The sequence below is a fragment of the Methylophilus sp. genome, assembly GCF_008015755.1.
In the GTDB taxonomy this organism is placed as follows: domain Bacteria; phylum Pseudomonadota; class Gammaproteobacteria; order Burkholderiales; family Methylophilaceae; genus Methylophilus.
In genome coordinates, this window is sequence record NZ_SSGF01000011.1 from 1 (window position 1) to 57671 (window position 57671).

The window sequence follows — 57671 nt, forward strand, 5'->3', positions numbered from 1 at the left end:
AAATTTCTGGTAGTGGACGACTTTTCCACCATGCGTAGAATCGTACGTAACCTGCTCAAGGAGTTGGGTTATAACAATGTGGAAGAGGCCGAAGATGGCGCTGATGCATTGAATAAACTGCGTAATGGTGATTTTGAGTTTGTGGTATCTGACTGGAATATGCCGAACATGGATGGTTTAACCATGTTGCAGAATATCCGCGCAGACAACAAATTATCCAAGCTGCCAGTATTGATGGTCACGGCTGAGGCTAAGAAAGAAAACATCATCGCGGCAGCGCAAGCCAAAGCAAATGGTTATGTGGTGAAACCATTTACGGCAGCAACCCTAGAAGAGAAATTATCAAAAATCTTTGAAAAATTGGAAAAAGGCGAGGTGTAACCATGACCGAAGCTGTCAATCCGAATCAGGACAATATTGTGGTGGACATTGCTGCTACCATCATGCAGGACCTGAATGGAAATCAACAAGAAGAAATGATCAGCCGGATTGGTCACATGACACGCTCGCTGCATGACAGCTTGAGTGGGTTGGGCTATGACAAGGTGCTGGAGCAAGTCGCACAGGAAATTCCTGATGCGCGTGATCGCTTGAGCTATGTCGCTAAAATGACGGAACAGGCCGCTGAGCGGGTATTGAATGCGACAGACCAAGCCACACCGCTGCAGTCTGAATTGGCAGACCGCGCAGCAGCATTAAAGCAGCGTTGGGAAGAAGTGATGCAGCGTGCCTCGTTAAAGTCGGAATACGATGCTGTGGTGCAGGAAACCTTCGCTTACTTAGCCATGGCCAATGAACATACCACGACGACAAAGTCGCTATTGATGGACATCATGATGGCGCAGGACTTTCAGGACTTAACCGGGCAAGTGATTAAAAAGGTCACCACTCTGGCACAGGATCTTGAAAGACAACTGGTGCAAGTGCTGGTCGACTTTGCGCCACAGGTGAAAAAAGATGAGGACTCCTTGTTGAATGGGCCACAAATTGATCCGCACAACACGGTAGATGTGGTCGCCAACCAAGAACAAGTAGATGACCTGCTGGAAAGTCTGGGATTCTAATGTTGTGTGGTCGTCTCAAAAAAGGCATCCTTGGATGCCTTTTTTATTTATTGCAAGCCTATGCGTTGCTCTGGCTGCAACTGCGTCAATTCCTCATCAGAATATAGACGGCCACGCGTAATAAAGGCCATGCCACTCCCACCGTCTAAAGAAAAAGACCCGCTGGAGCCAGGCATGGCATCCAGGATGGTATGTGTGCTGTGCATAAAGCTAAAATGGCTGTCACTCATATAAAAAACGGCGCCGCCAGGCAATTCGCCCAGTTTGACATCCGCCGGGCTAGGTCGAAACTCAGCAGCGGGTAAACACATGGGGCCGCTCCCTTCGCAACAGCCACCAGACTGGAAGAAAACGATAGGGCCATGTTGTGCGGTTAATTGTTCAATCAATGCAACGGCCGCTGGTGTTGCTGATACCCGTTCAGTCATTTGTCTCACCCCTGTTAATGGTTGCCATACTGTCATTATAGATAAAAAAAGGAGCGAAAAATTCGCCCCTTTTTTCAAACTTGCATGCTTGTTTTGCTTGACCCTTTAAATTAGAAGAATCCTAATTTTTTCGGGCTGTAGCTGACCAGCATGTTTTTGGTTTGCTGGTAGTGATCCAGCATCATTTTGTGCGTTTCGCGGCCAATCCCTGACTCTTTGTAACCGCCAAAGGCAGCATGTGCCGGGTATGCGTGGTAACAGTTGGTCCAGACACGGCCTGCCTTGATGCCACGGCCCATACGGTAAGCGCGGCTGCCGTCACGGGTCCACACGCCAGAGCCCAAACCAAAGATCGTGTCGTTTGCAATGCTCAAGGCTTCTGCTTCATCTTTAAATGTGGTCACCGCCAACACTGGCCCAAAAATTTCTTCCTGGAAGATGCGCATTTTATTATGGCCTTTGAACAGCGTTGGCTTGATGTAATAGCCTTCTGCCAAATCTCCACCCAAAATGTTACGCTCACCGCCACAGAGTTGCTGAGCGCCTTCCTGGCGACCAATATCCATGTAAGACAGAATCTTGTTGACCTGGTCTTGAGAGGCCTGTGCACCAATCATGGTGTTAGGGTCCAGGGGGTTGCCTTGCTTGATCGCTGCGACGCGTGGCAACACACGCTCCATAAATTTGTCGTAAATGGATTCTTGAATCAAGGCGCGGGAAGGGCAGGTACAGACTTCACCCTGGTTAAAGGCAAACAATACCAGACCTTCAACGGCTTTGTCCAAAAAGTCATCATCAGCATCCATGATGTCTTCAAAGAAAACGTTAGGCGATTTACCGCCCAATTCTAGCGTGGCTGGAATCAGATTGCTGGCAGCGGCTTGCGCGATATAGCGTCCAGTGGCGGTAGATCCGGTAAAGGCGATTTTGGCGATACGCTTGCTGGTAGACAGTGGCGCGCCGACTTCACGGCCATATCCGTTGACGATGTTGATCACGCCTGGTGGCACCAGGTCTGCAATCACTTCCATTAAAATTAGTAAGCTGATAGGCGTAAACTCAGCCGGTTTCATCACTACCACGTTCCCTGCTGCAACTGCTGGTGCCAGTTTCCAGGCCGCCATTAAAATAGGGAAATTCCAAGGAATAATCTGGCCAACAACGCCCAGTGGTTCATGGAAGTGGTAAGCCACTGTATGTTCGTCCAACTCACTGATGCTGCCTTCTTGCGCACGCAAAGCACCCGCAAAATAACGGAAATGATCAGCGGCCAAAGGAATATCGGCATTCATCGTTTCGCGGATTGGTTTGCCGTTATCAACGGTTTCGGCAGTGGCTATCAGCTCAAGGTTTTGCTCGATGCGGTCTGCAATTTTCAACAACAAGTTTGAACGTTCAACGACCGAGGTTTTACCCCATTTGTCTGCCGCGGCATGCGCAGCATCCAAAGCCAGCTCGACGTCTTCAGCACTAGAACGCGACGCCTGTGTATATGGCTTCCCGGTAATGGGTGAAATCACATCAAAATACTCACCTTTAACCGGCGCTACCCATTTGCCACCGATAAAGTTGTCATACTTGGCTTTGTATGGGACTTTGACGCCCATGGCCTTAAGAAGATCCAAACTCATAGTTACTCCTGTATTTTTTCTATTAATGTTGTAGCAGAACTGCGCTCCAAACCGCTTACATCAAACCGCAATTAACTATCGCGATAAACATGGCTTAACACCTTATTTTACAAGGCTTTGGCCGCTGTTTGTGTGCTAAACATTAAACCTTCAGGCTGACAAAAGCAAGCCTTTTTAGATAACTTTTTGATGATTTATAAGAGTGCTAAGTGGTGTTATACAGTGCATTTTTAACACCAAATTTGACCAAAGCAGGCATCAAGAAATCGATTAAATTGTTTGGCGGCAACGAGTTTTATGGGCTATAATCGCGCCTTCTTTCGGAGAGATGGATGAGCGGTTTAAGTCACCACCCTGGAAAGGTGGCATAGGGGCAACTCTATCGAGGGTTCGAATCCCTCTCTCTCCGCCAAATATAAAAAGCACCCATTGGGTGCTTTTTTGTTTTTAAGGTTTAGGGCGATATTGCTATTTCTTTTTATCTGCTTTGATCGTTTCTGCAGGTGATAGCTTTTTACCGCTAATGCTGACATCTTTTTTCAGGTTGGCTAATGTAGCCTGACCAATGCCCGGTACCTGATCCAATTCATCCACAGATTTAAAGCCACCGCTTTTTTTGCGATATTCAATAATAGCCTGAGCTTTCGCCGGGCCAATGCCATTCAGGCTTTCTAATTCTGTTTGGCTGGCGGTATTGATATCGACAACGGCATACGCGGCTGGTAACAGCATGAAAAACAGTAAATAAGCGAGTAGTGTTTGCTTCATAGTTCCTCCGTATGATCAAAAAATAAAAACAGGCTTGAATGGCCTGTTTTTATTTTACTGACTCACCGTGAGTACAAAGACTCGCGCAGCTTAATAATGTTAATTTGTATTAAATATTTTTAATTATTGTGTTTAGTGCAACAAGTGGATCGGCGGCTTGTGTAATCGGACGGCCGATCACCAAGTAGTGTGCGCCCAGATTTAATGCCTCCTCTGGCGTGACGATTCTGGTTTGGTCGTCTTGGTTCGCGTCACGTGGACGGATACCGGGCGTTACCAAGCAAAAGCCTGCACCTAACGCCAGTTTAAGCATGCGTGCTTCTTGTGCTGAGCAGACAACGCCATTTAAACCGGCTTGCTGCGTCATGGTGGCCAGTGCTAACACGTGCTCATTGAGAGAGCGTTGAATGCCTAAGCTGTGCAAGGTGGCTTCATCCATGCTGGTTAATACGGTAACGGCAATAAGTAAAGGGGCCTGGTTGCCAAAGGCTTTGTCCAGCCCTTCGCGTGCTGCTTGCATCATGGGCAAACCGCCGCTGGCATGCACGTTGAGCATCCAGACACCGAGATTTGCTGCGGCCTTACAGGCTTTGGCAACGGTGTTAGGAATGTCGTGAAATTTCAAATCCAAAAAGACATCATAGTCGCGTTTGACCAGCGACTCGACAAAAGCTGGGCCTGCGGCTGTGAAGAGCTCTTTGCCGACTTTGAGTTTACACAGGGTTGGATCCAGGCGGTCAACGAGGGCAGTGGCCGACGTGGCATCTGCGTAGTCGAGGGCGACAATAATTTTGCTATCAGTCATAAGGAGTTAAATGCTCTGGGTTAATAAGGCTACTTACGTTTGAGTAGCTTGATATCTCTAATCGTGGCTTCAGTTGGTTCAGGCGGCAGTGATTCCCAGGCGTTACAGGCCGGGCATTGCCAGTGGTATTGCTTGGCGCGGAAACCACATTGATCACAATAGTAGGCGGCACGGTCACCAATGGCGTTGCGCACGGTCTGTTGCATCAGTTGCAGGTCATGTTGTTCGTCATCCAGCATGGCGCGCGCTTGCAAGAGCTGGTCCAGCGATTTCAGGCTGGGTTTACGTATCAACTCATTGCGTGCCAGTTTGGCGGCTTTGTCTGCACCTTCTGCTTGTAGCGTCGCTTCATAAAGCACGGACATCATGCTGCTGATTTGATAGGTTTCCAGGTATTGGTGTAATTGGCTCAAGCCTTCGCTTAAGCCTTTGCTGACTTTGTTGGATTCAGTATCGCTTTCACCATAAAGTAATGAGTAGCTCTTGAGCATTTTTTGCGCCACCAGCCCCAAGTGTTCCGGCGCCTGCATTTCAATGCGCTTCCAAAATGCGATGGCCTCTGTATGATGACCTTGTTGCGCGGCGATATCACCTAACAACACGTTAGCGCGCACACAGTTTTTATTGGCGTCCAGCGCTTGTTCCAGTTGTGTTTTGGCATGCGCCCAATCCTGGCGAATCATGGCATTGGCAGCCAGTTCGCAATAATATTGCGCGACCTCTTTGCGGTAAGAAATCCCAGAAGAGCGTTCTAACTCAATGGCAATCTCAATCGCGTCTGACCATTCGCGTTCTTTAACGTAGATTTCAAGCAAATGCCGTAACGCGGCTTGTTCATAGCGTGTATGACGCAAGGTTTTAAAAATCTCTTCAGCGCGGTCATACAAACCGGCTTTAAAGTAATCCTGTGCTAGCTCGACCTTGATTGAGGTGGATTGTTGCTCGGTCAGCTCGTAGTTTTCGAGCAAATTCATATGTAGGTGAATGGCGCGGTCGGTTTCACCGGTACGGCGGAACAGGCTGCCGAGCACAAAATGCAGTTCTAGCGAATCTTTGTTCAGGTAGAGCGCTTCGCTAAAGGCATCCACTGCTTTGTGGTACTGGTCTGCAATTAGCAGATTGAGGCCTTTAAAATAGGTGGCTGGCAGTGAGGTGGATTCAGCAATCAATTGCTTGATATCGACACGGGCTGCAATCCAGCCCAGTGTAAAAAACAGCGGCAGAATCAATAGCCACCAATATTCAAATTCAACCAGCATAGGGGGTCTCTTTTCAGGTCAGGCTTTATTTTACCCAAGCAGTTGGCGATGCGCTATGAATAGCGTTCATCGTAGGTAAAAAAAACGGTATCCGAAGATACCGTTTTTGCTTACTACTTAATCAAAAAATTAAGATTCGATAGCGTCCACGCGGTCACGCAGCTCTTTACCCGCTTTAAAGTGTGGCACGTATTTGGCCGGTACTTGTACTTTTGTACCAGTTTTCGGATTACGTCCCAAACGAGGCGGGCGGTAGTTGAGGCTAAAGCTGCCAAAACCGCGTATCTCGATACGCTCGCCCGTCGCCAGGTTTTCCGTCATCGCATCCAGGATGGTTTTGACGGATAACTCGGCATCTTTCAGCACTAATTGCGGAAAGCGCTGGGCAAGCAGGTCTATCAGTTCAGATCTTGTCATGATCTAAAGCCTTCTTATTTTTTGCTGTCCAGCTTGGCTTTCAACAAAGCACCCAAGTTGGTTGTGCCAGCAGAAGCTTCGTCGATCATCACGTCGTCAGCTTTTGCTTTCTTGGCTTTTGGTTTGCCAGATTTGTCGTCACCAATCGGAGCGCTGTTGCCGCTAGGATCTTCAGTCAACTGCTTAACGCCCAGAGAGATACGCTCTTTCTCAACGTCAATGCCCAAGATAACAGCTTGCAGCTCGTCACCTTTTTTGAAGTTGCGGATCGCTTCTTCGCCAGACTGAGTCCATGACAGGTCAGACAAGTGTACCAAACCATCGATGCCACCTGGCAAGCCAATGAATACGCCAAAGTCAGTGATAGACTTGATTTGACCAGCGACTTTGTCACCTTTAGCGTGCGTTGCAGCGAAATCATCCCATGGGTTTGGTTTGCACTGTTTCATGCCCAAGGACAGACGACGACGGTCTTCGTCGATTTCCAGAATCATCACTTCAACTTCGTCGCCCAATTGAGCGATTTTGCCTGGGTGAATGTTCTTGTTAGTCCAGTCCATTTCAGACACGTGTACCAAACCTTCAATGCCTGGTTCTACTTCAACAAACGCGCCGTAGTCAGTCAGGTTAGATACTTTACCGAACAGGCGTGTGCCTACTGGGTAACGGCGGCTCAATGCCACCCATGGGTCGTCGCCCAACTGTTTGATGCCCAGAGAAACACGGTTTTTCTCTTGGTCGAACTTCAGGATCTTGGCTTCAACTTCTTCACCAACGGTCAGCACTTCTGATGGGTGCTTCACACGGCGCCATGCCAAATCAGTGATGTGCAACAGACCATCGATACCGCCCAGATCCACGAACGCGCCGTAGTCAGTGATGTTTTTAACGATACCTTTGATCACAGCACCTTCGGTCAGGCTGCCCAACAGTGCTTCACGGTCGGCACCCAGGGTGTCTTCCATCACTGCGCGGCGTGAAACCACGATGTTGTTACGCTTACGATCCAGTTTGATGACTTTGAAGTCCCACTCTTTGTTTTCGTAAGGTGTGGTGTCTTTAACAGGACGAATATCTACCAGTGAACCTGGCAGGAATGCCATGATGCCGCTGACAGAAACGCGCAGACCGCCTTTAACACGGCTGCTTACAAAACCTTTGACCACGCGGCCTTCGTTCATGGCTTCTTCCAGATCCAGCCATGCTTGCATTTTCTTCGCTTTTTCGCGAGAAAGTTGTGTAGAACCAAAACCGTCTTCCAGTTTTTCAATCGCTACTTTAACGAAGTCGCCAACGGCAACTTCCAGCTCGCCTTGCGCATTTTTAAATTCGCTAGCGTTGATCACGCTTTCGGATTTCAGGCCAGCGTTCACGATGACGAAATCATTGTCTACAGACACTACTTCGGCGGTGATTACTTCACCTGCGCGCATTTCCTGGCGGGCCAGGCTTTCTTCGAAGAGGGCTGCAAAAGATTCCATGGAGGAGGATGTATTAGAAATAGAAGCCATTAAAAAATTGTCCAATTTTTACTCGCATGAATGACAGACATCGTTCAGCGAGCCATTGCTGCACGGATGCGCAACACAATGGAAAAGGTTAAAAAATATTGCTCAAGCATGACTTGAGCAATCCGAATCCAAAACTATACACAAAAAAATTAGTGAGTTCAATGACTTATGCAGTTTTTTACGCTGATTGGCCCGCTTTTTTAAAGGCTTCGATAATGATGTTCACGGCTTGTTCGATATTCTTGTCGGTGGTATCCAGCAAAATGGCATCAGGGAGTTGTTTTAATGGTGCCGCAGCACGCTGGCTGTCACGCAGGTCACGTTGTTTCAAATCTGCCAGTATCAAGGCGTAATCGGTCGTTTCACCACGGTTAATTAATTGGTCATAGCGGCGTTTGGCGCGGGTTTCTACTGCGGCGGTCAAAAAGATTTTCAAACCAGCATCCGGGAAAATCACCGAGCCAATGTCGCGCCCGTCGCCCACCAGTCCAGGCGCTTGCCTGAAGTTGCGTTGTGTTTGTAGCAAGGCGGTGCGCACTTCGGGGTGCACGGCTACTTCAGAGGCGCCTTTACCCATTTGCTCGGTGCGAATATGGGCACTGACTTGTTCGCCATTCAGATAAGCCTCACCGTGCTCAAATGTGATGGCCATTTTGGCCGCAATGTCTGCCAGTTTGCTGGCGTCTGACCAGGCAACCTGCTGTTGATAGGCAGCATAAGCCAGCAGCCGGTAAAGCGCACCAGAGTCCAGATAGTGGAAGCCAAACTTTTTGGCGACGCGTTCTGCGACGCTGCCTTTGCCGGAAGCAGAAGGGCCGTCAATGGCGATGACGGGTGGGAGAGAGGTGTTTGTCATAAGATTTATTTATCAAATACTTTAAAACAATGAATTGGATTTTGGTTTTGAGCTTTTGTAACATGGAGCCATCTTATGCAAGGAGCTCACCATGATTAAAACCGCCTCATTCGCCATGCTGCATTTTAGCGTCGCTTTTACCGTTGCCTACCTGTTAACGGGCAGCATGCTGGTCGGTGGCCTGATGGCGCTGGTCGAGCCTGCCTGCAACACGGTTGTGTTTTACTTTCACGAGCGCGCCTGGCAGCGCCACCAGCATGCGCATGCCGCAATACCTGCCGAGCCGGACGAACATGAGTGGGCATACGCGGCCTGATTAGATAGCATTAAACAGCCAAAACGCTAACGCGCAATATTGGCAAAGACCTTAAAGTAGTCCGGAAAGGTTTTACCCACACATTTGGGGTCATTAATGGTAATTGGCACACCAGCTAGGCTCAGCAGCGAAAAACACATGGCCATGCGATGATCATCATAGGTGTCTATGACCGCATTGGGCGTGAGTCGGGCTGGCGGTGTGATTTGAATGTAATCTGCCCCCTCAACCACAGTGGCACCCACTTTACGTAGCTCGGTTGCCATGGCGGCAATACGGTCGGTTTCTTTGACGCGCCAACTGGCAATATTGCGTAAAGTGGTGGTGCGCGCTTGGTCCGTGTCACCTTGGGCAAACATCGCCATCACGCCTAAGGTCATGGCAGCATCCGGAATATGGTTGCAGTCGAGATCAATTGCTTTTAATGACAGGATTTTTTCGGCGCGCACATGGTTGTCACCATAGCTGATGCGGCCGCCCATCAAGTTTGCGGCTTCTGCAAAGCGGATATCGCCCTGGATGCTGTGTTCACCCACGCCATTGACGGTGACATCTCCGGCCAAAATACCTGCGGCAATAAAATAAGAGGCACTGGAAGCATCGCCTTCAACATATATTTCACCCGGCGATTGATAGCGCGCCGTTGGAACATGAAAACGCGCCCAGCCATCACGTTGCACGGTGATGCCAAAGCGTTGCATCAGGTTGAGCGTGATCTCGATATAGGGTTTTGAAATCAGCTCGCCGACGACTTCAATCGTCGCGGCCTGACCGGTTAACGGCAGTGCCATCAGTAATGCTGTTAAAAACTGGCTAGAGACATCACCACGGATCTGAATGGCGTGGTTGACATCGAGTTTGGCCGGTGAGATTTGCAGAGGAGGGTAGCCCTCGTTGGCAAGGTAGGCCACCTGGGCACCTGCTTGCTTTAATGCATCGACTAAGTCGCCGATTGGGCGCTCATGCATACGCGCAATGCCGTGTAAGTGATAGTCACCACCAGAAAAAGCCAATGCCGCCGTGAGTGGCCTGAACGCCGTACCGGCGTTGCCTAAAAACAAATCTACCTGCTTGTTTGGAAAGTTGCCGCCACAGCCTGTGACTTGCCAGGCGTTTTCGCCGATGTTTTCTAGTTTGACGCCTAGGGCCGTTAAGGCCTCTAGCATTCTTGCGGTGTCATCTGAGGCGAGCAAGTCTCGAATGACTGTGACGCCATCAGACAATGCTGCCAACAACAGCGTGCGATTAGAGATACTTTTTGAGCCTGGCAGGGTGATCGCGCCTAGCGCCTCGTGTGCAGCGGGTAAATGCAGTTGTTCCATAGCAGTGTGTAATTATTGAATTTTAGACTTGGCCCACTCGTTACGGGCGCGGCTGGCGTGCTTAAACAGCGCGTGTAGTGCCTGACCATCCTCTTGTTCAAGCAAGCTGGTCATCTCGCTCAGGGCTTGTTGGTAACTGTTGAGCTCACTTAACAGTGCATTTTTGTTTGCTAAGGCGATGTCCCGCCACATTTCAGGGTGGCTGCCGGCGATGCGCGTAAAGTCACGAAAACCGCTGGCAGCAAATTTGAACAAGAGTTCTGCGTTATTGCGCTTGGCCAAGTCCTCTACCAGGGCAAACGCCAATAAATGCGGCAGATGACTCACGGCGGCAAACACACTGTCGTGTTCCTGCGCGTGCATGGTGGAAACGATGGCGCCACAATGCTGCCAAAGCGCTTTCACTTTCTCGACTGCTCGTGGTTGCGTTGCGGTGTCAGGAGTCAAAATCACATTTTTACCGAGATACAAATTGGCCATGGCAGCGGCTGGCCCACTTTTTTCAGCGCCTGCAATAGGGTGGCCACCAATAAATTGGCTGACTTTGTCACCGAGCTCAGCCTTTGCATAAGCCATGACGTCTGATTTTGTACTGCCCGCATCTGTAATAATGGTGCTCTCATTTAAGTGGGGGTAAATCGCACGCAAAATCACAGGCGTTTGTGCCACTGGCGTCGCAATCAAGACCAGGTCTGCGCATTGTAACGCTTTAGCTACGTCTGTTTCTGCTGCATCAATCAAACCCAGCTGCAAGGCTTCTTGTAAACTCTGGTCAGAGCGGCCTACGCCGGTGATTTGTGGTGCGTTGGGCTGTTTTTTCAGCGCCAGTGCCACTGAGCCCCCAATTAAACCTACCCCGAAAATCACAATTTTTTTAAACATAGCTGAATTGTACCATGTCATACAAATGCGCTTGAAATTTGGCTCGCCAGCTTTTCATGCGTATATTGCATTGGGGTTGACCCGGATTCGACGTGGGTTGCTAAGCAGTGCAGGGCATACCGAGGATTCAGGTTCCCTCGTAAATCCATCTGAACAAATATAGTTGCAAACGACGAAACTTTCGCTTTAGCCACTTAATCCCGGCTGAACGCCGCATCGAAGCGCTTCTCGGTCGGGCTGGGTAACCGGCAGCAGCGTCACCTAGAGAAGATCTTTGCTTGTGATCTTACGTGCTTTACGTAGACTTGGGCGAGTAAGGCCATTTTCTTGGCGAATCTTTTCCAAGTAAGGCCCTGCCGACTCTGGCACCTCAACAGTAAACTTTAGACCAAGCTCACTAATAAGCTTAATGACTCGACCTATCTGCGCTGTTTCTTTGCCGTACTCAACATCACCAACGAAAACAGGACCAACTCCAGCCATGCCGGCTAAGTCATCTAGCCGGATCTTGTGAGCCTTTCGTGTTGCGCGAATTACCTCGCCCAATTCTGCCATTGTGTTGATTTGGATTTTCATTACATCTCACAAAATATACTCGAACCAATATATTTTATTATGAATCCAACATAAAACACATGAATATATTTGATCGGATATATTTTAAAGTCGTGACATTCTAGGTTGTACTGATAAACCGGTATGAAAGAAAAAAGCCAGCTCCGCTCCGAGCTGGCTTGCAAGTGCTATAGGGTTTACTTAATGCGACGAAGTGACATCAGACCCCATCCAAGCAACTGGATTTTATATTGCAAATAGCAAAGTGATAGGTTAAATGTACTGAGCTATCCAATAATCGTTAGTCGCATCACTTTGGCATTATCAAGTGCATGATCTCGTCGTAACTTCTGTTCATCAAAGATATCCTCTGCTCTCCTGTAGTATATCAATAACTGCATAGGGCTAGCCATGGGTATGCAGTGTGTTATTCCAGGGAGTACATTTTCTGGCCAAAGATGTTCATTAAATATTCGATTCAAAAAATGCAACTTAAAGTCTGGACGCTCTGAACGCAACGCAATAGGTCCATCAAACTGCTTGAACCATGTACTAAGATGCTCTCTGATTTGTTCAAACGTCATCCGGGCATAGATGGCACTGTAATCTAATTCTACTGATAGCTCAGATGCATCTAGCAATGGAAGAACTTCTTCAATGACGTATTGGCAACAATCGGATTGTGTGTAACCTTCAGTCAGTTCCGCGTAAAAAGTTTTGGTGCCCGTTTCGTCAACTAATCCAATGCTAATTAGCTGAATGTCATTGAGATTAGATTTAAAAGCAGTGTATTCAGTATCTAGATAAATAATAATCGTACGCATATAAAAGCCTTATTAGAGAGACATTCGGATATGCCATTAAAGGACCGTGCAAGGTTGTGATGACTTATGGCCTAGCGAAGCCATACCTAAATCTTTTGGGTCGCTTAGTAGCATCTTTCATCTTCGAGTCTGATAATAAAGTTTGGATTGAAATCCTCATTTTCATTTCTTCCCAAAACATATCCCCTGGGATTACAGATCACTCTTGTTTGATTGAGTACATAATCAAAACTGTCATGAGTGTGTCCATGTATCCAAAGCGTACTAGCGCCAAAAAAATCCTCCAGTCTCGATGCGAAGCAAGGTGCCAGTGGGACATTTTGGAATCTTGGAGCAACAGAGTGCCAGCTGGGGCAGTGGTGCGTGACAACAACAGTCTGCCCATTGTATGGCTGCTCAAAGATCTTATCCTTGAGCCAGGCCTTGGACTCATGATGTAACGCTTCCGAGTCTTCAGCAGTGAACCTTGAATTGTTCTGCATGATTAATCGAAAGTCATTGAGTCTGTTATTGGCCTCTCGTAAAGAATCTTGGTATTTCGACTCCCCAAACAGCTGAAAGTCTGTCCAAAGGGTGCAGCCAAGAAAGCGAACACCATCAATGATGACTTCATCGTTTTCCAGGAAATCCACACCATACTGTTCAGCAGATGACCTCAAATCACCGAGAACCTTTAACCGATCGCGCTTATAGAACTCATGATTGCCAGCGATATAAACAATTCGACTATCTGGCCAAGTATTTCTTGCCCATGGAATAGCTTGAGCCCCTGTCCAGATGTCTCCGGCCAGCACAACCACGTCCACCTTATCTAATGAAGGATAAAAGGGAGCAAACTCCAAGTGTAAGTCACTTAAAACTAATATTTTCAAGATTAGCTCCCTAATGTAGCAATACGCATTACCTTTGCATCATCTAATGCATGATGACGCCGGTATTCTCGACTTAAATAAGCTTTATCAGCGATGATGTTATATTTGAGACGTTCATCCCATTGGATTGGAACGCAATTTTGCGGTTGTCTCAAAAGATATCCCGGCCAATATTGCTCATCAAACAAATTTTGTACAAACGGCCAATCGAAATTAGGCGCATCCGAAAAACATAAAACAGGCTCAGCGATGTGCTCAATCCATTTTCTTAGATGCTCGCTGCATTCTGCAAATGTCATTTTTGCGTAGACCGCGTTGTAGTTCACTTGAGCCGGCAGATTGGGCGCGTTAAGTAATGGCAACACAGCCTCTCGCACAAAGTCACTGCACTCTTCAATGCTGTAGTGGTCAGTGACCTCGGCATAAAAAGTCTTGTCGCCCTCGTTATTGATTAAACCAATACTGATTAATTTTGGCTCATGATTGGGCCTAAATGGTTGCGTGAATTCAGTATCTAAAAAGATTGTTTTGAAATTGGAGTTATTCATGGAAAACAAAACTGGGAACGCCGTAGTTGCTTCCTAGCCCCTCTAGATGTAAGCGATTACAAAAATTCATTAAAAGAAAAGTGTCTGGTGCGACGAATTCATTAATTAAATAGTGAGATCCTGATTGAGTCAGTATCACTTGGTTATCCCTGTCATATCCAATCACCGGTGAGGTATGTACTGCACTTGATAAGGAGCTTCCCACCCGGCGGCCAATCAGAAAGTACGTACATTTATTGAAAACTGGATAATTTCTTTTATAGATGAAGCCACCTGCAATTTTGCCTTTGAGATTGCAAATAATTAATGGCATCTGAAGCGTTAGCATGTCCTCAGGTGAGGCCAACTCAAGGCGTAAAAAGTCTCTATTAAATCTAATGATGTCATCAAGATTCTTGGGGATGTGCTCACCAAAATCCTCATGCAACTTCCTTAACAAACTGTCATAGCTAGGCTGACTCATCTAGATCAATCTCAAACACAAGCACTCAATAGAAAATTGAAGTAACTCCCAAATAGTTACCAATTCCATCTCGGTGAAATATGTAGCAAATATGGAGTAGTAAATTAAAGTCTGGTGCGCCAGTCTCGAAGCTCTCAACCACGTAATGTGATCCGGAAGCGGTCAAAGCCACATTGTTAACGTTATCGTATGCAACAACTTCTGAGGTGTGGAAGGCCACCAGATCGCTGTTGAATCCAACAAGACAAAAATATTCAGCATTCTTGCTTGGAACAATGCGTTTATAGACAAATGCCTGAGTAAGAACACCCCTCAAATTTGTAATAGGAATGTCCGCATGCATTTTGGCTAAATCCTCTGCGCTCGCGTATTCCAATTGCATGAAGTGTCGATTCTGAGTGATGATGTCATCGAGCTCTTTGGGCAATAAAGCTTCGAGGGTGTCGTTTAAATTATCTTTTTCCATAAATTTCTCCTTTTATATTCATCTATCTAAATAGATGATTTGCGGATTCATATACAACCCTCAAAGAAACTAAGACTCCTTTGAGGTTGGTAATTACAAGGGATCTTTCCAATGCTTTGAATTAGCTCATTAAAACTATTTGTAATCATGCCCATTTCCTAATAACGATCCAGCCACGTGCCTGTAATTTTCAACTTGGCTGAATTTGCATTGCACTCTTTGCAGAATTTGTTTGAGGTATCAAATTTCATAGCTCCGCAATGAGCACAGGTTCTCATCGACTCATGTTTGGCGATAAGAATTTCTTTGTAGATATAACGAGCTCTTGTTGTCTTGCCCATATCAACTTCGATGTCCATGAATTCATGGTCTTCGGACACGAGACAAACCAACACTGGGTATCGACCGACTTTGGAAATAAATCTCTCGAAAATAGGTGCCCATCCCTGCCTGAAACTACAGTTAGAGGCTGCCACAAGAACCTTCATGTGCTCAGTGAGATCCTTAGCATAGTTACTCGCATTAAACTTCTTTTCTGATTTAGTCGAATCCGACACGTTGTTCTCCTTTCGTGGCTTTTGGGAGATCGGATGCAATCAAATCTGCACGATTATTGAATACAGCACTTGTGATGGCTTCATCCAGAGCTAAGCGAACCTCTCTTGGTGAGAGTGCGTCCAGAAACGGCTTGAGCTCCATATTTAACTCAGGAGAAATCAACTCTTTAAAATCGGAGCTTTCATAGAGCATTTTGTAGACACTGTCGATCACTCCAATCATTTCCAAGGGGGTAGGCTGTTTGATATCAAACCTTTTAAACCTCGAGAGAATGGGGGCGTGAATCCTGATTTCTTCATTGGCAGTTGCAATCCAATTCACATTGCTAACATCAAGATCTAGAGGTACAGCTTCATCTCTAAATTTTTGAGCAGAGTGTGGTTCGAGCAGAGAGTAAAAGGGAGTGATGGGGTTATATCGATTGCCTCCACTGGCTTTATCCAATTCATCAATCAGGATAAATGGATTGGCAACTTCAGACTCAGCAATAGAATTGATGATGAATCCTGGTCGACCCTCTCCCCATTGGGTATCTGAACCGGAAATAGCAAAATTTGCAGTAGCAGTGGCTAATGAAATTTCAAAATATGGGAGGTCGAGCAACTTTGCTAACACACTGGCAAAATATGTTTTACCTTGTCCAGGGTCGCCAATGAGCAATACTGGCTGCACATGAAATGGACGATTGAGCTTTTTTGCGACGAACACCTGTCGCTCGAAATAGCTAATAACTTCCTTGAACTGAGGAAAAGCGACCTTTAGAAGCTCAAAATCAATTTCAGTAGCGATAGATTTAAGTGGACGCTCTGGATTCCAGAGATTAGTTAGAAGCTTATGAAACCTTGATTGAAATTCGGAACTCTTCCGTTCCAATGAATTAACAAACGCTACAAGCCTATCCTTGTCCACAAGGTTGATTGTTCTTTCTGACATGACAACTCCAAGCGGTTGCTATGAAAAGCAACCGATTAATTAATTTTGGGTTTTTGGAGTTTGTGAGATTATTTTGACCAGCTCACGTTTTAATGTGATCTTTCCTGAACAGGGTGTAACAGATATGGTTCAAAAACTAATACCTCGCTCGGTAACTCGGTTTCTGAAAGATCATATGTAATCAGCTTTCCATTTTTTAATTTAAGCCTGTAGATGGCCGTAACATCACCATCAGATTCAATTTCTGATTTTTCAATTCCGCTTAGTTCATGAACCTCTAGTTCGCCGCTGTCGGAAAGGGTTCCAGGAATAACGCACCACAAGGACTTGAATGAGCACTCATCCTGAAGACTCTTTAATGCATCCGCATTGGAAACCAATACTATGGAGTTATCTCGATGATTTTTAGACTCAATGATTTCGGATACGAACCATGGCCTGGTGTTAGTAAAAATACTGAAAGCAGAGTAAACCTCAGCGTTTGTTGGCCCAACCTCACAGTCCAACAAATTTGATAAGAACATATTATTTTCAATGAAATCCATTTAGTTTCCCCCGTTGATCAATGCAGCGATTGTGACCCATGGGACACTCATTTTCCAGAAAAAACATTTCACCAAAATTTGGAATATTTTTTGGTTAGCAAGATTGTTTGGGAAGTTTAATAAGGAAATTGAAGTATTGCGAGACGGCTGCAAGCGGGAGTAAGTTATATGTAAATTAGATGATTAGGCAATATAACAAACCCCCTTAGCTCTTCAGAATTGACGAACGTATCGGTGAAAATCATTCAATATTGATGTTGCCAATTCAATGATTTCTTCTTCTTGCGGCTATAGTAAATAGAGCTCTACGAGAGGGCGCATTGATAAAGAGTTTATCTTGGTCCAACTCTGCTAATGACAAGATCAAGTTAATCATATCCATGTCGCGTTGATTCATACTTTCTAACCTGTTGAAGAAATTATGAGCCAACCGAAATTTAGATTCGGACATTTTTAGTGACAAGATGATTTTATGATTTGAATATTTGATCGCTTCATTCAAAGTATCAGTCTCTGCATCATTCAGCTTATAGCCTGAGATAATTTGGACTTTAAATTTATCCCATTGCACATTTCTTGCGCCATTTTCAATACCACTTAAATATCCCTGAAGAACATCAAGTAAGTAAGCTGCTTTTTTTTGTTGGAAACGCCTTAACTTTCTAAAGGTGAGAATTAGTGTTGCTGCTGGAGTCATGTGTGGATAGAAAAATAAATTTTATTTAGTCTACTACAGCACCTTTAGAAATGGAATAACCTATTGATTACATTGAATAATTTAACTATATCATATTAGATTTTAGGGACATAATTCAATATTTAAGAGTTGAGTAATGATGAAATAGGTGCATCGCTTGAATTTATTAAACGCTATTCAACTATTGCGGATACAAAGAAAAAAGACTTAAGTTTTTACCTTAAGTCTGAGGGTCTTGCGGCTTTTACTGTTGCGGGTATTGCCAGTCGCATTCTTCACTGACTCATGCTTGTCATGACCAAGATGTTCAGCCATCTCTGCTTCAAGCGCTCGCTCAACCAAGGCTTAGTCTAATTGCTTGAGCAGGCCATTCTCGCCAATTAAATCTTCTGGCTTTTTATAATTCGCCAACAATCCATCTATCAGATCGTTGGGGAGGGCTTTTGATACGGTCATTTCTACTCCAAAAGTACTTTCGCAGTTTCCTGCAAAATGACCGTTTACACAAAATTATTTATACCCTCATCTATATTGCAGTCTATGTCCATTCAAAAAATGGTGTTTGTTAATTTAATAGAATTAATAGCTTATATATCTCATCAGACTACGATTTATCGTACTTCTCTTAAAAGGAATCAAAATTATTATAAATTGTTAATGAATTATTGGTTATCGTTACCTTTTGAATGCAAATTTACCAAAATCGAAAATCTTGACAATGATATGCTCAAGGCCGTTTCAATCAATCTTCAGTTGGAAAACAGCAATTTAAAAAATCAGGTTTCTCTACTCAATAAATCACTTTCTACTAAATTATCATCTAATTTCGAGGTTGCTAAATCCGAAGATAGGTTAATTCAAAATGAGAATTGGTATATAGCCTACACGGACACTGCTAGAGTATTAAAAAGTGTAATCGACAGAATTAATCAGCTTGGAGAAATTTTGATAATTGACCCTAATTTGGGGCAAATTATAGACTTGTCCGCTTCTCCAAATAACAATGTAGTTGCGAAGGGCAATATTCTGAAACCATTCATCACCTATTTGCATAAATTAGATAAACAGGAACAATAGGATCAAAAATGTTATAATTGAATCATAAGTAATATAGTTGCAATTGCAAATACGTAACTTATGCCTCTGGGGGTGACTTGGATTCGACAGAGGTTGCGAAGCAGTGCAGGGCATACCGAGGATTCAGGTTACCTCGTAAATCCATCTGAACAAGTATAGTCGCAAACGACGAAACTTACGCTTTAGCCGCTTAATACCGGCTGAACGCTGCACCGAAGAGCTTCTCGGTCGGGCCAGGTAACTGGCAGCAGCGTCATTAAGAGAAGATCGTGGTGTGTTGGGTTACTTAATACATCATTAAATCTAAGGTGACTCGCTTTACTCTTGCTTGCTCGTTGGTGAGTGTACGGTTAAATTAAACAACTCAGCTAAGTATGTAGAACTGTCTGTAGAGTGCTTTTGGACGCGGGTTCGAAACCCGCCACCTCCACCAAATCAAACCCAACTGAATATTCAGTTGGGTTTTTTATTTTCTACCGTGAGAACCCTCTGAAACAATCAAAATAACCGAATTTTAAATGTGGACTACCCACGCTTTGATAGACACCGTTATAGTTTAATTAAACTGAACGGAGTAGATAATGGCAAGGGAACGATTTGCAGAAGAGTTTAAGGCTGAGGCAGTACGCCAAGTGGTTGAACGTGGTTTTTCAGTTACTGATGTAGCGAACAGACTTGGAGTATCCGCACAAAGCCTTTATAAATGGGTCAGAGCCTCGGAGCCATCGGACGAAGAGAAGCACAAGGCCGAGCTGATTGAAGTCAAGCGTGAGAATCTTCGCTTGCGCGCAGAGTTGGCCAGAGCCCAGGAAGAGCGAGATATTTTAAAAAAGGCCGCCGCGTACTTTGCAAGACAGCCAGAGTAAAGTACGCCTTTATTGAGGCTGCTAGCGATGAATACAAGATCCGCCCAATGTGTCACCTGCTAGGTGTTCATCCTAGTGGGTTTTATGCATGGCGCCATAAACCGGAATCCAATCGAAGTATAGAGGACAGGCGTCTACTTGGTTTAATCAAAGAGTCTTTTGAAGCTAGCCAGGGGATTTACGGTAGCAGGCGAGTATTTTGCGATCTGAGAGAGGTCGGGGAGTCTTGTGGTGTGCATCGTGTCGCAAGGATCATGCGAGCGAATGGCATCGCAGCACTACGTGGATACAGAAAGCACCGCTTTAAATATCACAAGCCAGCGAAAGCAGCACCAAACCGATTATCGCAGCAGTTCTATATGCACTCACCTGATGAGGCTTGGGTGACAGACATTACCTATATCCGGACTCTACAGGGCTGGCTCTATTTGGCTGTGGTGTTAGACCTGTTCTCTCGCAAGGTGATTGGTTGGTCAATGAAATCAACATTGGTTAAGGAAATCGTGTTGGATGCGATTTTAATGGCGGTATGGCGCCGTAAACCAACTAAGCCCGTCATTGTTCATTCTGACCAAGGGTCACAATATAGCAGTGACGAATGGAAGCGATTTTGCGAGCAACATCAACTTCAGGCAAGCATGAGTCGTAGAGGTAACTGCTACGACAATGCAGTGGCTGAGTCTTTTTTAGCAGCTTAAAAAAGGAAAGAATCCGCAATCATGTGTATCATTCGAGAGATAAAGCACGCGCTGATATTTTTGATTATATTGAGGTGTTTTATAACAGGGCCAGACGACACTCACACCTAAATGGCATGAGCCCTGAAGCGTTTGAAGAGGTCTGGCGCAAACAAGGCTAGGTGTCTACGAAACCGTGGATAGTCCAAATCGGCTGAACAGTGTCTACAAAGTTAGTGGCGATTCATCAGGAGCTCTAAGTTCCAAATATACAATCTGAATATTATTTGAGTTTAAAATAATTAATTCGATAATTAAGATTGCATACCAGCTCTTTTTTCTTCAATTTCTGGTGGCTTCTATGAATTAGTATTGAGGTAGAAAAATAATTTAGAGGTGCTAATCAATGCGACATTTTCTTGTAACAGGGCTGATTTTAATGTGCGTTGGATGTGCGAATGTACAACAATCACCTGAAGCCTCTCTGTATCAACGTATTGGCGGCAAGCCTATGCTCACACGTCTATCGAATCAGACTCTGGATATTGTGAGTAAAGATCCCAGAACAAGCCATTCATTCGAGGGTGTCAAAATGTCAACGCTCAAGCAAAGCCTTGCAGATTTTCTGTGTGTTAAAACAGGCGGGGATTGCATTTACGAGGGTGAGACCATGAAAAATGCACACAAAGAGTCTCAGATTAGCATGGCTGAATACGAAATTATGGTGGATGTACTACGTCAACGAATGGATCAAAATGGTGTGGGTACAAGCGAAAAGAACCAGTTATTAAAAATTTTGGCGCCCATGAAGCGTGACGTCGTCACAAGGTAAATAGGGAGTTCAATTGAAAAAAATATCAGCAATTTTTGCAATCATCCTGTTTGGTATTCAAGCCTTTTTAAGGGCCGAGGCTGCTGAGTTGGTGTTTGAAGTCAAAGATGCTTCTGGTAAACCCTTGCCTGAAACTGTAATTGCCATTTTTGATGGTAAAGCGCCTGCTGAAACCACATCAGGGACTGCAAAAATCATTCAAAAGAACAAACAATTCAACCCCGGTGTTGCGGTCGTTCAAACAGGTGCCGCAATCAATTTTCCGAATGAAGACTCAGTACGTCACCACGTCTATTCTTTTTCACCCGCTAAAAAATTTGAAATAAAACTCTACAGCGGTGTTGCCACTAATCCTATCGTGTTTGATAAAGCTGGGGTCGTCAGTTTAGGCTGTAATATTCATGACTCGATGGTTGGATTTATCTATGTGGTAGATACACCTTATTTCGCCAAAACTGATGCCAATGGCAAAGCTGTCATCAATGTGCCTGCAGGAAACCTTGTTTACCAAGTTTGGCCAGCAGGAAGATTGAAGTTTGCGATTGAACAAAACCTAAAGGTCGATTCAAGCGAGGTCGTTAAGGTCAATTTGCCATGAAAAACATAAGTAAATGGTTGGATTTTAGACACATTCGCACGCGCTTGACGGTGGTGATTTTGAGCTTGGTGGCGGTGCAACAGATTGCCAGTTTGGTGCCACTGAAAATCAGTATTAATCAACACTCATATAAAATTGCTGAGAATCAGCTCGCCGTTGGCGAGCGTGTCTATGAGAACCTACTTCAACAGAACTCTTCCGCGTATCAACAATCTGCAAAAGTGCTGGCTTCTGATTACGCCTTTAGAGAGGCTGTTGCAACCAACGATATCGGCACCATTCAATCCGCACTCTTAAGTTATCAAGAAAGAATTCATGCCGAGGTGGCCTACTATGTTAGTGATGATGGCGGTACGCTAGCCCACACAGCTACCACTAAAGAAGCCTCGCAAAAAATAAACTTGGATCTAGTGCGCGAGCAATATACTTCTGGAAAGTTACGTTTCGATATCATTGACGGAAAACCCTTTCAGCTGATTGCTGTGCCAGTCAAAGCCCCCATTGTCATCGGGTGGATTGTGTTGGGGTTCCAGCTTGATCAGTCAGTTGCTAATCAAATAAAACAGCTAACTAATTTGGACGTTACTTTTGTTCAGAAAACTTCTTCAAATGACTGGAAAATTGTTGGTGGGACACTTTCAGCTGACGGTGCGCACGAGCTGGTCGACTCCATGAATCCGATGGTCTCTGAACAAGACGCTATTCATCAGAAGACCATAGAGAACGACTCCTTTCACATCAAACTCAGAAAGCTTTATGAGGATAAAAAGGGTGAGCAGTTATTTGTGGTTTTGCAAGAGTCAGTGACTAAATATGTTCAAGAGCTGAATACTTTATTTTTAACACTCCTTGTTTTAACGCTGGCGGGTATATCTTTGCTCGCTTCTGTAATTTGGGTGACCACCAAAAAAATGGTGAAACCGATTAGCGAGCTCACTGAAAACGTGACTGAAATGACCAAGGGTAATTACAGTCAAGAATTGACGATTGATCGACGAGATGAGCTTGGTCAGTTAGGCAGGCTTTTTAATGAGATGCGGGAAGCTATTCAAGAGCGCACTAATCGAATTCATAGGCTGGCATTTCATGATGAGTTAACCGGGCTCTATAACAGCCTTTCGTTTATGCAGGGTGTCAATGCTGCAATCCATTCTCATGCGCCATTAAATCATGCGTTCTCCATCGTTGTGTTAAACGTTAATCGATTCAAGCCAGTCAATAACTTATTGGGTAGAGATTTTGGTGACGATTTACTCAGACACGTGGGTCAAGTATTGAAGGAAAATATTTTCTCACCTTCGGATATTGTCGCGAGGTTAGATGCGGATGAGTTCGCAGTGCTTCTCCAGCATTCCGGCGAGGAGAAAGCGAGTGCATTTGTTGCGAATGTGTTGAAAATATTTCACGAGCCTGTGTTTGTCCAAGACCAGCCGATCGATGTCAGAACTGGTATCGGTGTGGCTGTTTATCCTAGCCATGGACTGGATGAAGAGTCACTATTAAATCATGCAGAGACTGCTCAGCTAGAGTCAAAATCTAAGAAGCTTGATTTTGTCGTTTACGATCAATCTTTAGAGGTCGATGAGTCAGAAAATCTGACCATGATTACAGACTTAAAAGAAGCAATTGCAAAAAATCAATTGTTGTTGTTTATACAGCCGAAAATTGATATCGTCACCGGTGAAGCGATTGGTGGAGAGGCGCTGATTCGTTGGAAACACCCGGTGAAAGGCATGGTTTTTCCGGATCAATTTATTCCTTTTGCTGAGCAAACTGGCGTCATTAGTGACATCACTAATTGGATGCTGGTCAGGGCATGCCAGGTGCTCCATGAGTACAAGCAGAGGGGGATTAAAATCTCCATTGCCGTTAACCTGTCGACCAGAGATTTGAACAACTTTCAACTACCGCATCAGTTGTCTTTGTTGCTGTCCAAATATCATCTCGATGCCAAAAGCTTAAAACTGGAAATTACCGAGGGAAGTTTGATGCAAGATCCTGAACGTGCACAAGCGGTTGTCAGGAAACTTGCTGATATGGGTTTCCATTTGGCTATTGATGATTTTGGTACGGGTTATTCATCCTTGGCTTACTTGCGACAATTGCCTGTGCAAGAGCTAAAAATTGACCGATCATTTGTGATGTTTATGGATAAGAACAGTGGCGATGCCAGCATCGTAAAGTCTACCATTGACCTGGCTCACAACCTCGGCTTGCGGGTGGTAGCTGAGGGCATCGAAAATCAAGATGTGCTTACACATCTTGGACTGCTGGGGTGTGACGAGGGCCAAGGTTATTTTATCGGTAAGCCGCTGTCTGAGGACGATTTTTCATTATGGCTTAGTGATTGGCATACTAAGCATAGTGCCACCGCTGCAACCTATGACCTACCGCCAACTCATCTTAGTCACCTTGGTAAACAATTCGCTAATTTTTCACACTCGAAACCTAATTAACCTAAATAATCATCACACAGTTTGATAAATCAGCCACTATCAGCGAGCCCCGCATTATCTGTTTGATTAAAAGCCAAATGAAACCCACGTTTTACCAAAACAGAGTACTTTACGTTCTGATCACTGTTCTGATTTCAGTACAAATTGGCGCTTTTATTATTCAAGTGGTCAATCATAGACGTATTTCAGAGCAGACGCTGAGCCATGAACTGAGAGTTGGCCATAGCGTAGTCCAACAAATTCTGTCTTATCGGAATTTACAACTACTCCAAGTCGCTGAATTGTTATCTAAAGATTATGGTTTTTTAGAAGCATTTGCGACTGCACACCAGGATCAAGAAACGATAGAGTCTGTGCTTGAAAATCACCGTTTCAGGGCTGGTGCAGGCTTGATACTGCTCTCTAGTCTGGATCATAAATTGATTGCAAAAAGTCCTGGAAATTTGCTGTTACCGGGCGGTAAAGATCTCACTGATTTACTATGCGTCCCAAAAGATGTTCAAGCATTACAATTTTCATCACTAGAATTGCAAAATACGTCAAAAAAGAATTGGCGACTTTTTCACATCGCACACTCTAAACTGAGCGCCCCGACACATATTGCTAACTTAACGGTTGGTTATGAAGTCGATAATCTATTTTTGCAACATTTGCGAGAGATGACTAATCTTGAATTAATAGTCATCTCAAAAATCGATAACAAATGGGTGCTAAATGCCAGCACAGTGCCTGAGGTGAGCCTTGAAGAGCTGATATCCGTCACTCAAACAACTGATAAGCAGGATTTTAAAAAAATTCATCAAGGCGATGCAGAGCTATTGATACTTCCAAGTCAGATATTTAGCGCTAAAAACCAGTCTGCCTATTTAGTGATCGCAAAACCCACAGCACGTAGTTTGGCGCCATTTAAAAATATTGAGCGCGTACTTTATTATTTACTGTCAGTGAGTATTTTTGTTTCGGTTGCTACGATTTATTTTGTCACAAAACGATTTGTTGAGCCCCTTAGCAGAGAAGTCCATACTGACAATCTTACGGATATAGGTAACAGAAGGCTATTTAATTTAGTGATGGATCGTGCAATAAGAAATTTTAAAACCTACAAAACGCCATTTCTTTTAATTCTGCTCGACTTGAATAAATTTAAGGAGATTAATGATCAGCATGGTCATGATGCTGGCGATCTGGTTCTTCAGCAAGTTGCTAGCAGAATTAAACGCTCTGTTAGAGCAAGCGATACCGTTGCTAGATTAGGTGGTGACGAATACGCAGTCGTTCTAGAAAATTGTCATCTAGAGGGTGCAATAAAAATTGTTGATGCAATCAGGGACGCAATTAAGCAACCGATTACCCATCAATCCCTTCAGGTATCTGTGAACGCCAGTATTGGGGTAACTAATGCTCATAAAGATGATAGCGTTGATACAATGATAAAACGTGCCGATGAGGCCATGTATGCTGCAAAAACGACCTCTGTCAAATATTCAATAAAATGAGTTCAATAGGGATGTTTCAAAACTGAACTTCATTTGCCCGGTTTTTTTTAATTTCCCAAAATTATTGGCTGATAATACGGTAATCGCGACTGAGATCGATGGTAGTTATATTGGCTTGGCTTAGCGTGGAAGTTGGTAGGGCGATTAGTCCCTAATAGATTCGTATTGGTAATGCTTTATTCATAACTTATTAGCTCAGCAATAACGCCTTTGCAACATCTTTGCTGAGTAGAATTGATATTTATCAAATCTTCAAACATAGTTGCTCCAAAAAAGTGATTTGAGAGACAACATTAAAAAGCCGTGGAACTACGTAGTTCAATGATATGATTAATTTCGCATAATGTATATTATGTTAACTTTTTGAGAAAATTAAAGGCCAGTTGCGGATCAATTTCAGACAGTATCGAACGTAACGTTTTGGCGTTTCTGAAGTTCGACAAATAGCGGCAAACAGCCGCTATTTTTATTTGTGACACACCTAACTCAGCAAGTCTCAATTTTTCCTTTTGTACCTTCCTGTAATACATCATGCGTTTCGCTGGACTTTGTCCCTGAACCCTAATCACCCAATAGAGACTTCTAAGGTCTGATGACCACTCAGGTAAATCCACATATTTACAATCATCCCAACCCATAAAATAAAAAACTTAAAGCTATTTTAAGCTCTCAATGCAGCAGCCAATTTTTTAGGTAGTTTGTAACTAACTTCCCAAAGTCTTAGTGATTGCTCAAGCTCCTGAATCTGTGCGGCAATAGACCGCATTTCTTTAGGGGTGTATTGGTGATTTAAAAGTAATTTGGTATGTTTTTTAGATATAGATAAACCTGTTGCAATATCCGAAGGCTTAGATTTAACTAAAGAAGGCAAGCCTGATTTAGGCCTTGAATCTTGCCAGTAAGCATGAACAATATTATTTCTTTCACCGGAAAGACGCTGTGAAGCGGCAATTATCTTATTGAGTTCAAGGTCAGTCTTAATAAGATAAGACTTAATCATATCAAGCCAAGCTAAAACACCTAGACCTTTTGCCAGTATTAAAGCTTTACGCAGATCGACTTCAAGAACTGAAGCTAAAACTAACATTGTTTGTATTTCAAATGAAGTCCATTACGCAGCTACCTGCCCGATTGCCTGCAAATGGCCTGGCTTTAAAATTAGTTGTACAGATGTTTTTCTTTGTCTAGCCATATCACCTCCAATAAATTTTGCAGCTTAAAGTGTATTTCATAAGAACGGTTGTAAAACGTCCGTAATATAAATCTAGTGAAAGCTAGAGCCGCAGTCGGAAATAGGCAATAAAAAAGGGCTCATTAAGAGCCCTTTTTAAACAGCAAATAATCGAATTATTTTGCTTTGCGACGGCTTACAAAGCCCATCAAACCCAAGCCTGCTAACATCAATGCATATGAATCAGCTTCTGGTACGGCTGTAACTGGATTGATGTTGAAGCTAACATTGAAGTCACCACCCAAAGAACCAGCTAATTTACCAGTGGCAGACAGGAAGTAAGTACCGGCAGCGACGTTAGTCAATGAAGTAACTTCATTACCAATAGAATCGAAGAAACCGAATTTCAGGAATGTTACATCATACTGCGCGTTGTTACCGGAAGTGATTTCAGTGATGCTATATGAAAAATCAGAAATCTGAGTCAGGTTGATTTCATAAGAGTCTTCAAAATATGAACCTTTAACGTTTGCAGGGCCACTGGTTTTAACATAGTCTGCATCAGCAATCGCACGAATGAAATCAATGCTTTGGCTGGTAGTGAATGGACCAAAATCTTGTGCTTGTACTGCAGAAACAGATGCGATACCAAATACGCCGGCTACCGCAACTTTTTTCAGGGTTTGAAACATGGTTACTTCTCCAAAGATAAATATTAACTACTAAACTTTAATCATTATTTGTGACAATCGTTAGATAAACAATAGTACTAACGGGCTAGTCGACAAGTTATTTTTTATTCTTAAAAAACTGCAAATTCAAAATCGATCATATTTTAACTGTTTTAGCGAGTGCGTGTAAACCTAACAATTTGTTTTTTCAACAAAAAATGATCATTCCCAGGCTGATGCATGTATCGCTATCAATCTTATTGATTGGTATTTTTAGCTAATTTAAATGTCAAAATACGATCCCCTTGTTTGAAACCAAACAGTGAATTGCCACCACTCACCACGGCGATGAATTGCTCGCCATTGATTTGATAGGTGATGGGAGGCGCATTGACGCCGTATTCAGATTGAAACTGCCATACGGGTTTGCCTGTTTTGCTGTCGTAGGCAACAAACTTGCCATCCCCTTCCCCGCAAAAAAGCAGCCCTCCCGCGGTGGCGAGCACGCCACCAACGAGCGGCTGGCTGGTTTTGTGCTGCCAGGCAATTTTTCCAGAAGCCAGGTCAATCGCACTTAACAAGCCCCAGCGTGCATCATTGGTAGGTTCACTGGCTGCGTAACGAATGGGTTTTTCACCCGGGCTGACTTCTGTTTCATGCACGGTGTATTTAATGGGGCTATGAATGGCCGCCACATAGGCCGTTTGCTGTGCCTGATTGAGGCTGACGGGGGACCAGTTAGCGCCTCCCAATATGCCAGGATAAACAACCGTGCCCTCTGCGCTTGGTTTTTTAAATAAATTATGTTGTGGCACAAATGGTTCGGACTTGGTAATAAATTGTCCGGTTTGGCGGTCATGAATGTAGAACCAGCCGGTTTTGCTAGCCTGCCCCACGGCGGCTATTTTTTTGCCTTGGTATTGATAGTCAAACAATACGGGCGGGCTTGCCAGATCATAGCCCCACAAATCATGCGGAACTTGCTGGTAGTGCCATTTGTACTTGCCAGTCTCGGTATCTAGCGCCACCAGGGAAACGGTATACAGATTGTCACCAGGTCTGGAGACATCATTCATTTGCGGCGATGGATTGCCAGTGCCAAAGTACAGCGTATGGGTGCTGGTATCAATTGCAGGCGTGCTCCAGGCAGAGCCACCGCCAAAACGGGCAGCGTCTGGGTAGACTTTGACCGCCGCTTGTTCTGCGGCAATGTCACGATCGAACTGATTGCCATCGGCTGTTTTGGTGGTGAACTGCCCTTCCCAGCCGTGTTCTGGAATCGTATCAAACTGCCAGACTTGATGCCCATCATTGACGTCAAATGCTGCCAGAAACCCTGGGCGGCCATAGCGCCCCGTCACACCTATCACAGCACCCAGTGGTGCATCGCTGCGCGGATTATCAATATGCAGACCATAACCAACGCCAGTAATGCCGATGATCACCTTGTGATTGTAAACAACTGGCGCCATGGCAATGCCGACGCCGGTGCCACCAGTCACTTTGCGCGTTTTGTTTGGATCACTGCCGCTGAGGGTATCCTGATGCTCGGTATTCACCTGATTACCCGCGACATCAATATCCCACAGTTTTTGGCCGCTTTGTGCATCCAGTGCAATTAAGCGGGCATCGACTGTGCCCATAAACACTTTGCCCTCGGCGACAGCAACCCCGCGGTTAGCCGGGCCGCAACACATCGGCCAATCCGCTTTGCGAACATGCGTATATTTCCAAAGTTGTTTGCCAGTCGCGGCATCCAGGGCTAACACATGATTAAACGGTAGGCTGACATACATGACGCCGTTGACGACAATCGGCGTCGCTTGAAAGGTGGCTTTGACACCCGTTTCAGCGGTCCAAGCGGATTGCAGTTGGGCTATATTTTTGAGGTTGATCTGAGATAAATCTGAAAAGCGCTGCGCAGCCATGTTCAAGCCATAGCTTGGCCAGTCAGCCTTGGCGCTTTGTGGATGATCAGGATGGCTGATCTGTGTGCAGCCTGCGATCAAGGTGCTGGTTAACACGCACCCAAAAAACTGTTTAAAGAATGTGAGCATGCGATGATCTCAAAGTTTTTTAAAAGGGACTATACAGGTTAGTATACACCCAAATTTAAACTTGTACTTGAGGCATGCCTCCTGTGATTGACAAAGTGTTGGCATAAAAATAAATATTGATATGAAACTAAAGCGGCCGACAAATAGACATATACTGAAATAATTAATTGCCGCATAAAACATCATCATGACAACTTTAACGACCTTTGCCCTTGAACTTGCAGAAAAAGGATGGCTACCAGACGCGCTGATCCGACACGGGATACGCAAATTATGTGCAGATCGCTTACGTGAAATTGCAGCAGAGGATGCTGAGACTGCACAATTTTCGCTGATGCAGTTTGTGCAGTCGATGGCGCAGTCCGATATTGCGCCTTTGCCTGAGAAAGCTAATGCTCAACACTATGAAGTGCCTGCCGCTTTTTACCAGTATTGTTTGGGGATACATCGTAAATACAGTAGCTGCTACTGGACAGCTGATACTCATACACTAGACGATGCCGAGCAACTAGCGCTGGCCCAAACCAGTGCGCACGCGCGATTGCAAGATGGTCAGCATGTGCTTGAATTGGGCTGTGGCTGGGGGTCTTTGACTTTGTGGATGGCGAGCCATTATCCGCGTTCGCGCATCACGGCCGTGTCAAATTCCGCCTCACAACGGACCTACATTATGGAACAGCTCCGCTCGCGAGGCCTGACCAATGTCAATGTTATTACAGCAGATATGAATGTGTTTGATACCACGCAACAATTTGACCGCATTGTCTCGGTAGAAATGTTCGAACACATGCGTAACTATCAAGTGTTGTATGCGAAAGTCGCAAGCTGGCTCAAGCCTGATGGGTTATTTTTCAAGCATATTTTTGTACATCGTAATGCAGCGTATCCGTTTGATGTGAAAGCAGAAGATGACTGGATGAGCCAGTATTTTTTTAGTGGCGGCATGATGCCAAGTGATGATTTACCGCTTTATTTTCAGGACGATTTAAAACTGATTGATAAATGGCGTTGGGATGGTCGTCACTACGAAAAAACAGCCAATGCCTGGCTCGCCAATATGGACAAAAATCATGCAGCGCTGACGCCTGTATTGCAATCGATCTATGGCCAGGCCGATGCAGAAATGTGGCGACAGCGTTGGCGTCTGTTTTTTATGGCGTGCGCCGAGTTGTTTGGTGAAAATCAAGGTCAAACCTGGTGGGTCAGCCATTATTTGTTTGCCAAAAGAAATACTTAACATGAGCACTAGCCGTTTAATGCTACTAAACGTGATCGCATTCCAGCTGTTGTGGTGGCTCTGTGTACTATCGCCAGCGCATGGATGGGAAGTATTGGTGTTATTCGTTACCCTGCTGTATACCTGGGCCCATTTGCGTTGGGTCGAATCGAGTCAACAGCTCTGGCCATTGTTACTAACTGCTGTCGTTGGTTGCCTGTTGGATCAATATTTGTTCAGGATGGATTGGGTCAAGTTTCCTCACCAACAGGACATGCTGGCATATATCCCGCTATGGATGATGGCCTTGTGGCTGGGATTTGCGACCACTTTAAACTTGAGTATGCATTGGCTGCAACACAGGCTTTTGCTGGCAACCTTGTTAGGCGCCATTTTTGGCCCAATTGCTTATTTGGGGGCGGAAAAAATGGGGGCTGTGGTGTTGACGCAATTGCCCACGAGCTTGGTATTGGTCGCTGTTGAATGGGCAATCGCCCTGCCGCTGTTGCTCTATATTCGTCGCAGGTTTAATCAACAGATGGGGAGTCGTCGGTGATGATCTACAGTTATGCGCTGATCGCCATTCTTGTATTTGCAGTAAGCGGATGGATATTAAGCTTTGCGACACGGCATTACAGCCATGTCGACAGTATGTGGAGCCTGTTTATGGCGATCACCGGTTGTGTGACTGCGATGTTTGTCACAGACTTGTCATTGCGCGCCCTGCTGGTGCTGGCCGCTGTGACTTTATGGGCATTGCGGCTGAGTCTATTTCTCACCTGGCGCAACTGGGGCAAAGAAGATCACCGCTATGAAACCATACGCCAAAATAACGAGCCGCATTTCTGGTTCAAAAGCCTTTACATTATTTTCGCTTTTCAGGCGATCTTGGCCTGGCTCATTTCGTATCCCATTTATAGCGCTGTGAGTAGTCAGGCAACGCTGCAATGGCTGGACTATGCCGGTCTGGCCATTTTTCTGGTCGGGCTTTACTGGGAAGTGGTGGCAGACTGGCAATTGATGCGGTTTCGTGCACAGCCCGATCATCAAAATGCGGTGTTAAATACCGGCTTGTGGCGATATAGCCGACATCCTAACTACTTTGGCGAAGCGCTGATCTGGTGGGGATTTGCCTTAATGGCTGCGGCGGATGGCGATGTGTTTATCTGGTTTTCGCCGGTTGTCATGACCTTTTTGCTGCTCAAATTTAGTGGTGTGTCTTTAATGGAACAGACCATTCATCATCGCAGGCCAGGTTACAGCGAGTATGTCGCGACCACCAACGCTTTTATTCCAGGCCTGCCAAAAGGAAAGCAGCCTGATCATGGTTAAGACTATCAAAATAAGCACTGCCCTGCTCTGTTGTCTATTGAATAGCCACAATCTGCAGGCCAAAGACTGGTCGTTCGAGGTCTGGCTAGATAAGCAGAATATCGGCACACACGGCTTCAGCCTGGAGCAGAACAAGCTGCTCAGTCGTGCTGATTTTAAAGTGAAAGTGTTGTTTATTAATGCCTATCGCTACCAGCATCAAGCCGATGAAACCTGGCAGGGGCAATGTTTGAGTCAGCTCAGCGCACGTACGACAGAAAACAAAGTGCTTACAGAAGTCAAAGGTCAGCTGCAAGGTGGGCAGTTCGTGGTTGAAAGCAACGGGCGCAAGCAAACCTTACCTGCGTGTGTGATGACATTTGCTTATTGGAACCCGGAAATCCTCAAGCAAACGCGATTGCTCAATCCACAAAATGCGGAATATCTGGATGTGACCGTGACCGATCAAGGCCTCAAGGATATTGTGGTCAAGGGGCAAACCGTGAGCGCACATCAATATTATTTGCTAGGCAAATTTGAGAACAAAGAAAAGTTAAAAATTACGTTGTGGTACGACCAGCAACAACAATGGGTTGCACTCGAATCGATCACGCCTGAAGGCTACAAAATAGTATATAAACTTATTTAATCAATATGATGAAAAATTTTATTAAAGTGATTTGTATGACAATACTTTCCGTGCTAACTGGCTGCCAAAGCCTGCCCCCGATTCAAACGGTGCCACAAGTCGACCTGCCGCGTTTTATGGGGCAATGGTATGTGATTGCTGCGATTCCGACGTTCATCGAAAAAGCCCCTTATAATCCGATTGAGGAATACAAAGCAAATACCGATGGCAGCATTGCCACGACTTTCAGCTTTCATCAGGGCGGTTTTAATGGACCATTCAAGATTTATCAGCCGACTGGCTTTGTCGTGCCAGACTCTGGCAATGCGGAATGGAAAATGCAGTTTGTCTGGCCATTTAAATCAGAGTACCTGATTGTTTACCTCAGTGACGATTACCAGCATACGATTATTGCTAGAAACAAGCGTGATTACGTCTGGCTAATGTCACGCTCGCCGAACATGGATACGCAGACCTATAACGACTTGGTCGCAAAGATTAAGGCGATGGGCTATGACATCAGTAAACTGCGTGTTTTTCCGCATGATCACGCGAATAAAAAATAAAGTGATTACCACTGTCACAACACGCATTAATAGCAAGACACTTTGGAGAGAGGGTGTAGTATGCAGCAAAAAACACAGCGCCTGCTTTGGCGGCTTATTGGCTGGCTAGATAACCAGCGCTATCAGCCGCCACAACATGCCAGTGCCGAGAGCATAGACTGGTGGCGGGTGTTACCTTTCGTTGCGCTACACATAGCGCTTATCGCCTTGTTTTGGGTGGGCTGGAGCCCAGTTGCGGTCATCTGTGCAATAGTGATGTACGTATTACGCATGTTTGCCATCACTGGTTTTTATCATCGTTATTTTGCCCACAAAACGTTTCAAACCTCACGCCCTGCACAGTTTGTATTTGCCTTAATAGGCGCCGCGGCGGTACAACGCGGCCCATTGTGGTGGGCTGCACATCATCGCACCCACCATGTGCATGCAGATCAGCCTCAGGACATTCACTCACCGCATCAGCACGGTTTTTTATGGAGTCATCTTGGCTGGTTTTTGAGTCACGCCAATTTTAAAACGCAGCTCGATCGCGTGCGAGAGCTGACGCGCTACAAAGAACTTTGCTGGCTGGACCGTTTTGATAGTCTAGTCCCATTCGCCTTCGCTTGTGGTTTGTTTGGCTTGGGTGAGATATTGCGCGTTTACATGCCTGAATGGCATACCAATGGCTGGCAACTGCTGGTTTGGGGCTTCGTGGTGTCAACCATTGCTTTGTATCACGCCACCTTCTGCGTCAACTCGCTGGCGCATGTCTGGGGAAGCCGCCGCTATGCCACACGTGACCACAGCCGCAATAACTTATTGATTGCGATCCTGACTCTAGGTGAAGGCTGGCACAATAATCATCATCATTTTCCCGGCTCGGCTAAACAAGGGTTTTATTGGTGGGAGCTGGACTTTACCTACTACGGCTTGAAACTGCTGGAGGCGACTGGCTTGATCTGGAACTTAAAACAAGTGCCATTGGCCGTGCGCAATCAGCACGTGCAAGAAAGGCTGTAAGGCATCATGGGGTTAAATATCGCCATTATCGGCGGCGGGATCGCTGGCAATACGCTTGCGTACTCACTACACCGCCAACACCAGATCACCCTGTTTGAAGCTAACGATTATATCGGTGGTCATACGCATACCCATCAGGTGACAATCGGCAGCCAAACCCATGCCGTAGACACCGGTTTTATTGTGTTTAACGATAAAACCTATCCTGAGTTTGAACGCATATTGCGCGAAACAGGCGTGGCCTGGCGCGATAGCGAAATGAGCTTTAGTGTGCGCAACGAAGACACCGGCCTCGAATACAATGGCACTTCGCTCAACAGTTTATTCGCGCAGCGGCGCAATTTGCTGTCGCCTGCGTTTTACCGCATGGTGCGTGATATTTTGCGTTTTAATAAAGAATGTCTGTCACTGCTGGCACCAGGCGCTGAGATTCCTCTCGGTGATTACCTGCAGCAACAGAGCTATTCAAAACAGTTTATTCGCGATTACATTATCCCCATGGGCGCGGCGATCTGGTCTACCGATGCCGATCAAATGCTGCAGTTTCCTGCACGCTTTTTTGTGCGGTTTTTTCACCATCATGGCATGCTCACCATCGATCAGCGCCCCCAATGGCGGACTATCGTTGGCGGGTCTGCCGCTTACCTGCAAAAAGTGACCGCAGGCTACCGTGACAATATTCGATTAAACGCCTCGGTCATCGCAGTCAAGCGCCATGCTCAAGGTGTGACCTTAACCACGCAAGACGGCGCAAGCAGCACCTTTGATTATGTGTTTTTTGCTTGCCATAGCGACGAAGCGCTTAAGATTCTGGGCGCCGAGGCGACTGCGGCGGAAACTGAAATATTAGGTGCAATCCCCTATCAGGATAATACGGTGTATTTGCACACCGATCGCACGCTGATGCCCAAACGTCAATTGGCCTGGGCGGCCTGGAACTACCATGTCACCGCACAGCCCAGCGATAAAGTACAGGTCACCTACAATATGAATATCCTGCAAGGCATCCGCTCTGCAGAGCCGCTGTTGGTGACCTTGAATTATACCGATGCGATTGACCCAGCCAAGATCATCAAAAAACTGTCTTACCGGCATCCGCTCTACACGTCTGCGGGCGCTAACGCGCAGACTAGGCACGCGGACATCAGCGGCCATCACCGCACCGGTTATGCCGGTGCTTACTGGCGAAACGGCTTTCATGAGGATGGCGTTGTCAGTGCGCTGGCTGCCATCTCACATTTCAATGCGGCGATGCTATGACCATATCGCAACCTCGATTGCAAAGTGCCATTTATACCGGCTGGGTCAGTCATCAGCGCTTGCAGCCTAAACTGCATGGCTTTAAATACCGCTTGTTCATGCTTTATCTCGATCTCGAAGAGTTGCCAAGTTTATTTAAAAACAATCGCTTATGGTCTTATCTTAAACCAAATCTTGCCTATTTCCGACGCGAGGACTATCTGGGGCCTGCCGATCAGCCGCTAGAAGTCTGTGTGCGCGATTTGGTCGAGCAACAGACCGGTTCACGCCCGTTGGGCCGGATAGGCCTGCTGACGCATTGCCGCTACTGGGGCATGTGTTTCAATCCGGTGAGTTTTTACTACTGCCATGACCAATCCGGCAAGTTACAGGCGATTGTTAGCCACATTACTAATACGCCATGGAAAGAAAAGTTTGCCTATGTGCATGCCGTGAAAGATGACACTGCGCTGCTGTTCAAATTACAAAAAGACTTTCATGTGTCGCCCTTTATGCCCATGGATATCGAATACCAATGGCAATTTTCGTTGCCAGCGGACACATTAAGCGTGCACATGCAAAACTGGCAACAGTCGCAAGCCATGTTTTACGCCACGCTCAAGCTAGAACGCCAACCCTGGCAAGCCAATACACTCAACCACCTGTTACTAAGTTATCCATGGATGACCACCAAGGTCGTGGTGGCCATTTATTGGCAAGCCCTGCGTTTGTGGCTCAAAAAAATTCCTTTTTATTCTCATCCTGACCAGCATTCGCGTTTCGGAGATTGAACATGTCGTCCAGCCCTTCATCGTCACCTCTGGTGGTCGATACACTCACAAAACCACTCAAAGCCAAGAGCCGCGCAAAATGGGTCGCGACACTCGCTAAATCGCAGGTGTTAAAACGGCTATCTAAGCTAGCGGTAGGGCAATTAACCATAGTCGATGGACCTGACAAATATGTGTTTGGGAAGTTAGTGTCGCAAGCACCAACTGCAACCATAACAGTGACTGATCCACGTTTTTATGGCGAAATTGCCTTTGGTGGCAGCATCGGCGCGGGTGAGGCATATATGCTGGGATACTGGCAGGCAGACACGCTCACCGATGTGGTTCGTTTAATGGTGCTGAATCAGTCTGTGATGGACACGCTGGAGGGGGGCTATGCCTGGTTGAGCAAGCCGTTACTCAAAATGCTGCATTGGCTAAACAGTAACAGTGAAGCTGGCAGCCAGAAAAATATTGCTGCGCATTATGATCTGGGCAATGATTTGTTCCAGTTGTTTTTGGATCCGACCATGATGTACTCCTCTGCCATATTTGATGAGGATACCACCAGCCTGCAAGCCGCCTCTGAGCGCAAATTACAGGTCATCTGCGACAAGTTGCAACTGACACCAGCGGACCATGTGATTGAAATTGGCACCGGCTGGGGCGGCTTTGCGATGTATGCTGCCAAGCACTACGGCTGTCGCGTGACCACCACCACGATCTCAGAGCAACAATACCGTTTAGCCAAAGAGCGGATCGCAGCCGCAGGGCTGCAAGAACAAATTACGCTGCTCAAACAGGATTACCGTCATTTGGATGGCCAATACGATAAGCTGGTCTCGATTGAGATGATTGAGGCGGTGGGTTACCAGTATTACGACGTTTACTTTAATAAAGTGAGCCAACTGCTCAAACCTGATGGCGTTGCCTTGATTCAGGCCATTACGATTGCAGACCAGCGCTACGACAGCGCTATTCGCTCGGTTGATTTTATTCAGCGCTATATTTTTCCAGGTTCTAATATTCCTTCAAATACCGCGATGCTCACCAGCATGACCCGCGCCTCTGATCTGCGCCTGGTGGATTTACAGGATATTGGTTTGCACTATGCCACCACCTTGCGTGACTGGCGGACGAACTTTTTTGACCAGATCGAGGCAGTCAAAAAACTAGGCTACAGCGAAGCCTTTATCCGCATGTGGGACTTTTACTTGAGCTATTGTGAAGGTGGTTTTGCCGAGTGTGCGTTAGGCGATGTGCATCTGCTGCTGGCTAAACCCGGATACCGTGCCTTGCGTCGCCTGTAAACGCGGCGCCTGTAAATACGGTGCGCGAGCAAGCATGGTAAACTGAGCGGCATGAGTACGCACGCAGTTTTAGAGTGGCGCAATGGCCTGCCCTACTCCACCCAGTTCGATGATGTTTATTTTTCAGTCAACCCGGATTATCCGCAGCATGGGCTGGCTGAAACACGTCATGTTTTTTTGCAGCATAATCATTTGCAGACAAGGTGGCAGCAATTACCTGCCGACAAACCCAGCCACTTTGTGATTGTTGAAACCGGTTTTGGCAGCGGCCTGAATTTTCTCGCCGCCTTGCAATTGTGGCAGCAAACCGCACCGCCAACTGCGCATTTGCACTTTGTGAGTATAGAAATTGCGCCGTTTACGCTGCAAGACCTGCAAATGGCGCATGCGCACTTTCCTGAGCTCGCCACTATTAGCCAAGCCCTCTGTGCGCAATACCATTTGTTGCAACCTGGGATTAATCAGCTACATTTTCCATCATTTTCAGCCAGCTTGACGCTGCATATCGGGGATAGCCAACAGATTTTTCCGCACCTAACCCTTCAAGCCGATGCCTGGTTTTTAGATGGATTTGCGCCGTCAAAAAATCCACAAATGTGGCAAGCTGATCTATTCGAATGCATGGCCAGAAGTACGCATGCAGGCACTACATTTGCCACCTTTACCAGCGCAGGCCTGGTGAAACGCGGGCTGCAAGCAGTAGGCTTTGAGGTTAAAAAAACACCTGGCTTTGGCAAAAAACGTGACATGTTATGCGGCACGTGGCCTGTATCCGAACAGTTGTCGCCTTCGCCAGCATTGCCTAAAGTCGCGATTGTTGGGGCAGGCATTGCAGGCTGTAGTACCGCCTGGCAGTTAGCCGAATTAGGCTGCGAGGTACATGTGTTTGAACGTGCGGCACAGATTGCCAATGGCGCCTCGGGCAATCCAAGAGGCATGCTCTACCCTAGGTTAAATGCCGAAAAACCACAAAATGATCAATTGGCGTGGCGCAGCTATAGTTTTACTGTACGCCACTATGCCAGCCTAAATTTGGGCGAGCATGCTTTTCAAATCTGTGGATTGCTCCAACTGGGCAGCAGTCCGCGTGAACATAAGCGGGTAAACAAAGTTGCCAGACGATATTCACACCTAGGCTTGTTACAACCTTTGGATGCAAACCAGGCCAGTAACATTGCGGGCGTGACCCTAGCATATGAGTCTCTTTATTTTCAGCATGGTGCCTGGGTAAACCCGGCCGTGGCCTGTGCACACATGCTAAACCATCCCAAAATTAAGCTGCATACACAGCAAGACATCCAGCAACTATCACCCTACCAGCGTGGCTGGCGGTTGGTCAGCCATACGGGTGAACTGGATGATGAGTTTGATGCGGTGATTGTCTGCAATGCGGCAGAGGCCGCCAAGCTACTACCTGAGAGCGGCATGTGGCTCAATCCGGTGCGTGGCCAGATGGGCATGATCGCCAGTCAGCCCTCTATGCAGTCACTTAAAGTGATCCTATGCGGCGACGGCTATTTAACCCCCTTGTTTGAGGGCCAGCATGCCATGGGGGCGACGTTTGCGCCAGGCGATAGCAGTACAGACGTGCGCGAACAGGATAACGTCAGTAATTTAGAGATGGTGAACAAGTTAAGTCCACAGTTTGATCAGCTCCATACGGCAGTCGTGACTGATGCACGCGCCTCGTCCAGGTGTGGTTCGCCAGACTATTTGCCGTATGTCGGGCCTGTGTTGTCGACATCTATGTTAAATGCTCAGAACACCCCTATCCACGATTTCAGCGATTTACCTCCGCCACAAGGCTTATATGTGCATGTGGCGCATGGCAGCAAAGGCCTGATGACCGCGCCTTATTGCGCGGCGATCTTGGCCAGGCGCTTGTTAAGCGACTTTGGCACCCACTTGCCGCAACTGACAGAAGACCGTTTCTGGGCCGGATTGCACCCGCAACGGCTGTTGTTTAAGCAACTGGGCTGGAAGTCATTGCTGAATCCTTTTACCGATCAGGCCTCAGCATGAGTGACCTTATTCAACAATTAAAGCAGCAATTGGCGCGCTCGCCACAAGACCCTGAGTTGTATTACGAGTTGGGGCGGCAGTACCTGCGGCTTAAGCAAGCTGACCCTGCTGAACAGGCGTTTATGCAATCGCTGAACTTAGCACCAGATCATCCGCAAATATTGATGCAGCTAGGCAATGTGGCCAGTTTGCGGGCTGATGAGTCAGGTGCTGCGCAGTATTTCAGATTGTCGTTGGCACAAGACCCCAATCAGGCCGATGTACATTTCAACCTGGCTAATAGCCTGCGTCAGTTGGGTGACAATGCGACTGCCATCAAACATTATCAGCAGTCGCTACAACTTGCGCCGCAAGATGCCGAGTGCCATAACAATTTAGGGAATGCCTACCGTGAGCAAGGCCAATTAGACTTGGCAGTCGGTGCGTATGCACGGGCGATCAAGCTTGATCCGCAACTGTTACATGCCAAAGTGCACTGGATTCATCAAAAGCAGCACATGGCTGACTGGCAGGGGCTGGATGCAGCGATTACTGAGGTGCGCCAGGCGCTTAAACAGCATCCACAGGCGCTGATTCCGCCGTTTGCTTTTTTAGCGATGCCGGGCACTGATGCTCACGAGCAACTAGCTTGCGCCAGTGCCTGGGCGCAACAGCGTTACGGGCATATTCCAGGATTGCCTGCGCGTGCGCCCAAGCCAGGCAATGAGCGCATCAAACTGGCTTACGTCTCTTCAGATTTCCGGCGGCATCCATTGGCTTATCTGGTCACTGATGTGATCGCGGCACACGACAGGCAAGAATTTGAGGTGTTTTTATACAGCAACGCAAGAGATGACCTGTCTGCCGAGCGGCAAGCATTTGTGGCAGCGGCTGACCACTGGGTAGATATTTTCAGCATGACAGACGCCGAGGTCGCCATGCAGATGCGCGCAGCGGGGATCGATATTCTGGTGGATTTAACCGGCTATACACAACACAGTCGCAGCGGAATCACCGCCTATCGCCCTGCCCGCAGCCACATCAACTGGTTGGGCTATCCTGGCAGTATGGGCAAGGTCAATGGTCGCCCTTTATTCGATGCCATCATTGTCGATGCGACGTTAAGCCAGGTGGCGGTGAACGAGCAGACGATTGTCTTGCCTTGCTACCAACCTAACAATGCACAACGCCCTGCTGCTCTGGCCGGCACACGCACGCAGCACGGCCTGCCTGAGCAGGATTTTGTGTTTTGCTGCCTAAACCAGAGTTTTAAAATTACGCCTGAGATATTTGGCAGTTGGATGCGCATTCTGCAACAAGTGCCAGGCAGCGTGTTGTGGCTATTACAGTGCAATCAATGGGCCACCCAAAACCTGCAACAACAAGCGCTAGCGGCAGGCATTGCGATTGATCGATTAGTATTTGCCCCACGCACCACTATTGCCGAGCATATCACCCGGCAGCAGCACGCTGACCTGATGCTGGATACCTCACCTTATAATGCGCACACCACTGCCAGTGACGCTTTATGGCAAGGGGTGCCCTTGCTCACGGTGGCTGGTGACACTTTCCCGGCCCGTGTCAGCGCCAGTTTGCTCAAGCATATTGGGTTGGATGACTGCATTTGTGCCGATTGGACGACGCTAGAACAACGCGCCATTCACCTGGCAAAAGATAAACAAGCGCTCGCATCACTGAAGGCTGCCGTTAAAGCGCAGGCCAACGCGCTGTTTAAACCAGAGGTGTTTTGCCGCCTGCTGGAACAGGCTTACCAGCAGCAGTTATCTTTAGCTTAGTCAGACTCGCCAACACTGACGGATAATACGCCCGCGGCAATAATGCAACAGCCGCCTATTAACTCCATCATCGACATGGTTTCGTGCACCAGAAAATAGGCTGCCACAGCGGCGACAATCAGCTCAGTCATGAACAGGACTGAGGCCTGAATTGCCGGGATTTTAGTCACGCCATATTGCACGAGCAAAGTGGCTGAAATCAACAACAAGGCAATGATCAATAAAGTGATGTTTACTTGTGAGGTCAGGGTGGCCGCTGAGATAAATGCAAAGCCAGCCAGGCCTGACTGCCAGAATAAGACCACAATAGATAAGCCAAAGACGCCTAGCCATACCAGCATGCCTTTGGCTGCCACTGTTAAATGCGTTGAAAAGCGGGTGATGACATTGGTTAAAGAGAATCCGATACCAGCAGATAAGGCCAGCCAGTCCGAGGTCGATTGCGGCCAAGGCCAGATCAGTTGACCGTCAGTCAGCATTAAAACTGCACCCAGCAACGATAATGCAATCGCCAGCAACTGTGGTTTGTGCCAGGGCTCATGCAACCAGACTCTTGCCAGCAACAAGGTCCATAGTGGTGATAGGTAAAATAGCAGCATGACGCGCATGACTTCGCCATCAATCACCGCCAGCACGTAGGCCAGGTTGGTCCAGCCAGCCACTAGGCTCAGCCAATAGGCGGACGCTGGCACTTGCAGTACATACTTAAATCGCCGCCAGAACAGCACGCTGCCTATCAACAGCGCGAGGATATAGCTTAATAAGCTCGATTGCACGCCAGACAGGCCGATGTCATTGAGCAAACGGTAGGGATACCAGATCACGCCCCAGCATAATGCACCGTAAATCAATGCCACTGAGGCCGTATATTTTTGCCCAGAAGCTTTTTGTTTATGTGACAGGCTCACTTATAATACACACCTATGAATCCAAATTTAAATCTACTCCAGCCTTATCCGTTTCAACGCTTGCGTGACTTGTTTCAGGGCCTGACGCCTAACCCGGCGTTTAACCATGTCAACTTGTCGATTGGTGAACCAAAACATGCGACGCCTGACATCATTCGCGATGCACTGGCAAGCAATCTAGCTGGATTGGCCAGCTATCCTACCACAATCGGCATCCCTGCCCTGCGTGAAGCGATCAATGCGTGGCTGCAACGCCGTTACCAAATACCCGCACTCAATATTGATAAAGCGATTTTACCGGTCAATGGTAGCCGTGAAGCCCTGTTTGCCTTTGCGCAAGCGGTGATAGATACCAGTGTGGCGCGACAACCGGTGGTGATTTCGCCCAACCCGTTTTACCAGATTTACGAAGGCGCTGCTTTTTTGGCTGGTGCTCAGCCCTACTTTATCAACACCACGACAGACAATGACTTTAGTATGGATCTGACGCAGGTACCGGTAGATATTCTCAAGCGCACGCAATTGGTGTTTGTGTGCAGCCCGGGCAACCCTTCTGGCAAAGTCATGGATATTCAGGCTTGGAAAACATTGTTTGAATTATCAGATCAATATGGATTTGTGATCGCATCTGACGAATGTTACTCAGAAATCTATTTTAATGAAAATAACGCACCGGTTGGCGCATTGCAGGCCGCGCATCAACTCGGACGTGATTTTACGCGCATTGTGATGTTCAGCTCGCTTTCCAAACGCTCCAATGTCCCTGGTATGCGCTCTGGCTTTGTCGCAGGAGATGCCGATATCGTCGAAAAATTCGCCTTATACCGTACCTACCATGGGTGCGCCATGAACCCGGCAGTACAGGCCGCCAGCGTCGTGGCCTGGAATGACGAAGCACATGTAAGACAAAATCGTGCCTTATATAGTGAAAAATTCAGCGCAGTCACACCGCTATTGCAGCAAGTCTGGCCACACACGCAATTGCCAGATGCGGCTTTTTATTTATGGATTAATACGCAACAAGACGATACCGTTGTTGCAAGTCAGCTATATCAGGAGCTAAACATTACAGTGTTGCCTGGCTCATTCCTGGCGCGTGAGGCGCATGGCGTCAACCCAGGTAAAGGCTTTATTCGCATGGCGCTGGTAGCTGCGACAGAAGAAACCATAGCCGCTGCGCAAAGAATCAAAGAGCACCTAAAGTAAATCGTGCGTTAATAACAAAAAAGCCGGTTGCAAATGCAAACCGGCTTTTTTATGACAAGCAAAAATTAAGCAAATTTTCTGCGAGCGATCAAACCAATAATACCTAAGCCAACCAGCATTAAAGCATTACTTTCTGGCTCTGGTACTGGTACGGTGGTCTCGTACGCAGTAAAAGTCAATTTATTTGCCAGCGTAACATTAAATGCACCTGGGTTAAATTTGAAAACATAATCATTGCCTGCTGCCAGATCAATAAACGTAAAAGTGGTTGTCGAACCTACTGTCAAAAACGGGATATTATACGATGAAATAAACGAATTTGAAGAATCATACAGACTGAATGTTGAACCAACGCCGATACCAAGCAGCGCTTTAAAATCAACAGTGACTGTAGAGTCAGAACTCAAATCGAATTTGTAAAGGTCTGGTAAAAAGAAAGCGCCAACTTGCAGTAAAGACTGATCAACCACCGGGCCATTGTTCAAATCACCCAAATCAGTAACGTTAGTGGTCGCAAACGCTTGATGTGAAAAACTGATGGCAGAAATTAATGCCATAGATCCTAATACATTAGATACTTTCATACCTTCTCCTAGATTAAAAAATAATTAACAAAAAAACACTAAAACATAAACTAAATCATACAGAACGAGGTTTACGCAATGAGATAAGACCCATGATAGTCAGGCCAAACATCAACATCGAACTCAAGTCAGGCTCCGGTACTGGAGTCGTCAGGTTCGTACTCAAGAAATATTTCCCACCAAAAAAGCCATCAGCGGTGCCCGTAACTCTTAATTGATAAGAGTTACCAGCAGATAGTAGATAAGGACCGGTTAACAAAGTGTTGGACGCGTCGTATAGCCCAAATGTCAACGTTTCCTCAGCGAGGTGGTAGCCGGGCTCATTATAAGCAGTCGCTTGAAATGTGAATGGAAGTGTAAAGGTGATATCTGGATCAATATAGAGATCATAAATATCAGTAAAGTTAAAAGGCTCAGACGGCTCAGAAACACCAGCATCACGCTTGACCACTGCCAATACAGGAGTTTCACCATAACTTAAAGTGACGTTAGTAGCTTGTGCATAACCGCTAAAAACAAATGCAGCAGCCGTGACAATTGATAATTTTTTTAACCAATGCATAAACATGGTATTTCTCCTCGGTACAGTTAGGTATCAGCCATCTTATTATGACGTTGGGCTTTGTTATATAGCCCATATTGGCCAATCACTTTTTAATCTTAGTAAGCAAAAAGCAGACCAAAATTTTAAAAGCAAATAAGACTATGATTTCATTTGATTTTTTATGCGATAAACATTAAGACAGCGTGGTGATTTGTTTACTATGCACCACTTTTTAGAACCAGATGTTTGCAATGCACCATTTTAATGCGCGTATTTTACAGCATCTTTGCAAAAGGTAACAAAGGAATTAGTCAGAAATATGACAAAAATGTCGATATTGCTGATTAATCAAGCGCATTTAAAGATACGCAAGTTGCTTTAATACCTTGTTAACCAATGCTTGAGATAGAGTGGCTGAGTCACTTTCAACATAACAACGTAACTCCGGCGCATTTCCGGATGGGCGTAAATGAATAATGTGACCTGAAATGCACGTCACTCTGAGACCATCTGTTGTATCAACATCCCTAACCGTCTCATCTAGATTCAGAGCCTGTAGCATTGTCTGCGCTGAACTAGACCAGCTTTCAATCAACGCCTTACTTTTTTTCGTTGCAAAATTTTGCAAGCGATCACTGGCGGTATACCGTTGTGGTAAGACGGCCACCAAAGCTGAAAGTGGTTGATTTTGGCGTTTGGCTTGTGCTAACAAGCAGACCACAGGCAATACCGCATCGCGGGTCGGCAGTGGTGCCAATGTTGGGTAGGCCGGAACGCTTGATCCTAACAAGAAGCCACCGTTAGCTTCAAAACCAGCCACGCTGCTGGCGCCGTTTTTTTGCAACGTTTCCATGCCAGCAATCACATAAGGCGAGCCAATGCGTGTACGCATAACGTGCTTAAATGCACCACTGGCCTCGATCGCGGTATTACAACTAACAGGCACCGCCAAATGCGTGATGTTAAGTGCTTGTGCAGTCAGCAGGCCAACAATATCCCCACGTAGCCACTGGCCTTTTTCATCGCTCATCAAGGGCCGATCACCATCACCATCGGTTGAGATGATCGCATCTACTTGATACTCGCTGGCCCAGTCTAAGCCCTTTTGCATATCCTCTGCAGACACAGCCTCGGTATCAATCGGAACAAACGTATCCGAGCGTGCCAGGCAAATGACTTCTGCACCTAGCTCGGTGAATAATTGCGGCAACAAATCACGGCCAACGCTGGAGTGTTGATACACTGCCAGCTTCTGGCCTGCGAGTGCGCCCTCGCCCAGCAGGTCTTTATAGCGCTGCATATACGCATTTCTGGGCGCAGAATTTTCCGCAGGCAACGCTGACGATACCCCGGCAAATGCCTGCAACTCAGCGGCCAGCATCGCACTTTCGTCAGCCTTGCTGATCTCACCATCAGGCCGGTAGAACTTGAGGCCGTTGCGGTCAAACGGGATATGGCTGCCAGTGACCATGATGCCGGGTATCTGGCTGGTTTGTGCAAACAACGCCAGCGCTGGGGTTGGAATCGCCCCACAAAAAATCACCTCTAGGCCCAATTGTTTAAGCATGTTGGCACAAGCGTTAGCAATCTTGGGGCTACTAGGACGCAAGTCAATCGCAACGGCCACCTGCTTAAAGTTAAAAGACTGCTTGAGTGTCTGGATAAACGCTTGCGTGTACGCGGCACACACGTCATCGGTCATCGCGGTGACCAATCCCCTGGCACCACTGGTGCCAAAACCCACGCCACTTTGCTGCATCACGTCTTGTAACATATTGGCATTGTGCATCTTAGTTGCGGCCATAGGTGTCTTCGTAACGGACAATATCATCCTCACCCAGATAGCTGCCAGATTGCACTTCAATTAAATGCAAAGGCAATTTACCTGGATTTTCCAGGCGATGCGTTGAACCGATCGGGATATAAGTCGATTCATTTTCAGTAAATAGTTTGGTCTCACCATCGACGGTAATCATGGCCGACCCACTGACCACCACCCAATGTTCAGCGCGGTGATGATGCATTTGTAGTGACAGTTTTTCACCAGGTTTCACCATAATGCGCTTGACCTGAAAGCGTTCGCCGACATCGATACCTTCATACCAGCCCCATGGGCGATAGACGCGCGGATGCACTTGATGCTCGGTACGGCCGCTCGCTTTGAGGTGGTCCACAATGTTTTTTACATCCTGCGCATAGTCTCGATGCGCGACCAGCACCGCATCCCCGGTTTCTACAATCAGTAAATCTTCCACACCCACTGCGGCGACAAATCGGTGCTCGGCACGGATCAGCGTGTTTTTAACATTTTTCAAAAACACATCACCACGCGCAGCATTGCCTGCCTCATCATTTGGCTGCACGTCTTTTAATGCCGTCCATGAGCCGACATCATTCCAGCCCATACTTGCCGGGACAACCGCGGCAAGCTTGGTTTTTTCCATGACTGCATAGTCGATCGAGTCCGAAGGCGACTCGGCAAATGAAGCCTCATGCAGCCGTACAAAATCGAGATCTTTATAGCTTTGCTCAACCGCTTTAGTGACAGCATTCACCATGGCTGGCGCATATTGTTGCAACTCGGCCAGGAATAGCGCTGGTTTAAACAGAAACATCCCGCTATTCCAGTTGAAGTTACCGGCGTCCAGGTATTGTTGAGCGGTAACTGCATCTGGCTTTTCTACAAAACGCGCGACTTCAAAGCAACCATCCGCAGCGCTAAGGGGGCTGCCAGATTGAATATAACCATAACCAGTCTCTGGGTGGGTTGGCTTGATCCCAAAAGTCACCAGTTTGCCCTGCTCTGCTGCGACACTGGCGCGTCGTACCGCAGCCTCAAAGGCCGCGACATCGCTAATCACATGGTCAGCCGGCAACACCAGCATTAATACATTTTTGTCTTTTAAAGCAATCGCTGCGGCAGCAATGGCTGGCGCCGTGTTACGTGCCACTGGCTCCAGCACAATCGCCTCAGGGTTAAGGCCAACCAGGCGCAACTGTTCTGCGACGAGAAAGCGATGGTCATTGCCACATACCACAATAGGCGCTTCAACATCTGCCCAGCTAGAAAGTCTGAGCAAGGTTTCCTGCAGCATGGTGTTTTCAGTGACCAGGGGCAACAACTGTTTGGGCAACACTGCGCGTGACAGTGGCCATAAGCGTGTACCAGAACCACCAGATAGAATCACTGGAACAATTTTCATCTTTATCAACCTTGTGCTTATATTTTGAATTCGTTAATTTAGCTGTTTGAGTTCCCACTGCCAGGCATGTGAGACGATGGTATCCAGAGCCGTGTATGTCGGTTGCCAAGCCAGTGTGCTTCTAGCACGCTTGGCATCAGCCACCAATCTCGCTGGGTCGCCTTCCCGTCTGGGGCCGTTAATTACGGTGACTTGCTTGCCTGACACTTTTTGTACGGCATCAATGACTTCCTGCACAGAAAAACCGGAGCCATTGCCAAGATTAAAGCAGTCGCTGCTCCCGCCTTTGGTTAAATACTCCAAAGCCGCCAAGTGTGCAGAACATAAATCCACAATATGAATATAGTCGCGAATACAAGTCCCATCGGGCGTATCGTAATCACGGCCAAATACCTGGATACTTTCGCGTCTGCCTGAGGCAGCTTGCAAAATCAGGGGGATTAAATGTGTCTCTGGATCATGGCGCTCACCCAATTGCCCTTCAGGGTCAGCCCCAGCTGCATTAAAGTAACGCAAGCAGACTGAGCGCAAATCGAACGCTTTACTATAATCAGCCAGCACCTGCTCAATCATCCATTTGGATCGACCATAAGGGTTCAGTGGCCGGTTGGGGTGCGCTTCATCAATCGGCACATAGTCAGGCTCGCCAAACACCGCCGCGGTCGATGAAAATATAAACTTTTTCACATCATACTTGAGCATCACATCGAGCAGATTGAGCGTATTGGTGACATTGTTCCGGTAGTAGATATCCGGCTTGCGTACCGACTCACCCACCTGAATATAAGAAGCAAAATGCATCACTGCCTCAGGCTGATGCTGTTCAAATACCTGATTCAGACACTCGGGATCAGCCAAATCGCCTTTAACAAAGGCGCCACCCAGCACCGCATCGCGGTGACCGCTAGATAAATTATCCAGCGTAATCACCTCATGGCCTGCACCCAGCAACATTTTTACCATGTGTGAGCCAATATACCCTGCCCCACCTACAACCAACACTCGCATAGCGTCTTCCAGAAAAGATTAATCGCTGCCGAACAAGTCCCGTGTATAGACTTTGTCTACCACATCAGCCAACTCTTTGGCTTGTCTGTTGGCAATAATAACATCTGACATTTGTTTGAACTGATTGAGATCTTTAACCACTTTAGAGTTAAAAAACTCAGCTTCCTCCAGCACTGGCTCATACACCACCACTTCGATGCCCTTCCCTTTGATCCGCTTCATAATTCCCTGGATAGAGGATGCTCTGAAGTTATCTGACCCTGCCTTCATGATCAAACGATAAATACCTACGACCTTGGGTTTCTTTCTGATGATGCTATCTGCAACAAAGTCTTTACGGGTGGTATTGGCATCAACGATCGCATTAATCAGGTTTTGCGGCACTTGTGAGTAGTTGGCCAGCAACTGCTTGGTATCTTTAGGCAAACAGTAACCGCCGTAACCAAATGATGGATTGTTGTAATGATTGCCAATCCGTGGATCCATACAGACGCCTTCAATGATCTGACGCGTATTGAGGCCATGCGTCTCGGCGTAAGTGTCCAGCTCGTTAAAGTAAGCCACGCGCATGGCAAGATACGTGTTTGCAAACAGCTTGATTGCTTCAGCCTCAGAGCTATTAGTCAATAAAATAGCAGCATCTGGCTTCAGGCAGTTCTCTTTGAGCAGATTAGCAAATTTTTGCGCGCGCTCTGACACCTCGCCCACCACAATGCGTGATGGATACAGGTTATCGTAAAGGGCTTTGCCCTCACGCAAAAACTCAGGCGAGAACATCAGATTTTTGCAATTGAGTTCGGCGCGGATTTTTTCTGTGTAACCAACAGGAATAGTTGATTTAATGACCATCACCGCATCAGGGTTGATAGCCATCACATCTTTAATCACGGCTTCAACAGATTTCGTGTTGAAGTAATTGGTTTCAGCGTCGTAGTCAGTCGGTGTTGCAATCACGACAAACTCAGCATTTTGATACGCCTCATTTTTGTCAGTGGTCGCTTTAAAATTCAACTGTTTATTGGCTAAAAAATCTTCGATTTCGTGGTCAACAATCGGTGATTTTTTCTGATTGAGCAGTGCCACTTTTTCCGGCACGATATCTAGCGCGACCACTTCATTTTTTTGAGCCAATAATACGGCCAATGACAATCCGACATATCCAGTACCAGCAATTGCAATCTTCACAGGGGCTCCTTCATATTTCTAAACTAAAATCTGTTGTGACGCCGATTACTTTTTCAACCACTCGCGAATAAACAGCTTGGGGAAAGTTACAGCACCGACTAAATATCTTTTTACCAGCCGCTTGGGCTCTGAGCACATTCTGTGCAACCACTCCAGACCAAACTTGCGCATCCACATCGGCGCCCTTGGTTTGTTGCCAGCTAAAAAATCAATGGTTGCGCCCACACACAATGCAACTTTAACGGGCAGTTTATCTGCATATTTATCGACCCAAATTTCCTGCTTGGGAGCACCCAGGCCTATCACCAGCAAATCCGCTTTTGCATCTGCAACTGATTGGCAAATGCGATCACAGTAAGCACTGTCTTTTTCAAACCCAAAATCTGGGCTTAAAATCCCCACCACCTCTACCATCGGCCACTGCGCTTTAATGTTCGCTGCAGCGACCTCGCCAACGCCAGGCATGGCACCTAGCAAGTACACTCTTAAAGGCAGATTTTTTTGCTGAAAACGCGTGAAAATATTGGGAACCAAATCACTTCCAGGCACGGTTTCAGGCAAGGCTTTCCCTAAAAGCCGGGAGGCTAATACAACTGGTTTCCCATCTGCCACTACCATAGACGCATGATCATAGGCTTGTTTAAAAACAGCATTTTTTTCGAGTTGTACGACATGATCAACATTAGGGGTGACGACATATTTACAGTCATTGCCACCATATTGCAGCCATTCCTGTAACACATCAATTGCGCCATTCATTGAGAACTTGTGAATGGTGATTCCAAACATTTCTATGGTATTTGACATAAACAGCCTGAGACTCAACACGGTTAATTATGTTTGTGAACAATTACGTAGGATTACGTAAAAATTTATGATTATTTTTTCAGTTGCAAGTGAATAAAAAAAGAACCTGTGTGATATGGTATAACCCATTAGGATTATGCGATATAAGACATTTAACCTATTCCGAAAGCAGCGTCACTGCTTACACCTCATCTACAGTTTCAATAATAACGCTTATTTGTGAATTTTTTTAAGTGATTTAACAAAAATATGATTAGCAATTTAAATAACCTGCCTTCCGGTTCAACGATTGAAGCTGATGTCTGTATTGTTGGGGCAGGTGCAGCTGGAGTATCGCTCGCATTATCTCTCTCAGGACGCGGTTTAAAAATCTTGTTGCTTGAATCCGGGTTTGAATTTGCAGATGATAAAACCCAAGATTTGTATGCAGGCGAAGTGGCCGACGAAAAATTACATAGTCCGCCAGACAAATATCGCCAACGACGGTTTGGTGGGTCAACCACCATCTGGGGTGGCCGCTGTATGCCTTTTGACCCGATTGATTTCGAGCCGCGTGAGTATATCCCGCAGAGTGGTTGGCCGATTAGCTATCAAGATCTTGCGCCCTACTACCAACAAGCCAATAAGCTGCTAGAGGCTGGGGTTTATGAGTACGACGCGGACAAAGTATTTGATGAAGAGCAGCAGGCAGCCATTAAAGGCTTTAAAAGTGACATCCTCAAAACCAACAATTTAGAGCGCTTTTCGTGTCCCACCAATGTGGGGGACCGTTACAAGCAACGGTTGGTATTAGCAAAAGATGTTGAGGTGTTGCTGGGCGCCAATTGCACAGGTATTCGCCTCAACCAGGCTGGCAATCATGTCAATCAATTGGATATTGCCAGTCTTGAAGGTATTAAAGCCTCCGTAGTCGCTAAAAAAGTGATCTTGGCAACTGGCGGCATTGAAACAACGCGGCTGCTATTAGCCTCTAATGATATATGTAAAAATGGCATCGGTAACGAACATGATTTAGTCGGCCGCTATTACCAGTGTCACATTGCAGGGAACCTAGGCAAGTTGACCGTGTTGGGCGCAACCAGTAATGTACGCCACGGTTATGAAGTTTCCCTTGAGGGCATCTATTGTCGTCGCCGCTTTGCATTGACTGCTGACACACAGAAAAAAATTGGTGCTGGCAACATGGTCGCCAGACTGCATTTCCCTAAAATTGTGGATCCCTCACACAAGATTGGTGTGTTGTCGGGGTTGTTTCTGGCTAAAAACTTTATCAGTTATGAGTACGGTAAACGTCTGAAAGACGGCCGATCCAGCTTCGTTATTTATTTAAAGCACTTTGCTAATATTATCCTTGATCCCATTGATACAGTTAAGTTTTTGTATCACTGGATTACCAAGCGGACCTTGGCGAAACGTAAGTTTCCTTCAGTGATTTTAAGCAATAAAAGCAATCAGTTCACCTTTGAAATTCATAGTGAACAATATCCTAATCCTAACAGCAGGATTACACTCATCAGCGACACAGACATCTTCGGCATGCCTAAAGTGAAGGTTGACTGGCAATACCTGTCCGAAGACATTGAATCAGTAAGGCGCTCGCTCAAGGTGTTTGTGCAAGAAATTAACCAGAGCGGCTTGGCCACCTTTGAATTCAATGATGACCAGCTCGAAGAAGATTTAACCCGCTTTGGTGCCTATGGTGGACACCATATTGGCACCACCAGAATGGGCACAAGCCCTGAAAACTCCGTTGTGGATGCAGACTGCAAACTCCACAATATTGATAACTTATATATCGCCAGTGCATCTGTGTTTCCAACCAGCAGTCAGGCCAACCCTACCCTGACCATTGTCGCCATGAGCTTGCGCCTGGCAGACCATATTGCAGACACCGTACACGCTGGCAAAGCATCGCATTCAATCATCTAGTTAGGAAGCACGCATGAAAGTTTTAATCCTTGGTGCCACTGGTCACGTAGGCAGTCGCCTGCATACACATTTACAACATGCTAATATTTCATCGATTGCTGCATCCAGAGGCAGAATGCGTAGCAATGTTGCCAATCATATCATTCTCGACAGTATGAACCTGGCAGAGCTGACCAAGCAATTGCAAAACGTTGACGCAGTGGTCAATTGCGTCGCTGGTAGCAAAGACGCCATCGGGGCGGGCGCTCAAATTCTCACGCAAGCCGCCTTGGCGGTAGGTAAGCCAACCATTGTCCATTTAAGTACCATGTCTGTTTACGGGGCTAGCGAGGGCGTGATCACAGAAACATCCCCTTTTGACCCTGATTACAACTGGTATGCCGCCGCCAAATGTGAGGCTGAAGGCCATATGCAGGCCTATGCACGAGCAGGCGGTAAAGTAGTTGTTTTACGGCCAGGCTGCATCCATGGCCCAGGCAGTGTGCAGTGGGTAGAGCGCATCGCCAACTTGCTTAAAACTTTCAGATTAGGCGACTTAGGCAGTGCCGGTGACGGCTGGAGTAATTTGGTGCATGTCGATGATGTAGTCAAAGCCATTCACTTTGGACTTGAGATACCATTAGCTGCTGGTGAAATTCAGCATTTCAATTTAGCCGCTCCAGACAGCCCGAGATGGAACCAGTATTTTATTGACCTGGCACAGGCGATTGATGCAACCCCAGTCAAGCGTATTCATCCTTTACAACTCAAGCTGGATTCAAAAGCTTTTAGCCCGGCGATTAAAATCTCTCAAAAGCTACTTGCTAAAGCAAAGCAAGCCGGTTTAGCCAACCGCCTACCAGAACCACTACCACCCTCTCTAGTCAGGCTATTTAAGCAACACATTTTTCTGGATGCACAAAAAGCCTCTGCCAATCTTTCATTCATGACATATGAACAAAGCCTGTTAAGCTCTATTGAATGGTTGAAAAATGAGCAACACTAATTATATGCTTTGCATATCTTGAGTTTGGCAAACTTCATTCTTTTTTATTATTATCATGTGGATTATTTTTAATCAGCTAAAAGCCACTGCAGTCTAGGGCAAGTTCGATCTCTTTTTGTTTGCAAATATGGCGATAGCCATTTTAAAAAATGACTTTCCTGGTACATTCAAAAGCTACTATTAAGAATAGTAGCAGTTTTGATTGTTAGCATGAGCAATTGCTAGATTGAGCAACAAACGAGAGAATATTCGAATTAAAACTGATAGACACTATTCAAATGTAGTTGTTTAAACTCATCACAAACAATCGACTGATTTTTGACTGCACTTTCTCAGGTAATTGTTATCTGTGGTGTAGATATACTGATGATATCTAATCTCATCGTTGTCTGGGCGGTGTATACGCAACCCAATGAAATCTTTTAGGCGATCTTTAAAAGAGTAATCTTTAATCTCTATAACTGAGTCTGGATCATTTTTAGTAAGTGTAATAGTTATTTTTTTTGTAGCCTCATCACCACTAATTTGCCATCCCAGTGATGGCTTGTCGATGCGAAAGTCAGTAATTTCTATCGGCAGTTTTTGGCCTGCATTCACCCAAAAACTCGATGAAGATGAATGTAAGTTCGCGAGAACAAGAGATCTCAAGCTCCAATGACAACTACCTGGCCCACTGTAAATATCCAGGAACCGTTTGTCGTTATTATAAAAGCCTTGGGTAATTGTTCCGTCTATCAATACCTTGTGTGAAACAAAGTGATCAAGAACTAAAAAGAAGCCATGTTTTGCCTTCGCTTGTACCTCTGGATTATTCGTAATTAATGAGTTTGCTAACAATGGTGCTGGCACTGCCATTCTGTAACATACAGAGCGCCCCATCATTGGAATACCTACCGGACTAATCAAATGCTCTGTTAAATTAGCTGAGTCGTTGATAGCTTTTGTGATAAATACCTTATCAAAACTATCGTTCACGTAATGAATCCAAAACAAATCATAGGTAATCCCCCATGTGTTGTAAAAATCTACACCGTGAGGCGCATCGAAAAACCAACCATCTGAAAGATAAAACTTCTTAAATATGAAGTAGTTTTTCATAGGATCTACAGTAATCACAACATTCATCTTACTGAGGATAGTGTTTACTACAACTGGAAACAGTAGCCAATTATTCTGAGGAAGTTTTACGTGATTTACTTGCAGTAGATACTGGGAAACTTGATCTTTTTCCTGACTAGAAAAAGTGTCCCAGATCAATGGCTTTGTGAGCCATAATATTCTTGCAATGTCTGCTGATTCAACAACACGCTGATCATAATCTTCAATGCTACCCCAATAATCCTTTGAGTCTGCTTCTGTGCCATTGAGTATCCCATTTTTTAGACAGTTAATAATTTTTAAGTCGTTATCATTTAATGTGTTATCTCTTAATTTTGAGAATACTTCGGACGCAATAAGAACACCTGTTCTAGAGAAACCCTCCATACCTGAAACACGAAAACCCCAGATACTTCCATATCCTGGGTAGTTAACATAACTGCATGATTTAGTTTGGTGTTTGACAAATCCTGCTCGAAAATATGAATTTAGTATAGAGAGCCTATTAATTGATTCGCTCTTGGCATTCATATACGAGTTAGTCGTGTTTTCATCTGCCTGAGACTGTTCCTCAATTGGTGATTTGTACAGGCTTATGTCAGAGTTTATGTATCGGATGACCAATAAAAACAATCCCATCAAAATTAGGATAATCATGATGTTTATAACTTTTTTTAATCTCAATGGGATCATTTTTATACTTCTTTAAACAACACTCGATTAATCACGGTAAAAAATAAGTTTTTAATTACTTAGCCAATCATGTACTAATTCGACTACTAATAAATGAATCAGACGTTAGAACCGTATTTTCTTCTTAAATCAATCGTAGGGCGCTCAATTACATAATAAGAAATTAAAGTAGTGACGAGTGTTAAACCCCAGAACCCCAATTGCCATACAAGAGAGAACTTATTTACACCAGCTATGTATGAAATAACAGTCATAGAGAACCAATGCTGTAAATACAAAGAGTAGCTGAGTTTCCCAATAAAGGTGAGTGTACTCAGCCCTAAAAAGCGTCTAATAGCTGCAAAGAGAGTCGCCTGATTGAATAAAATATTCAATAATATTAAAAAAAGACCAACATTTTGCAGGCTATATCTGAATGTCTCCCTAAAAAAAGGATCTCTAAATAATAGAGATAACAAAATAACGGCCAATCCAATTATAAAATAACCTAATTTAATCAGATGCTTCTCAACCCACTCTTTATTTGTTGGCTTATGAATTAGGTAAGCCATGAAACATCCGAATGCAATTGAGTCAATTCTAGCCTCCGTAGCTGAGTAGGTGTAACCTCCCTCATGAAGCATATCTGGGAAAATTAATGCGTATCCCAACCTAATTACAAGTGGTAGCACTAAAAACGCAACAATGATCTGATAATAACGATTTGAACGATAAGTGAAGGCTAGAAGCGGTGCAAAGAGAATATAAAAGTGTTCCTCGATAGCAAGGCTCCATAAAATATTAAATGGTGAAAGCAAACCATCTACATTAGTGAAATGTATAAAAATTTTATAGTAGTTAGCACCATAAAATAAGGCAGCAAAAATTTCTGAAATTTTTATTGAGTGATTAATATAAAAAATTAAAAGGCTTGAAATGACTATAAAATATATTGCTGGTGGTAATAGTCGCCAAAAACGTCGTATGTAGAATTTTTTTAAGTCGATGTGCTTGTACTTTTCAGCTTCAGCAATTAACAGTGATGTAATTAAGTAACCACTAATAAAAAAGAAAATCGTCACTCCAAAACCACCCGGAACAATATGCCCAAATCCAGCATGTGAAATCATGACAAGTAATATGGATAGAGCCCGGATACCATCTAGTTCTGGTGTGTATTTCATAAAGTGATTTCTAATTTCTTGGTAAGTTAAATTTTAAGCAGCATAGACTAAGTAACTTACACTTTGACAAGTTTGCGTGATTTTTCTCTGAACGGGCTCTCTATCAGCTTATAAGTGATGAAACCAATGAGTAAACAAGCAGCCAAAAAACCAATTGTGAGAAGAAGAGCTAATGGAAATTCGAATTGTGGGATAGATAATCCTTCAACAATCATTTCAGGGCGGTGAAACAATACCCGAATCACTTGCTGGTAAAACCACAATACCAGGCCATGCGACATATACAAAGAGAATGAGATTGTTCCCAACCACACCAAGGCCGGATGTGATAAAAAATGCTTCCAAAAATGATCTCGTGAAAGCAATATTGCGCTGATCAGCAGGCAGGTTAAAGGGTAAATCATTACTTTTAGTGCCTTCGCATCATGCCCAAACACCATGAACGCTCCGATCAATAAGAAGCAGGCGGGTATCCAATACGGACTTAATATCATTGAATCCTTAGCTTTACTGATACCCAGTGCCAACATACAGCCTATGAAAAAACCAGCGATACATCTAAGCATAAAATCATGATGCTCCGGCTGATAGATGAATAGTATCAATGCCGCAGATAGGCCTAATGCAGCAAAAATATAATTTTTGAATTTTGCAAAGTTGAGCACAATCAACCCAAAAATTAGGTAGGTATAAAACTCAGCGCTTATAGACCAGGCCGGGCTATTAAAGGTTATTGCCTGTTCATTAGGCCAAAAGGCTTTAATCATAAAGACATCGCGCATAAATGCAGCGAGGTTATTTTGCTCGAAGGGTTGCTTACTCAGGCTGGCAATTCCAAAATGATGCTGCAGCACATATTTCAATATCTCAATACCAAGAAACAATATCAAGAATAAAA

55 protein-coding genes, 1 tRNA gene, 2 other RNA genes and 3 pseudogenes (1 of these 61 running past the window's edge) are annotated in these 57671 nt (G+C 45.7%); 26 read left to right on the forward strand and 35 right to left on the reverse strand.

Annotation, left to right across the window (positions count from 1 at the left end):
• Positions 1 to 381: chemotaxis response regulator CheY (cheY, locus tag E6Q52_RS05000; RefSeq protein ID WP_292819229.1), on the forward strand; the 381-nt coding region annotated here is incomplete at its 5' end.
• A gap of 2 nt (positions 382 to 383) precedes the next feature.
• On the forward strand, positions 384 to 1064 hold the full coding sequence (cheZ, locus tag E6Q52_RS05005) for a protein phosphatase CheZ (protein WP_292819231.1): 681 nt from the start codon (positions 384 to 386) through the stop codon (positions 1062 to 1064).
• 47 nt (positions 1065 to 1111) lie between these two features.
• On the opposite strand, the gene E6Q52_RS05010 is transcribed toward cheZ, so the two are convergent.
• Complete coding sequence (locus E6Q52_RS05010; protein WP_292819234.1) at positions 1112 to 1492, reverse strand: DUF779 domain-containing protein; 381 nt, start codon at positions 1490 to 1492, stop codon at positions 1112 to 1114.
• Positions 1493 to 1602: 110 nt separating this feature from the next.
• A complete protein-coding gene (locus E6Q52_RS05015) occupies positions 1603 to 3123 on the reverse strand; it encodes an aldehyde dehydrogenase family protein (protein WP_292819237.1) in 1521 nt (506 codons plus the stop codon).
• A gap of 322 nt (positions 3124 to 3445) precedes the next feature.
• On the opposite strand from E6Q52_RS05015, the gene E6Q52_RS05020 reads away from it, so the two are divergent.
• Positions 3446 to 3535 (forward strand) — tRNA-Ser (locus tag E6Q52_RS05020).
• Positions 3536 to 3591: 56 nt separating this feature from the next.
• On the opposite strand, the gene E6Q52_RS05025 is transcribed toward E6Q52_RS05020, so the two are convergent.
• The 6 genes from E6Q52_RS05025 to cmk all read right to left on the reverse strand — a co-directional run bounded on the left by E6Q52_RS05025 (position 3592) and on the right by cmk (position 8739).
• Positions 3592 to 3891 (reverse strand): ComEA family DNA-binding protein, encoded by a 300-nt coding sequence (locus E6Q52_RS05025; RefSeq protein WP_292819240.1) that lies wholly within the window; start codon positions 3889 to 3891, stop codon positions 3592 to 3594.
• A 109-nt stretch (positions 3892 to 4000) separates the two neighbouring features.
• Positions 4001 to 4696, reverse strand: a complete 696-nt coding sequence (gene pyrF / locus E6Q52_RS05030; RefSeq protein WP_292819243.1) for an orotidine-5'-phosphate decarboxylase — start codon at positions 4694 to 4696, stop codon at positions 4001 to 4003.
• Between the two features lie 29 nt (positions 4697 to 4725).
• The gene (lapB, locus tag E6Q52_RS05035; RefSeq protein WP_292819245.1) at positions 4726 to 5955 is read right to left on the reverse strand and encodes a lipopolysaccharide assembly protein LapB; all 1230 of its coding nucleotides are present in this window, start codon (positions 5953 to 5955) and stop codon (positions 4726 to 4728) included.
• Positions 5956 to 6084: 129 nt separating this feature from the next.
• A complete protein-coding gene (locus E6Q52_RS05040) occupies positions 6085 to 6372 on the reverse strand; it encodes an integration host factor subunit beta (protein ID WP_018985241.1) in 288 nt (95 codons plus the stop codon).
• 14 nt (positions 6373 to 6386) lie between these two features.
• Positions 6387 to 7883: a 30S ribosomal protein S1 gene (gene rpsA, locus E6Q52_RS05045; RefSeq protein WP_189524798.1), complete on the reverse strand. Its 1497-nt coding sequence runs from the start codon at positions 7881 to 7883 to the stop codon at positions 6387 to 6389.
• Positions 7884 to 8061: 178 nt separating this feature from the next.
• Positions 8062 to 8739 carry a (d)CMP kinase gene (gene cmk, locus E6Q52_RS05050; protein ID WP_292819250.1) on the reverse strand — a complete coding sequence of 226 codons (678 nt, stop codon included), beginning with the start codon at positions 8737 to 8739 and terminating at the stop codon, positions 8062 to 8064.
• 91 nt (positions 8740 to 8830) lie between these two features.
• Between cmk and E6Q52_RS05055 the strand changes: the two genes are divergently transcribed.
• Positions 8831 to 9055 (forward strand): DUF2061 domain-containing protein, encoded by a 225-nt coding sequence (locus E6Q52_RS05055; RefSeq protein WP_292819253.1) that lies wholly within the window; start codon positions 8831 to 8833, stop codon positions 9053 to 9055.
• Between the two features lie 26 nt (positions 9056 to 9081).
• Here E6Q52_RS05055 and aroA read toward each other — a convergent pair whose 3' ends face one another.
• Positions 9082 to 10377 (reverse strand): 3-phosphoshikimate 1-carboxyvinyltransferase, encoded by a 1296-nt coding sequence (gene aroA, locus E6Q52_RS05060; protein WP_292819256.1) that lies wholly within the window; start codon positions 10375 to 10377, stop codon positions 9082 to 9084.
• Between the two features lie 12 nt (positions 10378 to 10389).
• Positions 10390 to 11259 carry a prephenate dehydrogenase/arogenate dehydrogenase family protein gene (locus E6Q52_RS05065; RefSeq protein ID WP_292819258.1) on the reverse strand — a complete coding sequence of 290 codons (870 nt, stop codon included), beginning with the start codon at positions 11257 to 11259 and terminating at the stop codon, positions 10390 to 10392.
• A 72-nt stretch (positions 11260 to 11331) separates the two neighbouring features.
• Here E6Q52_RS05065 and ssrA (E6Q52_RS05070) point away from each other — a divergent pair.
• Positions 11332 to 11740, forward strand: a transfer-messenger RNA (tmRNA) gene (gene ssrA / locus E6Q52_RS05070).
• Here the strand turns inward: ssrA (E6Q52_RS05070) and E6Q52_RS13145 are convergent.
• The 11 genes and pseudogenes from E6Q52_RS13145 to E6Q52_RS05120 all read right to left on the reverse strand — a co-directional run.
• A pseudogene (locus tag E6Q52_RS13145) lies at positions 11698 to 11835 on the reverse strand (hypothetical protein); the annotation flags it as partial. The gene ssrA (E6Q52_RS05070) and the pseudogene E6Q52_RS13145 sit on opposite strands and share 43 nt — an antisense overlap.
• A gap of 266 nt (positions 11836 to 12101) precedes the next feature.
• On the reverse strand, positions 12102 to 12638 hold the full coding sequence (locus E6Q52_RS05075) for a hypothetical protein (protein ID WP_292819262.1): 537 nt from the start codon (positions 12636 to 12638) through the stop codon (positions 12102 to 12104).
• Positions 12639 to 12742: 104 nt separating this feature from the next.
• A complete protein-coding gene (locus E6Q52_RS05080; RefSeq protein WP_292819264.1) occupies positions 12743 to 13510 on the reverse strand; it encodes a metallophosphoesterase in 768 nt (255 codons plus the stop codon).
• A gap of 2 nt (positions 13511 to 13512) precedes the next feature.
• Positions 13513 to 14058 (reverse strand): 3'-5' exoribonuclease, encoded by a 546-nt coding sequence (locus E6Q52_RS05085; protein WP_292819266.1) that lies wholly within the window; start codon positions 14056 to 14058, stop codon positions 13513 to 13515.
• Positions 14051 to 14521, reverse strand: a complete 471-nt coding sequence (locus tag E6Q52_RS05090; RefSeq protein ID WP_292819268.1) for a hypothetical protein — start codon at positions 14519 to 14521, stop codon at positions 14051 to 14053. The genes E6Q52_RS05085 and E6Q52_RS05090 overlap by 8 nt, the downstream gene beginning before the upstream one ends.
• A gap of 25 nt (positions 14522 to 14546) precedes the next feature.
• Entirely contained in the window at positions 14547 to 14987 is a 441-nt protein-coding gene (locus E6Q52_RS05095; RefSeq protein WP_292819270.1) for a hypothetical protein, read from the reverse strand.
• A gap of 158 nt (positions 14988 to 15145) precedes the next feature.
• Positions 15146 to 15544 (reverse strand): hypothetical protein, encoded by a 399-nt coding sequence (locus tag E6Q52_RS05100; RefSeq protein WP_292819273.1) that lies wholly within the window; start codon positions 15542 to 15544, stop codon positions 15146 to 15148.
• Positions 15528 to 16478: an AAA family ATPase gene (locus E6Q52_RS05105; protein ID WP_292819276.1), complete on the reverse strand. Its 951-nt coding sequence runs from the start codon at positions 16476 to 16478 to the stop codon at positions 15528 to 15530. The genes E6Q52_RS05100 and E6Q52_RS05105 overlap by 17 nt, the downstream gene beginning before the upstream one ends.
• An 89-nt stretch (positions 16479 to 16567) precedes the next feature.
• Positions 16568 to 17023, reverse strand: a complete 456-nt coding sequence (locus tag E6Q52_RS05110; RefSeq protein WP_292819279.1) for a hypothetical protein — start codon at positions 17021 to 17023, stop codon at positions 16568 to 16570.
• A 265-nt stretch (positions 17024 to 17288) separates the two neighbouring features.
• Positions 17289 to 17720, reverse strand: a complete 432-nt coding sequence (locus E6Q52_RS05115) for a hypothetical protein (RefSeq protein ID WP_292819282.1) — start codon at positions 17718 to 17720, stop codon at positions 17289 to 17291.
• A 225-nt stretch (positions 17721 to 17945) separates the two neighbouring features.
• Positions 17946 to 18176, reverse strand: a pseudogene (locus E6Q52_RS05120) (transposase); the annotation flags it as partial.
• A gap of 84 nt (positions 18177 to 18260) precedes the next feature.
• Between E6Q52_RS05120 and E6Q52_RS05125 the strand changes: the two are divergent.
• The 7 genes and pseudogenes from E6Q52_RS05125 to E6Q52_RS05155 all read left to right on the forward strand — a co-directional run bounded on the left by E6Q52_RS05125 (position 18261) and on the right by E6Q52_RS05155 (position 25722).
• Positions 18261 to 18797, forward strand: coding sequence for a hypothetical protein (locus tag E6Q52_RS05125; RefSeq protein WP_292819285.1), 537 nt, complete (start codon positions 18261 to 18263; stop codon positions 18795 to 18797).
• Positions 18798 to 18865: 68 nt separating this feature from the next.
• Positions 18866 to 19230, forward strand: a transfer-messenger RNA (tmRNA) gene (gene ssrA / locus E6Q52_RS05130).
• Between the two features lie 148 nt (positions 19231 to 19378).
• Positions 19379 to 20522, forward strand: a pseudogene (locus E6Q52_RS05135) (IS3 family transposase).
• A gap of 224 nt (positions 20523 to 20746) precedes the next feature.
• Complete coding sequence (locus E6Q52_RS05140) at positions 20747 to 21172, forward strand: group 1 truncated hemoglobin (RefSeq protein ID WP_292819288.1); 426 nt, start codon at positions 20747 to 20749, stop codon at positions 21170 to 21172.
• 13 nt (positions 21173 to 21185) lie between these two features.
• The gene (locus E6Q52_RS05145; RefSeq protein ID WP_367124886.1) at positions 21186 to 21770 is read left to right on the forward strand and encodes a methylamine utilization protein; all 585 of its coding nucleotides are present in this window, start codon (positions 21186 to 21188) and stop codon (positions 21768 to 21770) included.
• Positions 21767 to 24226 carry an EAL domain-containing protein gene (locus E6Q52_RS05150; RefSeq protein WP_292819291.1) on the forward strand — a complete coding sequence of 820 codons (2460 nt, stop codon included), beginning with the start codon at positions 21767 to 21769 and terminating at the stop codon, positions 24224 to 24226. The genes E6Q52_RS05145 and E6Q52_RS05150 overlap by 4 nt, the downstream gene beginning before the upstream one ends.
• Before the next feature lie 77 nt (positions 24227 to 24303).
• Complete coding sequence (locus tag E6Q52_RS05155) at positions 24304 to 25722, forward strand: diguanylate cyclase (RefSeq protein WP_292819294.1); 1419 nt, start codon at positions 24304 to 24306, stop codon at positions 25720 to 25722.
• Between the two features lie 661 nt (positions 25723 to 26383).
• On the opposite strand, the gene E6Q52_RS05160 is transcribed toward E6Q52_RS05155, so the two are convergent.
• From E6Q52_RS05160 to E6Q52_RS05170, 3 genes are all read right to left on the reverse strand, one after another.
• The gene (locus E6Q52_RS05160; protein ID WP_292819297.1) at positions 26384 to 26809 is read right to left on the reverse strand and encodes a hypothetical protein; all 426 of its coding nucleotides are present in this window, start codon (positions 26807 to 26809) and stop codon (positions 26384 to 26386) included.
• A gap of 260 nt (positions 26810 to 27069) precedes the next feature.
• The gene (locus tag E6Q52_RS05165) at positions 27070 to 27585 is read right to left on the reverse strand and encodes an FxDxF family PEP-CTERM protein (protein ID WP_292819300.1); all 516 of its coding nucleotides are present in this window, start codon (positions 27583 to 27585) and stop codon (positions 27070 to 27072) included.
• A gap of 236 nt (positions 27586 to 27821) precedes the next feature.
• Positions 27822 to 29621, reverse strand: coding sequence for a PQQ-binding-like beta-propeller repeat protein (locus tag E6Q52_RS05170; protein ID WP_292819302.1), 1800 nt, complete (start codon positions 29619 to 29621; stop codon positions 27822 to 27824).
• 187 nt (positions 29622 to 29808) lie between these two features.
• Between E6Q52_RS05170 and E6Q52_RS05175 the strand changes: the two genes are divergently transcribed.
• From E6Q52_RS05175 to E6Q52_RS05225, 11 genes are read left to right on the forward strand one after another with little or no spacing between them, the layout of a single operon-like run.
• Entirely contained in the window at positions 29809 to 30858 is a 1050-nt protein-coding gene (locus E6Q52_RS05175; protein WP_292819305.1) for a cyclopropane-fatty-acyl-phospholipid synthase family protein, read from the forward strand.
• A 1-nt stretch (position 30859) separates the two neighbouring features.
• A complete protein-coding gene (locus E6Q52_RS05180; RefSeq protein ID WP_292819308.1) occupies positions 30860 to 31393 on the forward strand; it encodes a DUF2878 domain-containing protein in 534 nt (177 codons plus the stop codon).
• Positions 31393 to 32169: a DUF1295 domain-containing protein gene (locus tag E6Q52_RS05185; RefSeq protein WP_292819493.1), complete on the forward strand. Its 777-nt coding sequence runs from the start codon at positions 31393 to 31395 to the stop codon at positions 32167 to 32169. The genes E6Q52_RS05180 and E6Q52_RS05185 overlap by 1 nt, the downstream gene beginning before the upstream one ends.
• A complete protein-coding gene (locus tag E6Q52_RS05190; protein WP_292819311.1) occupies positions 32162 to 32797 on the forward strand; it encodes a DUF6134 family protein in 636 nt (211 codons plus the stop codon). Before E6Q52_RS05185 ends, E6Q52_RS05190 begins: the two co-directional genes overlap by 8 nt.
• Before the next feature lie 35 nt (positions 32798 to 32832).
• A complete protein-coding gene (locus tag E6Q52_RS05195) occupies positions 32833 to 33342 on the forward strand; it encodes a lipocalin family protein (RefSeq protein WP_292819314.1) in 510 nt (169 codons plus the stop codon).
• Positions 33343 to 33402: 60 nt separating this feature from the next.
• Positions 33403 to 34344: an acyl-CoA desaturase gene (locus tag E6Q52_RS05200; RefSeq protein WP_292819317.1), complete on the forward strand. Its 942-nt coding sequence runs from the start codon at positions 33403 to 33405 to the stop codon at positions 34342 to 34344.
• 6 nt (positions 34345 to 34350) lie between these two features.
• On the forward strand, positions 34351 to 35604 hold the full coding sequence (locus E6Q52_RS05205) for an NAD(P)/FAD-dependent oxidoreductase (protein WP_292819319.1): 1254 nt from the start codon (positions 34351 to 34353) through the stop codon (positions 35602 to 35604).
• Complete coding sequence (locus E6Q52_RS05210; RefSeq protein ID WP_292819322.1) at positions 35601 to 36374, forward strand: DUF1365 domain-containing protein; 774 nt, start codon at positions 35601 to 35603, stop codon at positions 36372 to 36374. Before E6Q52_RS05205 ends, E6Q52_RS05210 begins: the two co-directional genes overlap by 4 nt.
• Before the next feature lie 2 nt (positions 36375 to 36376).
• On the forward strand, positions 36377 to 37663 hold the full coding sequence (locus E6Q52_RS05215) for a cyclopropane-fatty-acyl-phospholipid synthase family protein (RefSeq protein ID WP_292819325.1): 1287 nt from the start codon (positions 36377 to 36379) through the stop codon (positions 37661 to 37663).
• A gap of 51 nt (positions 37664 to 37714) precedes the next feature.
• Complete coding sequence (gene mnmC, locus E6Q52_RS05220) at positions 37715 to 39685, forward strand: bifunctional tRNA (5-methylaminomethyl-2-thiouridine)(34)-methyltransferase MnmD/FAD-dependent 5-carboxymethylaminomethyl-2-thiouridine(34) oxidoreductase MnmC (protein WP_292819328.1); 1971 nt, start codon at positions 37715 to 37717, stop codon at positions 39683 to 39685.
• Entirely contained in the window at positions 39682 to 41460 is a 1779-nt protein-coding gene (locus E6Q52_RS05225; protein WP_292819331.1) for a tetratricopeptide repeat protein, read from the forward strand. The genes mnmC and E6Q52_RS05225 overlap by 4 nt, the downstream gene beginning before the upstream one ends.
• Here E6Q52_RS05225 and E6Q52_RS05230 read toward each other — a convergent pair.
• Complete coding sequence (locus tag E6Q52_RS05230; RefSeq protein ID WP_292819334.1) at positions 41457 to 42368, reverse strand: DMT family transporter; 912 nt, start codon at positions 42366 to 42368, stop codon at positions 41457 to 41459. The genes E6Q52_RS05225 and E6Q52_RS05230 overlap by 4 nt on opposite strands.
• A 15-nt stretch (positions 42369 to 42383) precedes the next feature.
• On the opposite strand from E6Q52_RS05230, the gene dapC reads away from it, so the two are divergent.
• Entirely contained in the window at positions 42384 to 43574 is a 1191-nt protein-coding gene (dapC, locus tag E6Q52_RS05235) for a succinyldiaminopimelate transaminase (RefSeq protein WP_292819337.1), read from the forward strand.
• Positions 43575 to 43639: 65 nt separating this feature from the next.
• Here dapC and E6Q52_RS05240 read toward each other — a convergent pair whose 3' ends face one another.
• The 7 genes from E6Q52_RS05240 to E6Q52_RS05270 all read right to left on the reverse strand — a co-directional run bounded on the left by E6Q52_RS05240 (position 43640) and on the right by E6Q52_RS05270 (position 50905).
• Positions 43640 to 44158 carry a PEP-CTERM sorting domain-containing protein gene (locus E6Q52_RS05240; RefSeq protein ID WP_292819340.1) on the reverse strand — a complete coding sequence of 173 codons (519 nt, stop codon included), beginning with the start codon at positions 44156 to 44158 and terminating at the stop codon, positions 43640 to 43642.
• A gap of 55 nt (positions 44159 to 44213) precedes the next feature.
• A complete protein-coding gene (locus E6Q52_RS05245; protein ID WP_292819343.1) occupies positions 44214 to 44726 on the reverse strand; it encodes a PEP-CTERM sorting domain-containing protein in 513 nt (170 codons plus the stop codon).
• A 334-nt stretch (positions 44727 to 45060) separates the two neighbouring features.
• Complete coding sequence (locus tag E6Q52_RS05250; RefSeq protein ID WP_292819346.1) at positions 45061 to 46506, reverse strand: phosphomannomutase; 1446 nt, start codon at positions 46504 to 46506, stop codon at positions 45061 to 45063.
• On the reverse strand, positions 46493 to 47905 hold the full coding sequence (locus E6Q52_RS05255; RefSeq protein ID WP_292819349.1) for a mannose-1-phosphate guanylyltransferase/mannose-6-phosphate isomerase: 1413 nt from the start codon (positions 47903 to 47905) through the stop codon (positions 46493 to 46495). The genes E6Q52_RS05250 and E6Q52_RS05255 overlap by 14 nt, the downstream gene beginning before the upstream one ends.
• A gap of 33 nt (positions 47906 to 47938) precedes the next feature.
• A complete protein-coding gene (galE, locus tag E6Q52_RS05260) occupies positions 47939 to 48913 on the reverse strand; it encodes a UDP-glucose 4-epimerase GalE (protein WP_292819352.1) in 975 nt (324 codons plus the stop codon).
• An 18-nt stretch (positions 48914 to 48931) separates the two neighbouring features.
• Entirely contained in the window at positions 48932 to 50098 is a 1167-nt protein-coding gene (locus E6Q52_RS05265; protein WP_292819355.1) for a nucleotide sugar dehydrogenase, read from the reverse strand.
• A 45-nt stretch (positions 50099 to 50143) separates the two neighbouring features.
• On the reverse strand, positions 50144 to 50905 hold the full coding sequence (locus E6Q52_RS05270) for a WecB/TagA/CpsF family glycosyltransferase (RefSeq protein WP_292819358.1): 762 nt from the start codon (positions 50903 to 50905) through the stop codon (positions 50144 to 50146).
• Between the two features lie 249 nt (positions 50906 to 51154).
• Here E6Q52_RS05270 and E6Q52_RS05275 point away from each other — a divergent pair, with 249 nt between their 5' ends.
• Complete coding sequence (locus E6Q52_RS05275) at positions 51155 to 52834, forward strand: GMC family oxidoreductase (protein WP_292819361.1); 1680 nt, start codon at positions 51155 to 51157, stop codon at positions 52832 to 52834.
• Between the two features lie 13 nt (positions 52835 to 52847).
• A complete protein-coding gene (locus E6Q52_RS05280) occupies positions 52848 to 53819 on the forward strand; it encodes an NAD(P)-dependent oxidoreductase (protein WP_292819364.1) in 972 nt (323 codons plus the stop codon).
• Positions 53820 to 54116: 297 nt separating this feature from the next.
• On the opposite strand, the gene E6Q52_RS05285 is transcribed toward E6Q52_RS05280, so the two are convergent.
• The 3 genes from E6Q52_RS05285 to E6Q52_RS05295 form a co-directional block, all read right to left on the reverse strand.
• Positions 54117 to 55610 carry a DUF2264 domain-containing protein gene (locus tag E6Q52_RS05285; protein WP_292819367.1) on the reverse strand — a complete coding sequence of 498 codons (1494 nt, stop codon included), beginning with the start codon at positions 55608 to 55610 and terminating at the stop codon, positions 54117 to 54119.
• A gap of 98 nt (positions 55611 to 55708) precedes the next feature.
• Entirely contained in the window at positions 55709 to 56773 is a 1065-nt protein-coding gene (locus tag E6Q52_RS05290; RefSeq protein WP_292819370.1) for an acyltransferase, read from the reverse strand.
• 56 nt (positions 56774 to 56829) lie between these two features.
• Positions 56830 to 57671, reverse strand: the 3' portion of a protein-coding gene (locus E6Q52_RS05295; RefSeq protein WP_292819372.1) for an acyltransferase. 262 nt of this gene lie beyond the right edge of the window; only the last 842 of its 1104 coding nucleotides appear in the window; its start codon lies beyond the right edge, outside the window — the gene reads right to left on this strand; the stop codon is at positions 56830 to 56832.

Bases quoted from the DNA above. Each gene is read 5' to 3' on its own strand.
- E6Q52_RS05155 (WP_292819294.1), top strand. From the start codon at position 24,304: ATGAAACCCACGTTTTACCAAAACAGAGTACTTTACGTTCTGATCACT.
- E6Q52_RS05125 (WP_292819285.1), top strand. From the start codon at position 18,261: ATGTCCATTCAAAAAATGGTGTTTGTTAATTTAATAGAATTAATAGCT.
- aroA (WP_292819256.1), bottom strand. From the start codon at position 10,377: ATGGAACAACTGCATTTACCCGCTGCACACGAGGCGCTAGGCGCGATC.
- rpsA (WP_189524798.1), bottom strand. From the start codon at position 7,883: ATGGCTTCTATTTCTAATACATCCTCCTCCATGGAATCTTTTGCAGCC.
- E6Q52_RS05185 (WP_292819493.1), top strand. From the start codon at position 31,393: ATGATCTACAGTTATGCGCTGATCGCCATTCTTGTATTTGCAGTAAGC.
- E6Q52_RS05225 (WP_292819331.1), top strand. From the start codon at position 39,682: ATGAGTGACCTTATTCAACAATTAAAGCAGCAATTGGCGCGCTCGCCA.
- cmk (WP_292819250.1), bottom strand. From the start codon at position 8,739: ATGACAAACACCTCTCTCCCACCCGTCATCGCCATTGACGGCCCTTCT.
- E6Q52_RS05195 (WP_292819314.1), top strand. From the start codon at position 32,833: ATGACAATACTTTCCGTGCTAACTGGCTGCCAAAGCCTGCCCCCGATT.
- E6Q52_RS05245 (WP_292819343.1), bottom strand. From the start codon at position 44,726: ATGTTTATGCATTGGTTAAAAAAATTATCAATTGTCACGGCTGCTGCA.
- E6Q52_RS05055 (WP_292819253.1), top strand. From the start codon at position 8,831: ATGATTAAAACCGCCTCATTCGCCATGCTGCATTTTAGCGTCGCTTTT.
- E6Q52_RS05205 (WP_292819319.1), top strand. From the start codon at position 34,351: ATGGGGTTAAATATCGCCATTATCGGCGGCGGGATCGCTGGCAATACG.
- E6Q52_RS05105 (WP_292819276.1), bottom strand. From the start codon at position 16,478: ATGTCAGAAAGAACAATCAACCTTGTGGACAAGGATAGGCTTGTAGCG.
- E6Q52_RS05180 (WP_292819308.1), top strand. From the start codon at position 30,860: ATGAGCACTAGCCGTTTAATGCTACTAAACGTGATCGCATTCCAGCTG.
- E6Q52_RS05140 (WP_292819288.1), top strand. From the start codon at position 20,747: ATGCGACATTTTCTTGTAACAGGGCTGATTTTAATGTGCGTTGGATGT.
- E6Q52_RS05025 (WP_292819240.1), bottom strand. From the start codon at position 3,891: ATGAAGCAAACACTACTCGCTTATTTACTGTTTTTCATGCTGTTACCA.
- E6Q52_RS05210 (WP_292819322.1), top strand. From the start codon at position 35,601: ATGACCATATCGCAACCTCGATTGCAAAGTGCCATTTATACCGGCTGG.
- galE (WP_292819352.1), bottom strand. From the start codon at position 48,913: ATGCGAGTGTTGGTTGTAGGTGGGGCAGGGTATATTGGCTCACACATG.
- E6Q52_RS05190 (WP_292819311.1), top strand. From the start codon at position 32,162: ATGGTTAAGACTATCAAAATAAGCACTGCCCTGCTCTGTTGTCTATTG.
- dapC (WP_292819337.1), top strand. From the start codon at position 42,384: ATGAATCCAAATTTAAATCTACTCCAGCCTTATCCGTTTCAACGCTTG.
- E6Q52_RS05290 (WP_292819370.1), bottom strand. From the start codon at position 56,773: ATGAAATACACACCAGAACTAGATGGTATCCGGGCTCTATCCATATTA.
- E6Q52_RS05095 (WP_292819270.1), bottom strand. From the start codon at position 14,987: ATGGAAAAAGATAATTTAAACGACACCCTCGAAGCTTTATTGCCCAAA.
- E6Q52_RS05075 (WP_292819262.1), bottom strand. From the start codon at position 12,638: ATGCGTACGATTATTATTTATCTAGATACTGAATACACTGCTTTTAAA.
- E6Q52_RS05090 (WP_292819268.1), bottom strand. From the start codon at position 14,521: ATGAGTCAGCCTAGCTATGACAGTTTGTTAAGGAAGTTGCATGAGGAT.
- E6Q52_RS05115 (WP_292819282.1), bottom strand. From the start codon at position 17,720: ATGACTCCAGCAGCAACACTAATTCTCACCTTTAGAAAGTTAAGGCGT.
- E6Q52_RS05280 (WP_292819364.1), top strand. From the start codon at position 52,848: ATGAAAGTTTTAATCCTTGGTGCCACTGGTCACGTAGGCAGTCGCCTG.
- cheZ (WP_292819231.1), top strand. From the start codon at position 384: ATGACCGAAGCTGTCAATCCGAATCAGGACAATATTGTGGTGGACATT.
- E6Q52_RS05085 (WP_292819266.1), bottom strand. From the start codon at position 14,058: ATGAATAACTCCAATTTCAAAACAATCTTTTTAGATACTGAATTCACG.
- E6Q52_RS05010 (WP_292819234.1), bottom strand. From the start codon at position 1,492: ATGACTGAACGGGTATCAGCAACACCAGCGGCCGTTGCATTGATTGAA.
- E6Q52_RS05110 (WP_292819279.1), bottom strand. From the start codon at position 17,023: ATGGATTTCATTGAAAATAATATGTTCTTATCAAATTTGTTGGACTGT.
- E6Q52_RS05285 (WP_292819367.1), bottom strand. From the start codon at position 55,610: ATGATCCCATTGAGATTAAAAAAAGTTATAAACATCATGATTATCCTA.
- lapB (WP_292819245.1), bottom strand. From the start codon at position 5,955: ATGCTGGTTGAATTTGAATATTGGTGGCTATTGATTCTGCCGCTGTTT.
- E6Q52_RS05250 (WP_292819346.1), bottom strand. From the start codon at position 46,506: ATGGCCGCAACTAAGATGCACAATGCCAATATGTTACAAGACGTGATG.
- E6Q52_RS05275 (WP_292819361.1), top strand. From the start codon at position 51,155: ATGATTAGCAATTTAAATAACCTGCCTTCCGGTTCAACGATTGAAGCT.
- E6Q52_RS05040 (WP_018985241.1), bottom strand. From the start codon at position 6,372: ATGACAAGATCTGAACTGATAGACCTGCTTGCCCAGCGCTTTCCGCAA.
- E6Q52_RS05170 (WP_292819302.1), bottom strand. From the start codon at position 29,621: ATGCTCACATTCTTTAAACAGTTTTTTGGGTGCGTGTTAACCAGCACC.
- E6Q52_RS05215 (WP_292819325.1), top strand. From the start codon at position 36,377: ATGTCGTCCAGCCCTTCATCGTCACCTCTGGTGGTCGATACACTCACA.
- E6Q52_RS05175 (WP_292819305.1), top strand. From the start codon at position 29,809: ATGACAACTTTAACGACCTTTGCCCTTGAACTTGCAGAAAAAGGATGG.
- E6Q52_RS05065 (WP_292819258.1), bottom strand. From the start codon at position 11,259: ATGTTTAAAAAAATTGTGATTTTCGGGGTAGGTTTAATTGGGGGCTCA.
- pyrF (WP_292819243.1), bottom strand. From the start codon at position 4,696: ATGACTGATAGCAAAATTATTGTCGCCCTCGACTACGCAGATGCCACG.
- E6Q52_RS05150 (WP_292819291.1), top strand. From the start codon at position 21,767: ATGAAAAACATAAGTAAATGGTTGGATTTTAGACACATTCGCACGCGC.
- E6Q52_RS05200 (WP_292819317.1), top strand. From the start codon at position 33,403: ATGCAGCAAAAAACACAGCGCCTGCTTTGGCGGCTTATTGGCTGGCTA.
- E6Q52_RS05255 (WP_292819349.1), bottom strand. From the start codon at position 47,905: ATGAAAATTGTTCCAGTGATTCTATCTGGTGGTTCTGGTACACGCTTA.
- E6Q52_RS05165 (WP_292819300.1), bottom strand. From the start codon at position 27,585: ATGTTTCAAACCCTGAAAAAAGTTGCGGTAGCCGGCGTATTTGGTATC.
- E6Q52_RS05270 (WP_292819358.1), bottom strand. From the start codon at position 50,905: ATGTCAAATACCATAGAAATGTTTGGAATCACCATTCACAAGTTCTCA.
- E6Q52_RS05240 (WP_292819340.1), bottom strand. From the start codon at position 44,158: ATGAAAGTATCTAATGTATTAGGATCTATGGCATTAATTTCTGCCATC.
- mnmC (WP_292819328.1), top strand. From the start codon at position 37,715: ATGAGTACGCACGCAGTTTTAGAGTGGCGCAATGGCCTGCCCTACTCC.
- E6Q52_RS05015 (WP_292819237.1), bottom strand. From the start codon at position 3,123: ATGAGTTTGGATCTTCTTAAGGCCATGGGCGTCAAAGTCCCATACAAA.
- E6Q52_RS05160 (WP_292819297.1), bottom strand. From the start codon at position 26,809: ATGTTAGTTTTAGCTTCAGTTCTTGAAGTCGATCTGCGTAAAGCTTTA.